Raw genomic sequence first — 56,985 nt, 5'->3', positions numbered from 1 at the left:
GAGTTTCTTCATTGCGCCTGACTTACAATGAAATAGCGGCCCGTCTGGGCCTGAGCGCCCTTGAGAGCGACATTGCGCTGACCGCCACAGTGACGGACAGCCGCGAGGCCGCGCCCGGGGCTCTCTTTGTCTGCATCCCCGGCAGCAGGGTGGATGGGCACGATTTTGTGCCTGCCGCCGTGGAGCTTGGGGCTTCTGCCGTGTTGGCCTCACGGGCGCTGCCCGGTGCAGGCGTGCCTGTGCTGGTTGTGGAAGATACGATCAAGGCCCTTGGCAGCATAGCCGCCATGTGGCGCGATAAAACAACCGCCAGAGTTGTGGGCGTTACGGGCACTGCAGGCAAGACAACACTCAAGGAAGTGCTGGCTCAGGTGCTTTCCGTACGCGGCAAAACCGCAAAAAACGCCCTGAACAACAACAATCAGATCGGCATGCCCCGCGCCATGCTCGCCACTGACGGCGATGAAGATTTCTGGGTCATGGAGGCTGGCATCAGCCACGAGGGCGACATGGAAGAACTGTCGTCCGTCATGCGCCCTGACATTGGCCTTATACTTAACGTCGGCGCCGGTCATACCGAGGGGCTTGGCAGCAAGGGCGTGGCCTGGCACAAATCGCGCCTGCTCACCAATCTTGCCCCCAAGGGCATAGGCCTTGTATGCGCCGATTATCCCGAACTTGTGCGCGAGGCCAGAGCCACCGGCGCGGAGTTGCATTTTTTTAGCGCCACAGGCAGAGCCGTGGATTACCGCGCTTCTTACGCAGGGCCAGCGCCCGCCCAGGCCGACGGCCGGGATGATGCCGCAACGGGCATTGACGCGCCGGACGACAGGCGCGGTCTGTACCACCTCTGGCTTGACGGCTCGCGTTGTGATGTAACCGCCCCCTTCAGGGGAGAGTACGGCGCGGAGAATGTTATAGCCGTTGCCGCCGCAGCCCATCTGTTGGGCCTGAGCAATGCGGAAATTGCGCAGGGTCTGGCCCAGAGCGAACTGCCCGTGCAGCGGTTCAATCAGACGCGCGTAGGCAAGTGGCTGCTTATTGACGATACCTATAATGCCAATCCGCTTTCCATGCGCCGCATGCTTGATGCCGCGGCAGAGCGCGCCGCTGGCAGGCTTTTTGTGCCTGTGCTCGGCGAAATGCTCGAGCTTGGGCCGCAGGCAGCGGCAGAGCATGAGGCCCTTGGCAAACACCTGGCTGAACTTAAACCCTCGGCAGTATTCTGGAAAGGCGGCCACGGTGAAAATATCCGCGCCGGGCTGACCTGTGGGGGCTATACAGGGCCGTGGTTCGAGGTGTATGACGCTGCGGCCTTTGCTGCTGCATGGGCCGAATTGACGCACACTGCGTTTGCCGAAAACAAAACTGGCGGCGTGGCCCTGTTCAAGGGATCACGCGGCAACAGGCTGGAATGCCTGCTCCAGACTCTCACAGAGCCGGAGGCCGTGCGGGGCTGAGGGCCAAGATTAAAAACGCCGCCTGCTGGAGCGTTGCATACTTGAAACGGGCGTTGGCGGATTATTCCGCTCAAGTCCCGGTTTCAGGGTTTAACTGCTTTAAAGAACGGGCATAACGGTCTGCACACGACCAAAAGAACGGATTACGCTGCATGTTCTATAATCTCTTTGTCCCCCTTGCGTCCGAATGGACGGTATTCAACGTTTTTCGGTACATCAGCTTCCGCTCGTTGGCCGCGCTCATCACTGCTCTTGTGCTTTCTATTCTCATTGGTCCCCGCTTTATCGGCTGGCTCCGCAGCCTCAAATGCGGCCAGTATATTCACGAAGACGTTGCCGCCCACGCCTGCAAGGCCGGCACCCCCACCATGGGCGGTCTGCTCATGCTGTTTGCGCTCAGCATCAGCCTGCTTTTGTGGTCTGACCTGACCAATCCCTACATCTGGCAGGCTTTTCTTGTTTTTGCGGGCTTCGGGGCCGTTGGCTTCTGGGACGACATAACCAAGTTGCGTCACCACAAAAACAAGGGGATTTCCGGCAGGTCCAAGATGGCGGGGCAACTGGCTGTTGCCTGCGCGGCAATGGTGCTGCTCTATATCAATCCCGATTACAGCAGCAAGCTGACCATTCCTTTTCTGAAAGAAGTTACCTTTGATCTGGGCTGGTTTTATCTGCCCTTTGGCGTGGTTGTCATGGTGGCCTCTTCCAACGCCGTCAACCTGACGGACGGCCTGGACGGTCTTGCCATCGGGCCTTCCATTGTGGCTTGCCTCGTTTTTTCCATCTTCATCTATATCACGGGCAACGCCCGTTTTGCCGGATACCTGCTGCTGCCCTACATGCCCGGCGTGGGCGAGGTCACAGTGTTCTGCGCGGCGCTTGTGGGCGCTGGCCTTGGCTTTTTGTGGTTCAACGCCTATCCGGCCCAGGTATTCATGGGCGATGTGGGTTCGCTTTCGCTCGGCGGCGTGCTGGGCTATCTGGCCCTGCTGTGCAAGCAGGAACTTGTGCTTTCCGTAGTGGGCGGCCTTTTTGTGGCCGAAACACTTTCGGTCATTCTACAGGTCGGCTACTTCCGCTGGACTGGCGGCAAACGTATTTTCCGCATGGCACCCTTGCACCATCATTTTGAGCTCAAGGGCGTGCCTGAATCCAAGATCATCATCCGGTTCTGGATAACTTCCATCCTGTTGGGCCTTGTGGCGCTTTCTGTTCTGAAGCTGCGCTGAGGAGAGGGGATATGGCACTGGAGAAAAATCGCGGCAGACGTATCGAACCCGGCGAACTGGCAGTTGTTGTGGGCGCGGGCCGTTCAGGCCTTGCCGCCGCCAGACTGCTGCGGCGCGCCGGGGCGAGGGTTCGGCTACTGGACAGCAACCTCAAGGCGCTGGCCGGAAGGGAAGTGCTTGCCGCCGAGCTTGCAGCCCTTGGCATTGACGTGCAGCTTGGCGAGCATTCCGCCGCGCAGTTTGCAGGCGCGGCCTTTGTGGTGCCCAGCCCCGGCATGCCTGTAGCCAGGCTTGAGGGGCTGGTGGACACGCAGGTTTCTGAAATTCTGGCCGAAATGGAACTGGCATGGCGCTACCTTGATGACGAGCCGGTGCTGGCCATAACCGGCACCAGCGGCAAAACCACCACGGCCTCCCTGGCTGCCGCCATGCTGCACGAGCAGGGCTATGCCGTGTTTTTGGGCGGCAACATCGGAACGCCGCTTTCGGAATACGTTCTCGGCGGCAAAAAGGCCGATGTGCTTGTGCTCGAGATTTCCAGCTTCCAGTTGCAGGCCTGCACCACATTTTGTCCGCGCGCGGGTATTCTGCTCAACATCACGCCCAACCATCTTGATTACCACAAGGACATGGCGGAATACACCGAGGCCAAGTTCCGGTTGTTCCGCTGTCAGGACGAAGGCGATCTGGCCGTGCTGGGCGAAGATCTGCAAGCGCTGGCTGACGCCCACCGCCTCAAGGCCCGCAAGGTTTTTGTAAAGGCCACTGACCGCTTTCCTGCAAGCTGCCTCATGGGCGCGCATAACCGCATTAATGAGGAAGCCGCATGGCAGGCCTGCCGCCTTTTTGGCGTGACGGAAGCAAGCGCCACCAGAGCTGTTGAACGCTTTCAGCCCTTGCCGCACCGTCTTGAGCGTGTGCGCGAACTTGGTGGCGTGCTGTACGTCAATGATTCCAAATGCACCACGGTTTCCGCCCTTCAGGTGGCGCTGGAGGCCTTTGACCGCCCAGTGCGGCTGCTCTGCGGCGGCAAGTTCAAGGGCGGCGATCTGGCCGGGCTTGCCGATCTGCTGCGTGCCAAAGTGCAGGAAGTTGTGCTTTTTGGGGCCAGCCGCGAGCATTTTGAAAAGGCCTGGCAGGGCATTGTGCCCATAAGCTGGCACGAAACAATGGAACCAGCAGTGCGTTTTGCCTCGGCAAATGCCAGGAGCGGCGATGTGGTGCTGCTTGCGCCCGCCACCTCCAGCTATGACCTGTACAAAAATTATGAACAGCGCGGTGAAGACTTCAAACAGATTGTGGGTAAGCTGTCATGAAGAACATCTTCAGCGGTAAGGAAAAAGCGCCCAAGGTAAACAGCGCCATGGCGAGGGCCACGGAAGAAGGGCCGTTCGCGCCCTTTGACTGGTGGCTTTTCACCATCATGCTGATTATCCTTTCCATTGGTCTTGTGATGGTGCTTTCGGCCAGCGGCATTGTGGCGGAGCAGGTCAACGGCGACAAATACTTTTTCTTCAAGCGTCAGGTCATCTTTGCCCTTTGCGGCGGCGTTGCCCTGTGGAGCGCAGCCCTCCTGCCAAGGCACTGGCTGTACCGCATGCAGTATCCTGCGCTGTTTCTTGCGCTGCTCCTGCTGCTGGTGACACTCTCGCCCCTTACCCCTGCCATCAACGGCGCAAAGCGCTGGATTCCGCTGGGTTTTATCTCCATTCAGCCCATGGAATTCGTCAAAATTGCGCTGGCGCTGTATCTGGCGTACTTCATGAGTTCCAAGCAGGAACTTATCAAGACGTTCAGCCGGGGCGTCATACCTCCCTTTGCCGTAACGGGGCTGTTCTGCTTTTTGCTGCTCTTGCAGCCTGACTTCGGCAGCGCCGTTGTTCTTGCAAGTATCCTGTTTTTCATGTGCGTGGCGGGCGGCACCCGCTTTGTCTATCTGTTCTTTTCAGTTGCGCTCGCCTGCGGCGGCGCTATGGCGCTGGCCATTTCTTCGCCCTATCGTCTGCGCCGTCTGCTGGCCTTTCTTGATCCTTTTCAGGATGCGCACAATACGGGCTACCAGCTTGTGCAGTCGCTGCTTGCCATTGGTTCGGGCAGCTTCTTTGGCGTAGGCGTTGGCGCAAGCAAGCAGAAGATGTTTTATCTGCCTGAAGCACACAACGACTTTATCATGGCCGTGCTTGCCGAAGAAATGGGTTTTGTGGGCGTAAGCGTTGTGATGATTCTGTTTGCCCTGCTTTTCTGGCGCTGCTACAAAATCATCATGGGCCAGCGCAATCTGCGCGACCGTTTTACCGCATTCGGCATTACCACCATTCTTGCAATGGGCTCGGTCATGAATCTGGCCGTGGTCATGGGGGTTGCGCCGCCCAAGGGCGTGCCCATGCCCCTCATGAGTTACGGCGGCAGTAACCTTTTGGCCACCATGCTGTGCGTGGGCCTGCTTATGAATTTTTCAAGGACGGCGGACACATGGACAACATCATCCTGACGACCGGCGGCACTGGCGGGCATATCTTTCCGGCATTGGCTGTGGCAGAGGAATTGCGGCGTCGCAATCCCAATGCCAACTTGCTGTTTGTGGGTTCGCTCTACGGGCCGGAAGAACGGCTGATGCGTCAGGCGGGCATTCCCTTTGAGGGGCTGCCTGTGCGCGGCCTTTTGGGGCGCGGCTTCAAGGCTGTGGGTGCAGGCGCGCAGATGGCTCTTGCCGTGGTCAAGGCTGTGGGGATTTTGCGCCGTTTCAAGCCCGATGTTGTAGCTGGATTCGGCGGGTATGCCGCATTTGCGCCCATGCTGGCCGCACGTATTCTTGGCGTGCCCGGCGTGCTGCACGAGCAGAACGCCATAGCCGGTGCCAGCAACCGTTTTCTGGCGCGGCTTGCGCGGCGCGTGTGCATTTCACTGCCCAACACCAGCGGCTTTGATATGAAAAAATGCGTATTTACGGGCAACCCTGTGCGGGCGGCCGTAAGCGCGGTGGGGCAGGTGGATCGCCACCGGCAGACGCGCCGTCTGCTGGTCATGGGCGGTTCGCAGGGCGCGCATGCGCTCAATGCCTTTATGCTTGAAAATCTGGCGGAATTTCGCGGCGCCGGGGTGGAAATTCGCCACCAGACCGGCCTAACGGATGAGGGCAGTGTGCGCGCGGCCTATATGGCGGCAGGTTATGCCCCCGAATGTGTTTCCGCCTTTATTGACGACATGGCCGGGGCCTACGCCTGGGCCGACGTGGCCCTGTGCCGCGCCGGGGCCAGCACTGTGGCGGAGCTTTGCGCCGCAGGCCTGCCCTCGGTTCTTGTGCCTTTTCCCTATGCCATTCACGATCACCAGACCCGCAACGCCGAGGTGCTGACCCGCAGCGGCGCTGCCGTACTGGTGCCTGAAGGGCGCATGGCCGTGCAGCGTATGTCAGACATTCTGCTGCGGCTCTTGACCATGCCCGGCGAACGCGAACCCATGGCCGCAGCCGCCCTTGCCGCGGCCCGGCCTGACGCGGCAGCGCGCGTGGTCGCCGTTCTGGAACAAACAGCGTAAACAGGGCTTCAGCATCCGATATCCAAGGGCGAATTCAACCCTTCAAATTATCTAGACTTTCTTTAAAGGTAGAGCATGAACAGCAAGATTCGGCGTATTCATATGGTGGGCATTGGCGGCGCGGGTATGAGCGGCATTGCCGAGGTTCTTCTCAATCAGGGCTACGAAGTTTCCGGCTCTGACATGAGTGATTCTGCCGTTGTGCGTCATCTGCGCGACCTTGGCGCACACGTTGCCGTGGGCCATGCAGCGGAAAACGTGGGGGATGTTCAGGTCCTAGTGAAGTCCACCGCCATCAACGATGAAAATCCAGAGCTTATTGAAGCCCGCCGCCGTAATATTGCCATAATCCCCCGTGCCGAAATGCTGGCCGAGCTGATGCGTTTGCGGCAGGGCATCGCCATTGCCGGTACGCATGGCAAGACCACTACAACATCACTTACTGCATCTATTTTTGATACTGCGGAGCTTGATCCTACAGTTATTATTGGCGGCAGGCTCAACGCGTATGGCACCAACGCGCATCTTGGGCACGGCGAATATCTGATAGCCGAAGCTGACGAGTCTGACGGCTCATTTTTGTGCCTTCTGCCCATCATCAATGTTGTGACCAACGTGGATGAAGACCATCTCGATCACTACAAAACCCGACAGGGCATTGATGACGCCTTTGTGCAGTTCATGAACAACGTGCCTTTTTATGGCCTGAACATTGTCTGCGGCGACGACCCCGGCGTGCGCGCCCTGCTTGCCCGTGTGAAGCGCCCTGTGCTCACCTACGGCTTTGCGGAAGACAACGTGTTGCGCGCCGTGCCGCTTGAATGCGGCGTGCGCAACAACTTTGAGGTGTGGCGCAATGGCGTCAAGCTTGGTCAGGTCAGCCTGCCGCAGCCGGGCCGCCACAATATGCTCAACGCTCTGGCCGCCATTGGCGCGGCTATGGAAGTGGACATCAGCTTTGAAAAATGCGCCGAGGGCCTGAACAGTTTTGGTGGCGTGGGGCGGCGTTTTGAATTCAAAGGCGAGAAGGGCGGTGTGACCGTGGTTGACGACTACGGTCATCACCCGGCGGAAATTGCGGCTACTCTTGCCACGGCGCGTCAGGTCTTTCCCGGTCGGCGCATTGTGGCGGCTTTTCAGCCGCACCGGTTCAGCCGCACGCAGGCCCATTTTGGCGAGTTCTGCAAGGTGTTTGACAATGTGGATCAGCTGCTGCTCACCGAAATTTATGCCGCTTCTGAAAAGCCCATCCCCGGTGTTTCGGGCCAGAGTCTCGCTCAGGGCATCCGTCAGGTCTCCATCACTCCGGTGGAATACTACCAGACCCTCAATGACCTTGCCGCAGCCCTGCCCAATGTGCTGCGCGAGGGCGATGTGCTGTTGACCCTTGGCGCTGGCAGCATCACCCGCCTCGGTCCCGCCTGGCTGGAGGGACAAGACCATGCGTGAGATGCCCGCTCCTTTTCTTGCCCCCCGCACCACGCTGAGGGTGGGGGGAACCGCCATTGCGGAAATAATACTCGAGCGGAGCGAAGACCTTTATCTATTGCCCGATAGGCTCAAGGCTCTTGGCGGCACACCATTGGTTCTGGGCGCGGGCAGCAATATTCTTGCACAGGACGGCGAATTGCCGCTGGTTCTGATCCGCCCGTTTTTTAGTGACGGCCCGGTCATTGTGGGCGAGCACGAGGGCAAGGTTCTGGTGCGTGCGGGAGCGGGCGTTCCTATGGCGCGGCTGCTGCGTTTTTGCGCTGTAAACGGGCTTTCCGGCCTTGAAGGGCTGGTGGGCATACCCGGCAGCGTGGGCGGGGCTGTTGCCATGAATGCTGGCTCGCATGGTACGGAAACATGTAAAAATATTTATAATATTCAGGTGTTTATTGATAACACCATTCAGCGTATCAACGAAGATGCACTGCAATACGGCTATCGTACTCTCAGCATTAACGGGAAAAAGAATGATTTTATCGTCTTGGAAGCCACATTTGGCTTGACCGTTGCTGAAAGGGATGGCATCTGTAATTGCATGCGTCACAACTTTTTTAAGAAAAAGTCTAAACAACCTGTGACGGCTTGGAGCGCGGGGTGCGTATTCAAAAATCCCACGCCGGAAATGTCTGCCGGGAGGCTTCTTGACGAGGCCGGTTTCAAGGGCAGGCAGCTTGGGGGAATGGCCTTTTCAACCCTGCATGCAAATTTTTTGATAAATGAAGGCAAGGGCAGCGCCACAGCGGCCTTGGCCTTGTTGCAAGAGGCCCGGCAAGCTGTGCGGCAACGGTTTGGCATTGAGCTTGAGCCGGAGGTCAGGATAGTGCCATGCCCCTTGCCCTGAAAAAAAGCGGACGTAAAGCCCGTAACTCCTACACACGAGCATCTGCCCCGGTCAAAAAAAGCAGCGGCGGATCAAAAGTACGTGCGGGCGGGGTTATCGCGGGGATTTTCAGGAGGCTCAAGGGCTTCAGCGGGCTGAAAAGCCTTGCCGCGTTGGCTGTGCTGCTGACCTGCCTGGGGCTGATTCTTGCTGGTGTGTGTTATTCATCGCTCTGGCTCTACAACAAGGCCATAACCAGCGATTTTTTCACCACCCGCCATGTTGACGTGACCGGCAATGTGCGCCTCTCGCACGACATGGTGCTGCAATACGGCGGCATACGCGAGGGCGACAACAGTCTTGCAGTCAGCATTGCCAAGGTTGAAAGAAACCTGCGCAAGACGCCCTGGGTTGAAGAAGTTTCTGTTAAGCGCCTTCTGCCGGACAGGTTTGTGATACGGCTGAAAGAACGGTTGCCTTCTTTCTGGGTGCATAAGGATGGGGTGCTGTATTACGCCAACGAGCTTGGCGAAATTATAGCGCCGGTTGAGAGCAAAAATTTTCTCTCGCTGCCCACCTTGCGTGTTGACCCGGGGGCAGAAGACGCCCTGCCGTACCTGACGCGCCTGATGAAGGGCATGCAAAGCGGTTTGCTGCCCATAGAGGCGGGGGCGGTTTCGTCCGTCAGCGTGAGTCCCGGCAAGGGCATTGAAATTTATCTTGAAGACAGGGAAATGCGGCTTTCCATCGCTACTGACGATTGGGAGGGCAATCTTTCCCGGTTAAGTCTGACCCTGGGCGATCTGGCCCGCAGACACGAACTGCGCAATGTTCGCGAGATTCGATCTGTTAACGGCAATGTTTGGGTTTTACTTAACCAGCCAGCGTAAGAAACTTGCGGCATGCGCCATAGTGGCATGCCGTTGCGACCCGGAGACAGGAGTTTTGAGGAGAATGGCATGAATAAGTCCGAGCTCATCGTTGGCCTCGACATCGGCACCACAAAGATATGCGCTGTGGTGGGCGAGCTGTCGGAGTCGGGTCTTGTAGATGTGGTGGGCATCGGCACCAGTGTTTCCACTGGTTTGCGCAAGGGCGTGGTGGTCAACATTGAACAGACCGTCCAGTCCATCCGCAAGGCCGTGGAAGATGCGGAACTTATGGCGGGCTGCGAGATCCACTCGGTATACGTGGGGATTGCGGGCAGCCACATCATGGGCATCAACAGCCACGGCGTGATTGCCGTCAAGGGCGGCGAGGTCGCGCAGCGCGATATTGAACGTGCTCTTGATGCCGCCAGGGCTGTGGCCATTCCTGCCGACCGCGAGGTCATCCATATCCTGCCTCAGGAATACATTGTTGATAACCAGCGCGGCATTGCCGACCCGCTCGGCATGGCTGGCGTACGCCTTGAAGTGAAGGTGCACATTGTTACCGGCGCAGTTTCTTCAGCCCAGAACATTGTGCGCTCGTGCCACCGCAGCCAGCTTGAAGTTGCCGATATTGCCCTTGAATCGCTGGCATCAGCCAAGGCCGTGCTGACCGAAGAAGAACGCGAAATCGGCGTTGCTCTGGTTGATCTGGGCGGCGGCACCACCGATATCGCCGTTTTTGCCAACGATGCCATCAAGCATACGGCTGTTCTTGCGCTCGGCGGGCAGAACCTTTCCAACGACATTGCCTTTGGTCTGCGTACTCCCATAGCCTCTGCCGAAAAAATCAAGCTCAAGTATGGTTGCGCCCTTGCCGACCTTGTGCGCAACGATGAATTTATCGAAGTTCCCAGTGTGGGTGGGCGCGAGCCGCGCCGGCTTTCGCGTCAGGTGCTGGCCGAAATATGCGAACCCCGCATGGAAGAAATTCTTTACCTTGTGGATCAGACCCTCGTGCGCTCCGGCTACAAGGACATGATCGGCGCAGGTGTGGTGCTCACGGGCGGCACGGCGCTGATTGAAGGCTGCCAGGAACTGGGCGAACAGATTTTCAATCTGCCCACGCGCATTGGCTACCCGCGCAACATCGGGGGCCTGAAAGACGTGGTCAACAGCCCCAAATTTTCCACGGCGGTCGGGCTGTTGCGTTACGGCGCGGAAAAGGAACTTTCCGGCCAGAAAAAATTTACCACACGTAGTGAAAGCGGCGTTTTTGACGGTGTGCTTTCGCGAATGAAAAAGTGGTTTGCGGACATTTCATAACAACCTCAAGCGGGCATTTTGAGGACAGCACAGAGGAGAGGTGTAATGGCTCAGTCTATCGTTGATGATATCGATACCTCGTTGGCCAGCAATGCCAAGATCAAAGTTATTGGCGTAGGTGGCGGCGGCGGTAATGCAGTGCAGAACATGATTGCCTCTGGCCTGCGCGGAGTGCAGTTTGTTTGCGCCAACACCGATGTGCAGGCGCTGAACAAGAACGGTGCCTCCGTTAAGGTGCAGCTTGGTGAAAAGCTCACCAAGGGCCTTGGCGCTGGCGCCAACCCCGCCATTGGCCGCGAGGCTGCGGTGGAAAGCGTTGGCAGCATTCGTGAAGCCATCGGCGATGCCGATATGGTCTTTGTTACCGCTGGCATGGGCGGCGGCACCGGCACCGGCGCTGCTCCTGTGGTTGCTCAGGCTGCCAAGGAAATGGGCGTCCTCACCGTGGGTGTTGTGACCAAGCCCTTCAGTTTTGAAGGTGCCAAGCGCAAGCGCGCGGCGGAGGCCGGGCTTGAAGAGTTCAAGCAGCATGTGGACTGCCTGATCACCATCCCCAACGACCGTCTGCTTGCCTTTGCCCCCAAGAAGGCTCCTTTCTCCGAAATGCTTCAGAAGGCCAACGATGTGCTGTACTACGCCGTCAAGGGTATTTCTGACGTCATTGTGGGCGAAGGCCTCATCAATCTCGACTTTGCAGACGTGCGCACCACCATGGCCGAAGCTGGCATGGCCCTGATGGGCACGGGCATCGCCTCTGGCGAAAACCGCGCCCGCGAGGCCGCCCAGCGCGCCATCATGAGCCCGCTGCTTGAAGATGTTTCGCTTGAGAGCGCCAAGGCGGTTCTGTACAACATCACCGCCCCCACAGATATCACTGCCGAGGAAATTGCCGAAATCGGCGACATCATCGGCGATGCCACGCCTGAAGAAGCCAACATCATCTTTGGTGTTGTGTTTGACGACAATATCGGCGACGAAATCCGCCTCACCGTTATTGCCACCGGCATTGATTCTCCTCAGGTTATTCAGCCCGTGCAGGCTCCTGCGGCCACTGTCACCAACTTCCGCAAGCCCGGCCCTGACGCCGTGGTTGCCGAACCGCGCCGCATGAATTCCCGCGCGGCCCAGCAGAGCATGATGGACGAGCAGGAACGCGCCGAGTCGCGCTTGCCGCAGTCTACCCGCCGCACCGAAGTGGAGCGCTGGTACGATGAAAACAGCAATCGTCCTCCCTATCTGCTCAAGCGTGAGGTTGTGGGCCAGCCGCGCCGCCGTGCGCATAACCCCGGCCATGAAGACTTCACCTATGATGAGGATGATTTTGAAATTCCCACCTTCATCCGCACCCAGGCCGACTAATTCCGTCGTTGCCTGAGTGCGTGGGCAGAATGCCTTTCTGCCATGAAGGCTCATGATTTTCAGGGCTTGCCTCTTCGGCCCTGAAATGCCCGCCGGGAGGCCCATTGGGGGCCTCCCAGAGTGGGGCGTAAATGTCCGCTATAGTCCGTGAGACCCCAGGTTTCGCGGACTTTTTTATTGTGAGGCAATCCGTAGAAATCCGTCCATCCTTCAAAATAGACCGACTAGTACCGCATTCCAGACACATGATTTGATATATAAGCCCCGGAACCGATGCCAAATTGCCCCCTTGCGCTGCGTGATTGGCATTGCTATGCCCATGAGCAGGGCACTTGAATGTTAATCCAAAGCGTAACTTTGCACTTGGCCGCCAGCCAGGGCAGCGCATGGAAACGCTGCGAGCATGAATCGAACCTTGAAATCCATGTCTCCGGCACAAAATTCATTTTCATATCTGGCGAAATATTGGGCTGGTTTTTGTGCGTCAGCGGAGGTGTGCTTGTGTGCATCTGTCGTGCTTGTCATGGCTAACTGGCCTGACAGCTATGTGTTTCTTTTTGCGAGTGGCATTCCTGCCAGGGCTGGATAAGCTTTTAACCGATGGGGTTGATTCATGAATAAAAAGTGTCTGCATATCCTGTGGGTTAACGATAACCCCGTCACCGCTGAAAATATGGTCTTTATGTATGCCACAAATTCCTTGCTGAAAGGCTGGTGGGAAGAAGTACACCTGATTCTTTGGGGTGCAACAGTCAAATTGATTTGTGAAGACGTGAAGTTGCAGGGTCTTCTCAAAAAATTTCATGATGCTGGCGGGCATGTCTCCGCATGCAGAAAGTGCGCTGAAAACCTCGGTGTGTTTGAGCAGATAGAAAAGCTGGAAGGTGTTGATGAAGTTTTTTACATTGGGGAGGCGTTTACAAAAATCCTCAAGGATGATGAAAAACTTATTACCATCTAGCTCCAGCTGAATAGTTAAGCCCTTTTCATGACAAGGGTTCCACTAATCAAACTGGCAGCGCCGGTATCTGTTCTGAGCCGCTGCTGGCCTGCGGAGCGATATTTCTTGTGTTGTCCGCCGCACAGATTTTGCGGCGTCTGGATTAAACCGAGTGGTTTTAAATACAGAAGGATGTTCTTGGTGAGAGCATGACAATCAAGCGTTTTCTGACCATTTTGCGGTACATGTTTTTGCCGCAGCGTCGCAATGCTTGCCCGCACTGCGGCGGCATCCGTTGTATTGGCGCATGTCAGTTCAGCGCCCAAGAGTCAGACGCTGTGACTGGTCAAGAGAGTATAAAGCAGGAAGCTCCTGCCCCGAGCGAGGGCAAGCAAGGCTAGAACCGGTTTGTTGCTGCAAAAAAAGCCGCTGCGGTAGCAGCGGCTTTTTACTTCAAGGAAATTTGTGGTCTACCAGCGGCGGGGCGCGGGGCGACGTTCTTCGGCCTGGTTGATGCGAAGGGTGCGGCCGCCAAAGTCAACGCCGTTCAGGGCTTCAATGGCCTTGTGGGCATCGGCTTCGTCCATTTCAACAAAACCGAAGCCACGGGGGCGGCCGGTTTCGCGATCCATGATGAGCTTGACGGAAAGGGCTTCGCCGTAGGGGGCGAACAGGGCTTCAACGCCTTCCTGGGTGGCGGAAAAAGGCAGATTGCCGACATAAATGGAAACAGCCATAACGACTCCGTTGTTGAGGTGGGTAAACTTTCCGCTTGAAGCCTTACCCACGCAAAGTCTCTGGCAAAAAGAAATACTGCACCCTATGAATAAGGGCGAACAGTACTGTTAAGCAAAAAAATCGTCAAGTATTATCTGCATTGGCTTCAAAAATGATTGCCAAACGACAAATTTTGACTAAACTGCTCCGCATTGGGTGGTATTTTTACATTCCTACGCGTGCATTATTCTGCTGTTAGCTGATTATGCACTCAATAGCGCATTAATCTAAACTGTAAAAGGCCGGTTTAACCGGCCTTTTTGACAGCAAGAATTAGATTGCCTGCGTCTTTTTCTTTGCAGGAGCTTTCTTCGCCTTGGCGGGAGCCTTGGCAGAAACTTTTTTTACTTTGGCGGGAGCCTTCGCCTTGCTGGCCTTGCTGGCTTTGTGTGCCTTGGTTCCACTTGCAACAGTTGCCGGAGCGGTGTTAGCGGCGTTGGCTTCAGTGCTGAAGAGGCAGGGAGCAGTCATCAGCGAAAGGGCCACGGCAGCCATAAGGAGCTTTTTCATTTTCGTATCCGTTTCTTCTGGTTATGCCACATCTACAACAATATGGCTGTACGTCTATGGCATGAGCGGACGGCGGACGCAATAACAAATTTGAGCCTACGGAACCGGGCATTTGCGGGCATTTTTTATGGCTCGTCCATTGTGGCGGCAAGGGGTTTGCTGCATCTGCCCCATGTTGACAAAAATATGGGGCAAATGCTCTAAGGATAAGCTGCGCTGTGCCGCCGGATATGGTAAGCATCTGCGGCTTGTTCAAGGTTCATGACCAATGGCCCGGATGGGGATGGAACCGGCATTTTACCGATCTAGCCACAGCCCGGGCACAGCCCGGCCAGCATTTCAAACAGTACTTCTAACACAAAGAATCGCCATGGCTTTTTTTGCACCCCGTGATGTCAAGACTACACTCGTATGCCCGACTTGCGGCGCGCCCCTGCATATCGCCCGCACCTGCCACGAAGTCTATATGTACTGCCCGGCCTGCAAGGCCCAGTTTCCGCTTCAGGACTACATCCGTCAGGCGGATGAAGCCATGGAGCACTTTCTGGAAAACGTCTACTGCAATCGCATCTAGCGTTATCCCCATCATGCATGCCAATGGGCTGCCAGCCGTTTAATCTGTGGCTGGCGCAGCGGCCCTGGCGGTTGCGCTGCGGGCCAGTTCCCTGGCTGCCGCCATGCCGCTGGCCCAGGCCCAGTGCAGGTTGTAGCCGCCCAGCAGGCCCGTAACGTCCAGCAGTTCACCCACCACAAACAGGTTTTTTTGCAGCAGGCTGCGCATGGTCTTGGGGTCCACTTCGTCGGTATTTACACCGCCAGAGCAGGCCTCTGCCTTTTTGAGCCCCGCAGTTGCCTGCGGCGTCACCGCGTGCCTTTGCACGGCTTCCACAATAGCCACTCGGGCCGTGCGCGAAAGTTCCGCCACCTTGCGCCTTGCGGTTTCCTCCGGCAGCAGGGTGTCCACAAGCCTTTGGGGCAGAAGCCTTGCCAGCAGCGCGCGCGGGGTCTGTTTGCCAGCCTGCGGCGCATCCATAAGCGCGGCAACATCCTGCTCCGGCAAAAAATTCAGCGTGATTGCAGCGCCTTCGGCCCAATAGAGGGATGCTTTGAGGGCTGCTGGCCCGCTCAGCCCCTCATGGGTGAACAGCAGATCATCCTCCCAGCAGTGCTGCCCAAGCGTAACGCCCACAGGCAGACTGATGCCCGTCAGGTCGAGCAGAGGGGAATCCGAATTGAGGCGTAGCGGCGCAAGAACGGCGCGTGGCGCAATAATATTGTGCCCCAGCTCTTCCGCCAGCCGATAGCCGGCACCGCCGCCGCCAGCCTGAGGCCATGCCGGGCTGCCCAGCGCCAGCACCAGAGCCTTGCCGTGCCACGAGCCGCCCTCCGTCTGCACGGAAAAACCATCCGCCAGCGCCTCTACTGCTGTTACTGTGGTGCCGCAGGCAATAACGCAGCCATGTTTGCGGCAGTCGTCTGTCAGCGCCCTGACCAGCCGCTGCGCGGAAACCGTCAGAAAAAGCTGGCCGTGGGTGCGCTCCTCAAAGGGCAGATTCCACTCCTGCACAAGGCGCAGCATGTGCTCCGGCGTAAAGCCCTTAAGGGCAGGGGCGCAAAATGCATTACCCCTGCTTCCGTCACAGCGGTAGTCCTTGGGGCTGACAGCGCGGTTGGTAAAGTTTGCCTTGCCGCCGCCGCTGACAGCCAGTTTGCGCCCCGGCACAGGGCCACGTTCCAGCAGCACAACGCTCAGGCCTTTTGACGCCGCCTCGCGGGCGCACATAAGCCCCGCAGCGCCAGCGCCCAGAATCAGCACATCGGCTACATCCGGGCCGCGTTGCCCGCCGTTTTGCACGGGCTGCGCGTTCCTCCTTTTAGGAGGCGTGGATGGTACAGAATCCTTGCCTCTGGGCTTGGCTGGCAATGTGCCTTCAACATGTGTCGCTGGCGCATCGGATGCGGCCTTTGGGCCGGGAGCTTGAGGTGCAAAGGCCTGACGTGCCGGATTTGACAGAATTTTGCGCGTGGCGCTATTTTGGGGAGCTTTGTTGTGCATGCGGCGAAGGTATACGAGGCTTTGGCGGCTGCCAAGCCCTTGTGTGCCAGCAAACCGCCTTTGTCTGACCCGGCCCGCGCATCCGCGCAGCCATTTCTTGTTACCGGGATTATCATGCCAGTTCTTGCTTCAATATACATTGCGCCGTGGTTTGTGCGCAACGGCCACGCCAATACCATGTGGCCCGTGCTCTTTCGTGAAAAGCCGCAAATGTCGCCCTCTGTGCGACGGGTGCGCCTGGAAACGCCCGATGGCGACTTTCTTGATGTGGATCAGCATCCCTCGCTTGGAAAGGACAGGGCGGAGCGCCCGTTTGGGCAGGGCAGGGGCATAGTTGTTATTTCACACGGGCTGGAGGGCAACAGCCACCGCAAGTATGTTCTGGGCATGGCCAATGCCCTGCGGGCCGAAGGCTTTGACGTGCTGGCCTGGAACATGCGCTCCTGCTCGGGCGAGAGCAACCGCACTGCGCGCCTGTATCATATGGGCGAAATTGAAGATCTGGGAACTGTCGTGCATTTTGCCGAGCAGTTTGACCGCCCCCTGCTGCTGGCTGGCTTCAGCATGGGGGGCAACCAGATTTGCCGTTATCTGGGCCGGGGGCCGGTTTCGCCGCTGGTGCGGGCGGCTGTGGCTGTGTCCGTGCCGTGTGATCTTTCCGCCGCGGCACCAGTAATGGACGGCCCTGCCTGTCGCATTTACATGAGTTATTTTTTGCGAACCCTGCGCAAAAAAGTGCGCGAAAAGGCCGAGCGCTTTCCTTCCTATCCTTCTGTTGAAGGCGTGGAAAAAATCCACACTTTTGCAGAGTTTGACGAGCGCTTTACCGCGCCTGCCTTTGGTTTTGCATCAGCCAAAGATTATTGGGAAAAGAATACGGTTCTGCCCGACCTGCCCTGCATAAACGTGCCGACCCTGCTGCTCATGGCTGCGGACGATCCTTTTTGCGCGTCATCGTGCTATCCGTGGCAGACGGCGGAGCAGAGCGCGCACCTGCATCTGGAGGTTGCCCCGTACGGCGGACATGTGGGGTTTGTACAGCAGAAGCAGGAATACTACAGCGAGCAACGCGCGCGCGAATTTGTGCAGCAGTTGACTGGGCGCGGCATTTTTTAAGCGGTTGAGATGGCCAGAGGGCGCGACAACAGCGGTCTGGTTGCGGTGGAGGTTTCGCGGGTGCGTCAGCTTTTTTGCCGCTCGGCCAGCCGCTTCTTGGTCAGAACCGTGGCCACGGCGTTAACCGGGTCTTCCGGCCAGGGATGCTTGGGATAGCGGCCCCGCATTTCTGCGCGCACTGCCGGATAGCCGTTGCGCCAGAAGTGGGCCAGATCGCGCGTGACCTGCAAGGGACGCCCTGCGGGCGAATTGAGGCGCAGCACCAGAGCCACGCGCCCATCGGCTATGCGCGGCGTGTCCACGCAACCGAATAATTCCTGCAACTTGGCGGCCAGCCAGGGGCCACCGTCTTCACCATACACAATGGGGCGCATGGCCCCTGACGGCACCTGCCATTCCGTGGGGGCCTGCCGTTCAAGTATCCGGTGAAGATTCCCCGGCAGCAGACGGCGCAGGGCATCGAGCAATTGCTCCGGCCCGAGCGCCGCCAGCGAATTTGCGCGCCCCTGCTTGCCTTGCCCCGCTGACCTTTCGAGCGCCTGCTGCAAGGCTGGTGCGAGCCAGTCATTGATGGTCGCCAGCAGGGCGGCATCAGAAACATCGGGCCATGCCTCGCCGTCCAGCTCGCGCAGCAGGCTTACCCGCGCGCGCCACTGCTTTGCGGCATCATCCCACGGCAGACATTCCAGCCCCTTGTTCTGCACATGGGCGCACAGGGCCGCAGCGCACTCATCGGGCCGTGGCCGAGGCAGGGGGGCATCTTCCAGAACCAGAGATCCCAGCACTCGCTGCCGCCGGGCGCTGACCAGCCCGGCATCCGAAACTGTGAGCTTGTCTTCGTTGCAAATATCTGCGCTGAAAAGCGCTGCAAGATCATCGGGCGAAAGGGCGGCGGCAAGGCGGATGCGCCCGCGCGGCGTTGCGCCGTCAACTTCTGCCACTGCCAGAAAGGGCTGCCGCGCAAGAGGGTCGTCGCTGGCTATCTGGGCGGCCCGTCCGCTGCGCAGGAGATAGGGCGTCATGGCGGCTACCCCGCCCGGAAAATTTCCATTGCCGCTGCCCTGAGGCTGACCGTCTGTCTGCCGCATGGCGACCTGCTCCGGCCACGCCACAGCCAGCAGTTGCCCAAGGCTTGCGGCCTGAGCGAGAGCTGCGGAAAAAATGTTGCCCGCTTTGTTGGATTGCCCCTGTGGTACTGGCCGGGAACCTTTTCCCCCGTGCAGTTCAGGCTGGCGCATAAGCCGCTGCGCCAGACGGCGCACACGCTCGCGGGCGGCATCCACATTTTTGCCCGCTGCGCCATCGCGGCACAGCCAGTCAAGGCGGCGCAGCACATCGCATCCCGCGCCTGCGGCAGGCATGCCGCCCTTGCTTTTGCCAGCGGTAAAGGCCAGCGGGTCGCGTTCTTCCAGCAAGGCGGCGATACAGGCTGCCAATGCGGCAAGGGAGTTGTCGCGTCCCCACAGCAGCAGGCGCGCCGTGCGGGGTGCCAGAGGGAGCGCGGCCATGCTGCGGCCCAAAGCCGTTGGCCGCATCTGGGCATCCACCGCGCCCAGTGCCAGAAGGTTCTGTCTGGCGACAGCCAGATGGGCCGGGGGCGGCGTGTCGAGCCATGCGAGCGAGGCCGGATCGGTCACGCCCCAGACCGCCAGTTGCAAGGCAAGCCCGGTGAGGTCGGCATCCAGAATTTCAGCGCGGATGTGCGGACGCATGCCGTTTTCCTGCTCTTTTGCCCAAAGGCGGCAACAGATGCCGGGTTCGGTGCGTCCGGCGCGTCCGGCCCGCTGGGCAGCGCCAGCCAGAGAAACGCGCTCTGTCACAAGGCGGGTGAGGCCGCTGGCCGGGTCAAAGCGCGTCAGGCGCGCAAGGCCGCTGTCCACCACAAGCCTTACGCCCTCGATGGTCAGTGATGTTTCGGCAATGGATGTGGCAAGCACCACCTTGCGTTGCCCCTGCGGGGCGGGTGCAATGGCCACATCCTGTTCTCTGGCGCTAAGGTTGCCGTAGAGCGGGCACAGGGCCACATCAGCAGGCAGTGTGCCATCGAGCAGGCCTGCAAGATGGCGGATTTCGCCAGCGCCGGGCAAAAAAGCCAGCAGGCTGCCCTTTTCTGCGTGCAGCAGATGCAAAATGACATCAGCCATGTGCCGCCACAGCAGCGGCCCTGCCCCGGCAGCAGACAGAGGGCCGCCGCCCACAATCTGCCCTGCGCGGATTTTGGGCGGCAGGTGCATCATCTGCACAGGAAAGGTTTTGCCCTCGCAAACAACAGAAGAGCAGCCTCCCATGAGGCCTGCTACGGCCTGCACATCCAGCGTGGCGGACATGACGACCAGCCGCAGGTCGGGGCGCAGCGCAGCCTGACTTTCAAGGCAGAGGGCAAGGCCGGTATCGGCAGTGAGCGAGCGCTCATGAAATTCGTCAAAAATCACACAGGCGATATCCGGCAGTTCAGGATCATCCTGCAACATGCGCGTGAGCACGCCCTCGGTGACAACCTCCACGCAGGTGCGATTGCTGACGCGGCTTTCATCACGCATGCGATAGCCTACAAGGCCGCCCGGTTCTTCACCCAGCAGGGCCGCCATATAGCGCGCCAGCGCGCGGGCCGCCACGCGCCGTGGTTCAAGCAGCAGAATGCGGCGGCCCTCAAGCCAGGGCTGCCCCATGAGCCAGAGGGGGACGCGGCTGCTTTTGCCCGCTCCCGGCAGGGCGCTGAGCACCAGATTGCGGCCTTGGGCCAGAGAATCCAGAATTTCTGCGCGCGAAGCGTCAAGTGGGCATGGGGGCAGGCCTGGGCAACGATCAGGGGAGCCTGCGGGGGCGGCAATGCGTATCGGCGAATCGGTCATGGCTAAATGCGGCATGGCTGAGGGTAAATGCGATAGAATAGGCGCATTTTTACTGGTAATCCAATGCGTGTCAGTGTATTGACACAAGAAAGGATATGCACGCGGAGAATGCACACATGGAGTTGAATACCAGCGGCATTATCGGCCAGAGCACCAGCCTCGCCGAAGTCTTCAAGGTTCTCGGCAAGGTTGCGCCCACGGACAGCACTGTGCTTGTAACTGGTGAATCGGGAACTGGCAAGGAATTGCTGGTTCGCGCGCTTCACGCCAACAGCCGCAGGGCTGACAAGCCTTTTGTACCCATCAACTGCGGGGCCATCCCCAAAGAGCTGCTTGAAAGCGAACTTTTCGGCCACGAAAAGGGCGCCTTTACGCACGCCATCCGTTCGCGGCCAGGCCGTTTTGAAATGGCTGACGGAGGCACCATCTTTCTGGATGAAATCGGCGAGATGGAGTTGAGCCTTCAGGTCAAGATTCTGCGTGTGCTGCAAGAAAAGGAAATTGAACGCGTGGGCGGCACTGGCTGCAAAAAGGTGGACGTGCGCATTGTGGCCGCCACCAACCGCGATCTTGAGGTAGAAGTCGCCGCCGGGCGCTTCCGCGAGGATCTCTACTATCGCCTGAACGTCATTCCTTTGCATTTGCCGCCGCTACGCCAGCGCGGCAATGATGTGCTGCTGCTTGCGCGCTATTTTCTCAACCACTTCTGCACCAAAAAAGCGCGCGATCCCATGCTGCTTGATGAAACAACGCGGCGTATTCTGGCGGCCTACAACTGGCCCGGCAACGTGCGCGAGCTTGAAAACTTCATGGAGCGCCTGAGCATCCTTGTGGATGGCGATACGGTGTGCATGGATGATCTGCCGCGCAAGATTCTGGATCAGGTTGGCGATGTGTCTCTGCTGCCCCCGGTGGAGGAGGATGCCCCGGCGTGCGAACCGGAGGCGGAGCCTCTTGCCGAACCCACCGCGGATGACGGAGTGGAGCAGACGCCTGCCCCAGCGCCGCAAGTTGAAGCCGCAATACCCGTTGCAGCCAGCGGAGCTTTTGTGTGGCCCAATCTGGGCGTTTTGACTGCTCAGGGACAGAATCTGAAAGATTTTCTTGATGCTGTGGAAAGCCGCCTTATTGATGAGGCCTTGGCCAAGGCGGAGGGAGTAAAAAATCAGGCCGCCGAGCTTTTGGGCATCAAGCGGACAACGCTTATTGAAAAGCTCAAGAAACGCAGTATGTAGCGGCATAAAATTTGCATAGAATTTGCGTTGGATTTTGCGGCTCAGACGCCACGACACATCCTGCGAAGTGCAAGTGAATACACAACTTTTCGCCGCCGCGCCACGGCCTCATATTTCTGCCCGCAAGGGTGCGATTCCCCAACGCTGCTCACGTGTTGGGGCTTTGCTGCTGATTGCGGGCCTTTTGCTGCCCGCGCAGTCTTCGTACGGCATGAGCTGGAACTGGGCGCCCATTGCAGATACTGCCGCAACCACGGTTGCCGGGAAACAGTCAAAAAGTTCACAGCCCGCCGGGGAAAGGCTGCGCCTTACGCTCGACAGCCCCGGTCAGGTGCACAGGCTCTTGCGCACCGGCAATACCTTGCTCCTCTATCTTGACGATCCCTCCGCAACGCTTGAACGCAGCGGCGCAGCGCCTTCTGCGGGAGCGCTGCTCGACAGCATCGGGCTTTCCAACGGCCAGTTGCGCATTACGCTTTCTCCCAAGGCCGTGAACCACGTCATGCGCCGGTCTTCTCCCTCTGAACTGGATATAGAAATTTTTGCCGCCGGACCCCAGAAAGGGGAAAATTCCTCTCGTCTGGATGCGGCGGGTGTGCCTGTGGGCAATGCCTCTGCTGATTCAGAAGGGCAGGGCGCTTCTTTTGCCGTCAACCTGCCCGCAGATGCCGCAGTGGGCTTTTTGCAAAAGGCCCAAAAACTGCTGGCCGATGTGCAGCAGGGGGCAAGGGCCTTGCCCTTTGCTGGTCTGCTTGACGCAGGTAAGGCAAAGCTGGCGGATTTGAGCCTGAAATTTACCTCCCTTGGCTCGACCAAGACTGCGGAAGCCGCCGAGGTGCCGCAAGCCGCAGTCAGTGCGGGCAGCCGTGCCGTGACGCTGGACGGCCAGAGTCTCATGAGCCGGGTGAATCCCGGCGGGCCGGAAAACTGGCCTGACGACAAGGGGCTTTCTACATCAATTCCTGGCAATGTTCCTGCTGCGGCTCCGGCCACAGCGGCAGCGCCAGCACCCGCGGCTCCGGCTGCGCCTGCAAGCCAGCCAGTGACTCAGCCTGCAACCCAGCCCGTCACAAGACCAGCGGCCCAGCCTGCGCCTGCTCCGCAAAATGGCGTCCAGCGTGCAGTACCGCCCGCCGCGCAGCCGCAAGCTCAACCCGCTCCGCAGCCTGTCCAGCAGGTTGTGCCGCAGGCCATACCACAGCCTGCACTCCAACCAGCGTCACAACCCGCCCCGCAGCCTGCGCCGCAGGTAAAAGCAGCGCCAGCCCAACAGCCCGCGCCAGCCGCAGCTTCCGCGCCTGCGCCTGCTTCCGTGGCCGGTCAGGCAAAGCCGAACGGCGCGGGCGGCAATGTATCCGGCAAGGTTTCGGACAATGTGGTGGGCCTGCCGCATGCCGAAGAAAAAGGCGGACATGGGGCCGCTGCTCCCAAGGAAGAACCCCGGCCCGTGGTCTATGTGGACGAACAGGGCAATCCTGTTGCCAAGCCTGCTGACCCGGAAAAAATGATGGATGAGGCGGAGCGGCTCATCAAGGAACGCAAGTTCGTTGAGGCTTTGCCGCAGTTGGAAAAACTGAAGGAAATGCCCACCATCAGCGCCGATATGCGCCTGAAAACGCTGTATTACATCAGCGATTGCGTATGGGCCAGATATGCCGATAATCCACTGGCTGGCTTTGAGCCTATTGTTTCCGCCACCAGTGAAGCCATGAATTTTGACCTGCGTTCTCCCCGCGTGCCGGAGGCCCTTCTGCGCCTGGGGCTGGTTAACGTCAACGTGGGCAATCTGGTAGATGCCGGGGGCTACATTGTGGCCATGTATCGGCGCTATCCGGATTATCCCGGCGTGGCGCAGGGTTTTACGGCCCTTGGCAAGGCGCAGCTCAAGCGGCGCATGGATGCTCAGGCGGAACAGTCCTTTGCCATTGTGCTCGACAAGTACCCTGAATCCTCCTTTTTGCAGGAGGCGTCCGTGGGCCTTGCCCAGGCTTTGAACAACCAGCGCAAGTACACCAATGCGCAGGTTATCCTCGACTTTATAAGCAAGCGCTGGCCCCGCTATTATATTGAAGACCCCACATTCCTGTTTTTGCAGGGCGCCAATGATGAGGCTCTGGACAAACCCGTTGCGGCCTTGACCCTGTACTGGCTGTATTACAACCTCGTGCCCGGGCAGAAGGGCAATGACGACCTGCTCCTTAAAATGGGCGACATGTATACCCGGCTTGGCAACAAGAGCGGGGCCGAGTTTCTGTATTCCTACCTGACGCGGCATTTTGCGGGAACCCATGCGGCAAATATGGCAAGTCTGCGGCTGGCCGAAGGCGGCATTTACGATTCGCCCATCAATTATGAGGCCATGACCCAGGTTTTTGCCAGAGCCGCCAGCGGTAATCTGCCCAAGGTTTACGCCAACCTTGCGGCGGCCTCGCGCACTGCGCCGGAGTCTGTACTCGCGCGGCTCAAGGAGGCCATGTGGCTCTATTGGAGCAAGCGTTATACAGAGGCCATGGGCAAGGCCGCAGATTTTATTGACGGCTATCCTGAAAACGCCAACGTGGCGCAGGCCCGCGATATTATCTGGCTTGCTTTTCAGAAAGAGCTTGCCAATTCCATGGCTGAAAAAAACTATGGGCGTATTCTCATTTTGTGGAATGGCTTTCCCCTGGTGCGCGAGCGCTATGGGGCGATAGATCCGCGTATGCGTTATGCCTTGGCGCAGGGATTGCTTGAACGGGGTGAGACAGAACAGGCCCTTGGCATGCTTGCGGAATTTTTGAAGTCGCCCATGGACCCCCAGTATGGGGAAGCGACCTTTACGGAGTTTTTCAACCGCTATCTTCAGGCCGGTGCCTGGGCCAAGATTCTTGATCTTGGCAAACTGGTGGCCACATGGCCTCTGAACCCCCAGTTGCGCAACCAGCTTGATTACGCCATGGCGCTCTCGGCCCAGAATCTCAATCTGAACGGGGCTGCTCTCGCCATGTGGCAAAAGCTTGCCGAGCGGCAGGATATCCCGCTCTATCAGCGGGCCTACGCCACGTACTTTCTTGCCCGCGATGCCGAACAGCGCAAGGACATTCGCAACTCCTACACGCTGAACCGCAAGGTGATTGATCTCTTTACCCAGTTGCAGAACGAACGCTCCGACAAGGCCGACCCGCAGCGCATCAAGGATGCCATACTTTCACTCATGGATATCTGCGAAGTGGGCAATCGTGTGCCGGAAGCCCTGGAATGGCTTGCGCGTTACAATGCCTTTGTGCCCAAGGAGTCGCCGGAATATCCGGGCTTGCGTTTCCGCGAGGCCCGGCTGTATCGCAAGCTGGGCGATGCCACGCGGGCGCAAGCTTTGCTTGAGGATATTGTGCGCAACTATGCCGATTCTCCTTTTGCCAAGGCAGCCACGGCGGAACTGCACACCTTTGAGGTTTCGCGCGACCTGCAAAACTACCTGCCTGGCGGGGCGGGCAGTCAGGCCGCGCCTGCTGCCAAGCCTGCCGCTCCCTAGCTTCCCCGGTCTTCATCCTTTGGGCCTGTTCGCCCTTGCCTTTCGACCAGGCCTGCCGCTGTCGTCTCAGGCGCGTCTTGCATCAGGGCGCCGGGCCCCTCCCATATGCCGATCCGGCATGTGAGGGCGCATTGCATGCGTTCACTCCTTGGAATATAACCAGACACAACAGCAGTTCCGCCGTGGGGTGGAATTGTCTGTCTTCTGCAATTTTAATGGATAAGTGCGATGGAACGTCCCGCAAGCTTCACACGGTGATGCAGGACGTAATGTGCGCCGTCAGCCTTGGAGGGCATATGAACAGAGTGCTTCTTTGTGTTACACTCGGCCTGCTTGCCTTGATGGCCGGATGCACCGGCGCATTGCAAAGGGGAATGCAGAACACGGCCTATGTTTCCACAGCCCGCCCGGCCATCAGCATGAAGGCCGTGAACATGCCCCTGCTTACCGGCGGCGAGACAAGCGTCAGCCTTGATGGAGCAGGCGTTATTGGCGGCTTGCCGCTGCATGCGTGGGTTGCTGTTTACGGCAAGGGCGACCCCCAAAGTCCCCTGGCTATTGTGGGGCTGGCTGAGGTGCCGCGCGGCTGGTACTGGGACAGCGACGGCCAGCGCCCCTTTAGCGTTGATAAAGGGGTGGAGATCTTCAACAATGACGGCTTTGCGGCCAGCACCTATATTGTGGACAGCAAAAAGGATGCGTTTTCAGCCCTTGCAGGGCTGACGGACGAAGCAAAGCCCATGCGCTGGCTGACGCGCGGTTTTGCCGCCAGATACAATTTTAATGACACCAAGGTCATACTGGAATACAGAGAACCTCTGCCTGAAAATCTTGCCGGGCAGGAAAGCCTGACAGAAAGCCAGACAGACCAGCTTCGTGCCTTTGAGCAGCGCGCCAGCGCCGCCTTTGCCGTTGCTTCGGTATCTGAACATATGACTGGAATTACAGAAGGATATGCAAAGAACATTCGCGGGCAATATCTGGATCACCGCTTCTGGGGAACTGCATCAAAGTATGACACATTTGTCTTAAAGTAGCATGTTCTTGCGGTAATCTGACATTACACCTGGATTTCGCCTGGGAGGCCGCTTGGGAAAGTTTTTTCAAGCGGCCTCCCTGTTTTTTACGTTTGTTGCGCCTGCACCGACACCAAGTAACTGCAACAAGTTAATACATTCTGGAATAATGGTTATGTAAAATTTGCAACACAATTTTATATTATAGGGTATAGTACATTGACGAAACAATAGCTGCTGTGTATGTTCTCCCCATCAGGATGGGAGGGGGACCGACTGTTCTGTCAATGAGCCGATCAGGCGGGTACGCAGCGCGTCAGATTGAGTATATTGAAGACAATAAAGGGGTAGTTATGGACGATTATCTGAAAGAGGCGCTGGAAATTACCAGAGCACAAGCTGGCGTTCGCGTTATGAGCGAAGAAGAAATAGCCGCCTTTATACAGAAAGTGGCGCAGGGCATCAAAGCAGTTGCTGAAGGCGAAACGCCTGTGGAACTGGACAGCGGCGAAATGGCCGTTGAAGCACGCAAGTCGGTCAAAGAAAAATCCGTCACCTGCCTTGAGTGTGGAAAGAGCTTTAAGATTCTTACCAAGCGTCATCTGGCCAGCCACGGCATGACCTCGGCTGAATACCGCGAAAAGTGGGGCTTCAAGAAAGACGCACCTCTGGTGTGTAAAGCCCTGCAGCGCGAACGCCGTAAAAAGATGAAAGACATGAAGCTGTGGGAAAAGCGCCGCAAGGTTCAAGCATCCCCGGTATAAAACCCGCAATAGCAGGCTTTGTCATTGGTCTGAAAGTCCGCCCCCGAGGCGGGCTTTTTTTTTAGGCCAAAAAATGGCATTGTACCTGCCTGTATGACGGCATGGCTGCCATTCAGGGCGGTTACGGCCAGCAAATGATTTTTGCTCTGCATCATTGTTCTTTTTCAGGGTTATATCATGACTGAATCACAGGCGGCTGCAACGCCCGCCGAAGCCCTCGCGCTTTTGTCCCTGCCGCAGGAACAGTTGTTTGCCAGGGCCACTGCGCTGCGCGAGGCGGCCTTTGGGCGCGGCATTGTTTTGTGCGCCATCATCAATGCAAGAAGCGGCAACTGCTCCATGGACTGCCGTTTCTGCTCCCAGAGCAGGCACAATCACACCCCTATTGAGGTTTTTCCTCTCTTGCCGGACGATGAACTGCGCGAGCGCATCCTGCACCTTGCAGCTCTGCCTGTGGCGCGCATTGGCGTTGTTACCAGCGGTTCGGCCCTGAGCGGCAGCGAATTGCAGCGCCTGCGCACTGTAATTTCCGGCCTGCCGGACGCCGTGCGCCCGCGCGTCTGCGCTTCGCTTGGCAAACTAACGGCTGAAGATTTTGCCCTTTTGTCCGGGGCCGGGCTTACCCGGTTTCACCATAATATGGAAACCTCGCAAAGCTACTACTCCAGCGTGTGCACTACGCAAACCTGGGAGCAGCGGCGCGACACTGTGCTGCGAGCCAGCGAGGCGGGCCTGAGCGTGTGTTCCGGCGGCCTGTTCGGCCTGGGTGAGAGCTGGCAAGACCGCGTGGACTTTGCCTTCAGTCTCAAAAAGATGGGTGTGAGCCATGTGCCCATGAATTTTCTGCATCCGCACCCGGAAACGCCTTTGGCAGGGCAGAAGCCCCTCACCGCTGATGAAGCGCTGACGCTCATTGCCGTGTTCCGGCACATTTTGCCCAAGGCCACCTTGCGCATCTGCGGGGGCAGGCCTCTTGTGCTGGGCAGCCGCCAGAATGAGATTTTCGCCGCCGGTGCCAATGCCCTCATGACGGGCGATTATCTTACAACCCACGGGCAGAGCATTGCGCATGATCTTGAAATGATCGCCGCGCAAGGGCTTGAGGTTCGCTGCGATGCAAACTGCTGAGGAAAAGATTGACCCACCGCTAAGGGGCCTTTTTATAGCTGGCTCCGGCACAGATGTGGGCAAGACCGTGGTGACGGCGGCCCTGCTGCGGGCCTTGCTGCTGGCCGGGATCAACGCCCAGGCTGTAAAGCCTGTGCAGACAGGTGTTGCGCCGGAGCAGGCCAATACGGCCCCTCTGGCCGATGCCCGCGTGTATGCCGCCGCCGTTGCGGGCATGCCGCAAAGCGCCGCCATGCTGCCTGCAACGGCCCTGCATTGCTTCAGCCTGCCCGCATCGCCTCATCTGTCCGCAGCCCGCGAAGGCGCGCACCTGAGCTGCGCAGGACTGCGAAGTGACATCATTTGCCACAGCCGCGCCAGCACCGCTGATATGCTGCTGCTCGAGGGCGCTGGCGGTTTGCGGGTGCCGCTCAACGAGCGTGAGGACATGCTCGACCTCATGGCCTCGGTGGGCCTGCCCGTGCTGCTTGTGGGCGGCAATTATCTGGGTGGGCTGAACCACATTCTGCTTTCAATGGATGCATTGCGGCATAACGGTCTGCAACTGGCCGGAGTGGTGCTTGTTCCCTCTGCCGACCCGGCCGCGGGTTGCCCCGGCGTGGATGTGGACGCCATGCTGGCCGACAATGCCGCCATGCTGCGCGAGCGGCTGGCGCAACATGGCCAGGCTGCTCCCCTTGTGGAATTGCCGCGCGTGGCGCAACTGGATGCAGAGGGCTGGCAGACTCTGGCTCAGGAGCTTGAACCGCTGGTGCGGCATCTGCAAGCCTCTCAGGATGCTGCTTGCGACTGCGGAGCGGATGTTGTGCGCCGCGATCACCAGACCATCTGGCACCCCTACGCCTCGGCCATGCAGCCGCCCTTGCTCAGCTCTGTAGCGCGCACCAGAGCCAACCGTATTGTGCTGGCAGACGGCAGGGAACTTGTGGACGGCATGTCGTCCTGGTGGGCAGCCGTGCACGGCTACAACCATCCGCGCCTTATGGAGGCCCTGCACGCACAGGCCGGGCGCATGCCCCACGTGATGTTTGGCGGCCTGACGCACGAACCGGCGGTCAATCTGGCCGAAAGGCTGTTGCGCCTCATGCCTGCGGGGCTTGAGCGCGTGTTTTTTGCCGATTCCGGCTCGGTGGCGGTGGAGGTGGCTCTGAAAATGGCTCTGCAATACCAGCAGGGCAGGGGCCAGACCGGGCGTAGCAAGTTTCTTACGCCGCGGGGCGGTTACCATGGGGATACCTTTGGCGCCATGTCGGTGTGCGACCCGGTTACGGGCATGCACAGCCTGTTCACGGCCATGCTGCCCCAACAGATATTTATGGAGCGGCCAAGTTGCCGCTTTGACCAGCCCTTTGACCCGGCGAGCCTTGACGATGCCCGGCGTGTTTTTGCCGAGCGCGGGCACGAGATTGCGGCGGTGATTCTTGAACCAGTGGTGCAGGGCGCTGGCGGCATGTGGTTTTACCACCCCGAATACCTGCGCGGGCTTGCGCAACTGTGCCGCGAGGCTGGCGCGCTGTTGATATTTGATGAAATCGCCACGGGCTTTGGCCGCACGGGCAAGATGTTTGCTGCGGAATGGGCCGGTGTTTCACCGGATATTCTGTGTTGCGGCAAGGCGCTCACGGGCGGGGTGCTCACCCTGGCTGCCACGGCTTGCACAGCCAGTGTGGCGCAGGGCATTTGCGCCGGGGGCAATGTGTTTATGCACGGCCCCACCTTTATGGCCAATGCGCTGGCCTGCGCCGTGGCCTGCGCCAGCCTTGACCTGTTGCAAGAGGAAAACTGGCGGCAGAAGGTCGCAAACCTTGAAAGCGCCCTGCGCTCAGGGCTTGCCCCCTGTGCTGAGCTTCAGGGCGTTGCCGATGTGCGCGTACTGGGCGGCATCGGCGTTGTGGAAACGTGTGAACCCGTCAATACATCAGCATTACAGGAATATTTTGTGCGGCACGGCATCTGGGTGCGGCCGTTTAACCGCCTTGTTTACCTCATGCCGCCGTATGTTACCCCGGCTGAGGATGTGGCGCGGCTCTGCGCTGTGGTGGCAAGCGCCTTGGAATCAGGAGCGCATCTGCAAGGATAAAGGCTGCCGCCCTTGTTTCAGTGGCTGCTTACCGGCATGCAGGCCTAAAGGCCACCCCGCGGGTTATTTTTCTGTGGGCGGCGGAGGAACGGGCAGTCCTTTGAATATGAGCCGTGTGGCGGCGGCGTCTGCCAGTTCGGAGACGTCCATGAGTTTTTCAAGCAGTTCAAGCAGGTAGAAGCGGTCGTTTTCGCAACCGTCCTTGAAATCGGCTTCAAGCTCGCCGCTGCGGATGTAGTTTTCCAGTTCCGTAAGATCGTTTACCGTGAGCATGGAGAATCCTTTTGCAGCGCGGAGATGCAATGCTCCGTCAGGTCGTGAACCATCTGCTCGACCTGCCGGATTTCTTCGCGGGTGATGTTGTCGTAGTGGATGCCCGCGTTGACGCACACGGCGCAGCTCAGGGCATGGGCCATGCGTTCGGCCATGCGCAGGGCGAGGGCGTCTTCCTTGTGGCCGGGCAAGCCCGCCAGATGGCTTTGGGCCTCTACCTGACCATGCGCAGGCGCGGCCAGAGCCACAGCGCCGATATGGGTTGCGCCGCCGCCGCAGAGCACCTGCAGGTCCCGCCCCTGGCGAAAAACGCGCAGATGTATGCTCAGACGGCCCTGTTGGGCGGTGAATCGCATGGCTGCTCCTGTGCTTTGGCGGCGGGTAGGGTGCCGCGCCGTTGCGGGCTTTATGGCTTTTTGCCATGTGCCCGGTGAAATTTCCAGCCTGCCTGTTGCGGTGGGCAAATCCGCCCATGAACATGGCGGAATTGTTGTGGTATATATATGATGCGGTCTGCAGCCGCAAGGCCGCCACGATGCCTGATGCCTCGGGCTTGACGCCCCAGCGGGCGGCCCGTACCATTTTGCCAATTCTTTGTTGTATGGAGACAGCATGACTCTTGATCCCACCAAGCACCCGGACTGGCAGATAGCCCTGGATGCCGAACAGAATATGAAAACTTTTGAAGCCCTGACCGCCGAGATGGGGCTGGAACCTTCAGAAGTGCTGCCCTACGGGCGATACATGGGCAAGATTGAGCAGCAGGAAGTGCTGCAAAGGCTTGAGAACCGCCCCAACGGCAAATACGTTGACGTTACGGCCATCACGCCCACGCCCCTTGGCGAAGGCAAGTCCACCACCACCATTGGTCTGGTGCAGGGGCTTGCGCGGCGCGGTTTGCGGTCGTCCGCCGCTATCCGCCAGCCTTCGGGCGGCCCCACCATGGGCATGAAGGGTTCCGCCGCTGGCGGCGGTCTTTCGCAGTGCATCCCGCTCACGCCGTATTCTCTCAACTTTACGGGCGATATCCATGCCGTGGGCGCGGCCCACAATCTTGCCATGACGGCCCTCACATCCCGCATGCAGCACGAACGCAACTATGACGACGCCACACTTGAGCGGCTCTCGGGCATGCGCCGTCTGGACATTGACCCCACGCGCGTCAGCACCGGCTGGGTGATGGATTTTTGCGCCCAGGCCCTGCGCAACGTGATTATCGGCATGGAAGGCGACGGCAGGCGCAACGATGGCTTTATGATGCGCTCGCACTTTGACATCACCGTTGCTTCCGAGGTCATGTCCATCCTTTCCGTGGCGCGCGATCTGGCCGATCTGCGGCAGCGCATGGGCCGCATGGTGCTTGCCCTTGACCGCAACGGCAGGCCCGTGACCACCGCCGACCTTGAAGTGGACGGCGCTATGACCGCATGGCTGGTGGAGGCCATCAAGCCCAACCTTATCCAGACCATCGAGGGCCAGCCCGTGCTGGTGCATACTGGCCCCTTCGGCAACATCGCTCTGGGACAGAGTTCGGTTATTGCCGACAGGGTGGGTCTGAAGCTTGGCGACATCCACGTGACCGAATCCGGCTTTGCCGCAGAAATGGGCTACGAGAAATTCTGGAACCTCAAGTGCCGTTACAGCGGCCTTGCGCCTGACGCGGCGGTGATCGTGGCCACCGTGCGGGCGCTCAAGCACCACGGCGGCGCGCCGCAGCCCCGCCCCGGTCAGCCCCTGCCCGAAGAATACCTGCGGGAAGATGTGGGTCTGGTGGAGGCCGGTTGCGTCAACCTGCTGCACCATATCGGCATTGTGCGCCGCTCCGGTGTGCCCTCTGTGGTGTGCATCAACAAGTTTTATACCGACAAACCCGCCGAAATTGCCGCTATCCGCCGTATCTGCGAAAAGGCAGGGGCAAGCGTGGCTGTTTCTGAACATTGGGAAAAAGGCGGCGAAGGCGCGCTTGAACTGGCAGATGCCGTCATGGACGCCTGCAATTCGCCCAAGCGGAACTTCCGCCCGCTCTACGACTGGAAGCTGCCCATTGCCGAGCGCATTGTCTGCATCGCCCGCGAAGTGTACGGCGCTGACGGCGTGGATTTTGAACCCATGGCCGCCCAGCGCCTCAAGGCGCTTCAGGAACGCCCCGATGCGGACGAGCTTGGCGTGTGCATGGTCAAAACCCAGTATTCGCTTTCGGACGACGCCAAGCGCAAGGGCGTGCCTTCATCCTGGCGGTTGCATGTGCGCGATGTGCTGCTTTTTGGCGGCGCTGGTCTTGTGGCCCCGGTGGCGGGCGACATCAGCCTTATGCCCGGTACTGGCTCCAGGCCCTCCTTCCGCAACATAGATGTGGATGTGGCAACCGGGCGTGTAACCGGCGTGTTCTAGACGAGCAATACAATAAAAGCGTTATCCGGTCAGTTGGTTGGCCGGATAACGTTTTTATTGCCTTTCATAAGCAAAAAAAGTTTTTTCAGAAATATTTTTCCAACCTACTCTATTCATAGTTGATAGTATTACCGAATATCAGATATGCCAGTTTTTGCCGCTTGAAAAAAATCACAAAAGACATAGGGTTAGCGCTATAAAAACACCGTATTGATCCACTAGGAGGATCGCATGGAAGTAGTGCTCAGAGGCGTGCGCGGCAGCATTGCCGTGCCAGCTCCGGCCATGTCATTTTACGGTGGCAACACCTCATGCGTTGAACTGCGCTCCGACAACGGGGCGCTTATCTTTTTTGATGCTGGTACAGGCCTGCGGCAGGCTGGCGAAAATTTGCCGGAAAGCGGCACCTGCCATCTTTTTATTTCGCACGGGCACACAGACCACATCCAGGGGCTGGGGTTCTTTCCGCCCCTGCATTCCCCCCGCTGGACAACCCACATCTATATTCCCGCCTGGCTTGAGGACGTGCTGGACAATCATTTTGCCCACGGCATGTTCCCCATACCGTTCAGCGACTTTGCCGGAAACGTTGTGCGGCACAGCCTTGAACCTGGCGACGAGGTGCTTCCCGCCAATGGCGTCGCGGTTGCGGCCATAGCGGCCAACCATCCCGGGGGGGCGCTTGCCTACAGGGTTTGCGCCGACAATGCCGTTTTTGTGTACTCCGGCGATTATGAAATAACCCGCGCTCCCGAAGTGCAGCAGGCGGCCCGCGAACTGCTTGAAGGCGCGGACATGGCTGTTGTGGACAGCATGTACAGCAAGGCCAGCTATATTGAAGGCTGGGGGCATTCCCGCTGGGAAGACTGGCGTGATATGGGCCATGCTGCCGGGGCGGGCTGCATTGTGCTTTCACACCATGCGCCGGATATGACGGATGCGCAGATAGACGCGCTACAGCGCGAGGCCTTGCACAGTTGCCAGACAAACGGGCAGCGCCTGTGCTTTGCGCGTGAGGGCATGCGGTTCAGCCTGCCCATGCCCAGGCAGCAGGCCTGTGGAGAATGCGGTCTGGTTCAGTTCAGCGACTGGCTCGACAGATTTCTGGATGACCTTTCGCAGTATCAGGACGAAAACACGCTGCTCGACCGCATACTCGCCAAATCCCGAGAGATCACGCGGGCTGATGCCGGAACCATTTTTCTTGTTGATGGGGAAGATCTGCTCTTTGCCTATACGCACAACGACAGTCTGTTTTCTGTAAACACTGCCTCAAAGTTCGCCTATTCCTCGGCGCGCCTGCCCATCAATCCTCATTCCATTGCGGGCTATGCGGCCTGCACGGGCGAAATGCTCAATATTGTGGATGTGCGCGCCTTGCCAAAGGATTTGCCGTTTTCGTTCCGCGATGATTTTGACAAGGCCACGGGATACCGTACGGAATCAATGCTCGTGGTGCCTTTTCACGACCACGCGGGGCGCATCTCGGGCGTGATGCAGCTCATCAACAGCCTTGATCCGCGCACGGGCAAACCCCGCAAGTTCACCCACGACATGGAGCGGCACATACGGGTGCTGGCCCGCGAAATCGCCAATATCCTTGAACGCAGCCATCTGGTGCGGGCAAGCATCAACAGGCTTGTGCGGCTGGCCTCTGTGCACGACCCGCTCGAAACCGGCCCCCATGCCGAGCGCGTGGGCGCCATTGCCGCAGAAATGTATCAGGTGCGGGCCAACCGCCTGTGCCTTGACCCGGACGTGACCCTGCACGTCAAAAGCCAGATACGCCTTGCCGCCATGCTGCACGACATAGGCAAGGTGGGCGTGAGTGATCTGCTGCTGAAAAAACCGGGCAAACTCTCAGATGATGAAATGGCTATCATGCGGTCGCATACGATTATTGGCGCGGGCATTCTGGAGGCAGAGGCCCAGAGTGGCGGATTCATGACCTTTGCCCGCGAGATAGCCCACCATCACCACCAGAAATGGAACGGCAAAGGCTATGCAGGTCCCAGCGACGCGGGCAGGCTGGAAGGCGAGGATATCCCCCTTGCGGCACGTATAACCGCCATTGCCGATGTGTTTGACGCGCTGGTTTCTCCGCGTTCGTACAAGGCCGCATGGCCGCACGAAAAGGCTCTTGCCCTCCTGCGCGAGGAGGCTGGCAGCCATTTTGATCCCCAGCTTGTGGAATGCCTTGAAGAAATCATGGACGTTGTCGCCAAGATTTATGAGCGCTTTCCTGATGCGGAGCCGGAACAGACAACCCGTGATACTGCTTCATGAACATTGCAGGTGCCCTGAAACGGCTGCTGCGGCAGCCATGGCTTTTCACCGCCCTTGTGGGGCTGTGCGGCGGCCTTGCCATGCTGGCGCTGTATGTGCTGCAGCCTGTGGCGCTGCAACGCCTTGATCTGAGAATTTACGATGCGCTGCTGCCCCTGCGGCGGCAAAGCGAACCTTCTCTGGTTCCTCTTGTTATTGATATAGACGAGGAATCCCTGGCCCGTTACGGGCAGTGGCCCTGGCCCCGGTATCTGGTGGCCGATCTGGTGGACAGACTGGCGCAAAACGGCGCTGCTTCCATAGGGCTGGATATCATGTTTGCAGAGCCGGACAGAACCTCGCCAGCGAGCATGCGCGAGGGGCTTTATCGAGACAGGGGCGTGACGCTGGAAATTGTGGGCCTGCCTTCTTTTCTGACGGATTTTGATACCCTGCTTGCCGCCTCCGTGCGCGCCGCGCCTGTGGTGCTGGGCGCGTTTGCCCGCTATGCGGGCGAGCCGTATTCCGGCCCCTTGCCACAGCCTCCGGCCATGATAGCGCGCGGCGGCAAGGATGCCCCCCCATTTGATGCCTATTTGCAGTCAGCGGCAGGCGCTGTTTTGCCCCTGCCGGAGCTTTTTGCTGAGGCCCCCGTGGGTTTTGTGAATGTATCACCCGATGCGGATGGCCTTGTGCGGCAGGTTCCGCTGCTCCTCAGGCTTGGTGATGCCGTTTACCCATCGCTGGCCTTGCAGGCCCTCATGCGCGCGCTGGGAACAGATGCCCTACGGCTGTATACCGGGCCGGACGGGCTTTTCAGCGTGGCGGCGGGGGAGTTCAAGATTCCGGTTTCGCGCGAGGGCTATATGCTGGTTCCCTTTCAGGGGGGGCGGCATACCTATCGGTATATAAGCGCCGCCAAGGTGCTGGATGGCAGTGCAAAGCGGGCTGATATTGACGGTTGTATCGCCTTTGTGGGCACATCCGCACCCGGTCTGGCCGACATCCGCGCAACGCCCTTTGACAGGGTGATGCCGGGGGTGGAGGTGCATGCCGCAGCCATGGACGCCATGATCAGCGGCAATTTTGTGCAGTCGCCTTCCTGGGGACCGGGCGCGCATGCGCTGATAATCGCCTTTGTGACCTGCGCGTCAACGCTTGCCTTTGGCTTTGCCGGGCCGCGCGTATATGTGCCGTCTTCGCTGGCGCTGATGGGCGCTACGGTCGCGGCTTCACGCCAGTTGTTTATGGGCGGCCTCTTTCTCTCGCCCCTCTATGGTCTGCTCACCACCCTGCTGTGCGGCGGTTTGCTGCTGAGTGTGCGCTTCTGGCAGGAGGAAAAGCAGAAGATCGTTCTGCGTCGCGCGTTTTCGCGCTATGTGTCGCCGGAGGTGGTCAAGCGGATCAGCAAACGGCAGGGCGATCTGCTGGCTGGCGAAAACCGTGAGCTTTCCATTCTGTTCACTGATATTCGGGGTTTTACGAGCCTTTCTGAATCGCTTTCGCCGCAGGATGTGGTGCAACTGCTGAACCGTTATTTTACGCCCATGACGGCCATTGTGCGCAGTCGGCAGGGGACGCTGGACAAGTTCATCGGTGATGCGCTCATGGCCTTCTGGAACGCGCCCCTTGATGTGCCGGGGCATCCCGCGCTGGCGGTGGACGCCGCACTGAGCATGCAGGAGCAGCTTGAAGTTTTGAACGGCGAAATTGAGGCGAGCTTTGGCATACGGCTTGCGATGGGCGCGGGCATTCACACCGGGCAGGCCTACGTGGGCAACATGGGGTCAGACGACCTCATCAACTACACCCTCATTGGCGATAATGTGAACCTGGCCTCGCGCCTTGAGGGCCTGTGCAAACGCTATGGCGCGCCTGTGGTGGTGAGCGGAGATACCAGGGAAGGCTGCGGGGATGCCTTTGCCTTTGTTCATCTTGATGTGCTGCGCGTGAAGGGCAAGACGAAGCCCGTCAGCATCTACTGGCCCATGAGGCCGGGTACGGATGCAATTTTTCAGGCGGCTATGCCGCAATGGAGCGCGGCGCGCGCTCTGTATGAACAGGGGGATTTTGCCAAGGCTGCGGCTGGTTTTGCCACGCTGGTAAAAAGGTATCCAGCCGTGCGCCTGTTTGGTCTGTATCATGAGCGCTCGCTCATGCTTGCGCAGAATCCGCCTGTCCAGTGGGACGGCATCTGGACAATGGAAGGCAAGTAGAAACATCCTGTTGCTGTGGGGGAAAACATGATTCGTTCAATGCTGGGGCGCGGGGCTTTGGCCCTGTGTCTGACTTTGCTGGCCGGAGGCGTATGCACGGCCAAGGATGTGGGACAGGTTATTTCCTTCAAGGCAGGTGTTACTGCCCAAAGGGATGGACAGGCCGTGGCGCTGGACATGAAAAGCCCGGTTGGGGATCGGGATACGCTGACGACAGACGCCACGGGCCGGGCGCAGATTTTGTTTGACGACGACACTACAGTGTCGCTTGGTTCCAACACGTCTCTGAGCCTTGAAACGGTGGTCGCAGAAGGCGCGAATCCTGCCTTCAAGGCCAGGATGGGGCAGGGCGTGGCCCGCTTTATTACGGGCAAAATTGTGGAAAAAAATCCTGACGGATTTTCTGTGGTCACGCCGGATGCTACCGTAGGTATTCGCGGCACCATCTTTGCAGTCCGTGTGGGTAACGGCACCACAACCGTATTCGTAACCAACACCACCAAGCAGGTTTTTGTTAACGGTGTGCTGGTGCCAACAGGTTTCAAGATCACCCTGCCGCAGGGCGCGCCTACGCCCATGACGCCGGCAGATCATAACCTGGTGTCTGGCAGCGTGGCGGCCAACAGCCCCGCCTCTGGCGCAACAGCACAACTGGCGCCGCCTTCCACTGTTGTGGGTAATCCTGTTACGCCTACAACGCTGGCGCAGACGCCCATTGTTGCGCAGGCGCTGGGTGAGGGCTTCCGGCAGACGGGCAACGCCAATGTGTCTGGCTCGCTGACCAATGAAGTGTACACAGGATCGTTCAGTTTCCTGGTTAATCTGACAAACGGCAATGTGAGCAACGGTGTCATGCAGTCTGGCAACTCGGACACACCTATGGCAATGACGGGCGGAAGGGGAAGCATCAGTGGCTCAAGCCTGAATGTTAGCGGATTCACGGCGGATGATTATTCCGGCTCCATGAGCGGCATCGCCGCCCGCAACACATCAGGGCTGTCTGTTTCAGGCGGCTACAATGTCACTAATAACAGTGATGGCAGCTTGAGGGAATCTGGTACATTTTCCGGCAAACAACGATAGGTGGAGCCAGCAATGATACGTAATCCATTCCACCCGTTGCGGCTCTGCTGTAGGTTCGCGCTGGTGCCCCTGTGCATGCTTTTGCTGGTCAGTACCGCCATCGCCGCAGATGATTCACCCGCTCTGCGCACTGCGGTGGGATCCGCAAAGGCGGATGCTGCTGCTCTCATGCAACAGGGCAAATATGCTTCCGCATACGACATGTACATGCGCCTGCTGCGTGAAGCGCCGGACGATGATGAAATCAACCTTAATCTGGCGCGCAGCTCCATGCGTAGCGGGCGGTACAATCAGGCCGTAATGGCCTATGAGCGCCTCACGGAAAAGTATCCGTCGGAACCGGTGCTCTACAGCGAGCTGGCACAGGCCTACATGGCGCTTGAAGACCGTGTAAGCGCGGAGCAAGCCATGGCAACCATGCGGTCGCTGAACCCCAACATCAACAAGACTGATAATGACCGGCTGCTGGATGCGCTTGAAAAACGCTACGATCACTGGCAGGTGCACGGCAAACTCCGCACTGGTCTGCTGTACGACTCCAACGCTACATTTGGCCCTTCAAGTACCACAATGGACATGGGGGTTTGGCGCGTAACCCTGCCGGATGCGGAAGCCAAGGGCACTTTTGGCGCGTATCTTGGGGCAAACCTCGATGTGGGCTGGAAGGCCGAGCGGGATACGCCATGGTGGATCGTAGGCGATGCTCAGGGCATGGTGCGTGGCAATGGAGATTCATCGCTTGATGATGTACACAGCCGCACTTCTGAATGGGGCAGGGCAGCGGTGGGCCTTCGCCACCTCACGCCCTCAACCATGTTTGATCTGCGATTCAAAAGCGAAGTTTTTGATTATCAGTGGTACCAGAATGTCACGGCATCCGGCCCGGAAGCGACCTGGCTTTGGGCGGTTACGCCGTCATGGCACCTCATTACGCGCGGTACCCTGGATTCGCGGGCATACTCGCGGGACGGCGACCGCAACGGCGCGTACTGGACACTGGGCCAGTATGTGCGGCGTTTTTTTGGCGAGAGCAACCATGAAATCATGGTTGGCCTGAGTTATGTGGGCGGCAATACGCCGGAGAAGGCCGATTACTGCTACACCGGATGGGAAGCCAGCGCGCGGCTTTCGCTCAAGTTGCCCAAGGGTTTTGAGCTCGCTCCCTTTGTTTCTTTTGAAAACGACTGGTACAACGGCCCGGCAACGGCACTTGAAACATCCAACAGGCTTGACCAGAAATGGCGCACCGGCGCGGCCCTTACGTGGCATATTACCGATGCATGGTCTGTTGAAACTTCGTACCAGTATACTCACAACAATTCAGAAAGCCCGCTGTACAGATACGACCAGTCCCTTGTTTCACTGGGGGTTGCCTGGTCGTTCTAGGAACCGTCATTGTGCTGTTGCGACAAAAGAGCCATCGTGTCGTCAGTTCCAAGTAAGCTTCATGCACGACAAAAAAGGGCTTGTGGGTATATCACAAGCCCTTTTGCATAGAATCTGCGAGGGCATCAGGGACAAAAAAAGAGCCGCAGTAACTGCGGCTCTTTTAGTTTTAAAATCCTGAGGCTTGCTGCAACTCCCTAGCGGGCGCAGAGGCGCTCAGCCGGGATAATGACAAAGTTGTGGGCCTTGAGGACTTCAATGGCCTGATCCACCTTGTCAAAGCGGAAGATCATGACGGCGCTTTCAGCTTCGCGCTGCACAAATGCGTACATGTATTCCACGTTGATGCCGTTCTTGGAAACCGTCTGAAGCACGGAATCAAGGCCGCCGGGGACATCGGGAACTTCTACGGCCACAACGCTGGTGCGGCCAAGGGTGAACCCCTTTTCCTTCAAAACAACCTTGGCTTTATCATGGTCGCATACAATCATGCGCAGAATGCCGAAATCAGAAGTATCGGCCAGCGAGAGCGCGCGAATGTTAATGCCAGCCTCTGCCAGTGTATGCGTAACCTCGGCCAGACGCCCGGCCCGGTTTTCCAGAAAAACTGAAAGCTGTTCCGTTTTCATGACAAATCCTTGTGTTTCAACGGGCGGTTCTATGCCTTGTGATTGGGATCGTCAGTAGACGTGGGCTGCTTTTTATCCTTGGGGGTTATGTCAATTTCATCCGGCTCTGTAGAGGAGCGGCGAAAGTTGCGGATTGCCCGACCCAGCCCACCACCGATTTCCGGCAGTTTGTTCGACCCGAAAACAAGCAGAACCACAACAAGTAAAAGCAATAATTCAGGCATGCTTACGCCGAACATGCGGGGAGCCTCCGTTGAGAGTTGGGCAATAATGCAAATTACACTCTAAAAGATAAGCCTTGCTAAACCCAAGGTCAAGGTGAAACCTGGAGCTGACCGGGTTGACAGCTCCATCCACGCGCCGCAGAGCGGGAATTTGCCTTGGTTTGCTGCCGGGGGCTTACTTGCCCATGGCGTTCATGAAATCCTTGTTGGATTTGGTCGCGCGCATTTTGTCCAGCAAAAATTCCATACTGTCGATGGAAGACATGGGAGCAAGAATTTTGCGCAGAATCCACACGCGGTTGAGCACATCGTCGGCCAGCAGCAGGTCTTCCTTGCGGGTGCCCGTGCGGTTGATGTCGATGGCGGGGAAGACGCGTTTTTCCGAAAGGTGGCGGTCGAGGTAGATTTCCATGTTGCCGGTACCTTTGAATTCTTCAAAGATAACTTCATCCATGCGGGAACCCGTGTCGATAAGCGCCGTAGCGATGATGGTGAGGCTGCCGCCTTCTTCAATATTGCGGGCCGCGCCAAAAAAGCGTTTGGGCCGCTGCAGGGCGTTGGCGTCAAGGCCACCAGAGAGCACCCGGCCAGAAGAAGGGGTAACCGCGTTATACGCGCGCCCCAGGCGGGTGATGGAGTCGAGCAAAATGACAACGTCGCGCTTGCGTTCCACAAGGCGCTTGGCTTTTTCAAGCACCATTTCGCACACCTGCACGTGGCGCTGCGGCGGTTCGTCAAAGGTGGAGCTGATAACCTCGGCCTTTTTGACTGTGCGCTCCATGTCGGTAACTTCTTCCGGGCGCTCGTCAATCAAAAGTACAATGAGGTAAACATCGGGGTTATTGGCATTGATGGCATTGGCCAGCGACTGCAGCAGGATGGTCTTACCCGTGCGCGGCGGGGCCACGATAAGGCCGCGCTGCCCGCAGCCAATGGGGGCCATGATGTCGATAACGCGGTTGGAAAGATTCTTCTCGCCATTTTCCATGACGAGCTGGCGGTCAGGATAGATGGGCGTGAGGTTGTCAAAAAGAACAAGGTTCTTGGCGTGTTCCGGCGGTTCAAAGCCGATCTCGGTGACCTTGAGAAGGGCAAAGTAGCGTTCGCCTTCCTTGGGAGGGCGGATCTGGCCGGAAACTATATCACCCTTGCGTAAAGAAAACCGCCTGATCTGCGAGGGCGACACGTAGATATCGTCCGGGCCGGGCATGTAGCTGCACAACGGCGACCGCAAAAAGCCAAAGCCATCGGGCAGAATTTCAAGCACGCCATCACCGTAAATGGCGCCGTTTTGTGAAGCACAGGTGGAAAGCAGAGCGAAAATGAGCTCCTGCTTGCGCATGGAACTGGCAATTTCAATTTCATACTGCTCAGCCAGCTCCATGAGTTCCTGCATGCTACGCGTCTTCAGATCCGTGAGGCTCAAGGCGCTGTCGGTCAACAGTGTGGAAGTAGCTTTCTTTTTGCGCATAACAGTCCGATATTTTGATAAGACACAGGGTAACGCTTACAATATTTGCATAGGGCCATGACTAGGACAGAGGCCAATAAAAGGCTAATGTCTAGTTATGGCAATAAAAAACAAGTACATCATTCGTTCTAAAATTTCTGAGGCTAAATTCCGTCAACTTCTCAGGCTTTTTTGCGTTGATTTAAATGCTACTCAAATCGCCCAGGTAACAGATTTAAACAGGAATACCGTGAATAGATTATTACAGGGGATAAGAGAGAGAATTGCCTTTGCCTGTGAAGTAGAATCGCCTGTTTCCGGCGAGGTTGAGGTTGATGAAAGTTACTTTGGCGCTCGCCGAGTCCGAGGGCTCAGAGGTCGTGGCGCTAGAGGAAAAACAATAGTTTTTGGCCTCTTCAAAAGGCAAGGGAAGGTTTATACAGAGATTGTCCCTAATTGCTCCAAGGTCACTCTGCAAGGCATCATCCGTGGCCGCGTGGATCCCGAAAGTATTATTCATTCTGACGGTTGGAGAGGGTATAACGGTTTGGTAGATCTCGGTTACCAGAAACATTATCGAGTCCACCATGGTGACAATGAATTTGCCAATGAATATAGCCATATCAATGGCATAGAGAGTTTTTGGGCTTATGCCAAAACTCGTTTGGTACGCTTCCGGGGCATACAAAGACAGACTTTTTATTTTCATTTGAAAGAATGTGAGTTTCGGTTTAATCATAGAGGTGAGGATTTGTATAAAATCATCCTCAAAATGTGCAGAGAAAAACCTCTGTCCTAGTCATGACCCTTTGCATATTGTAGCGTGGTAGGCGGATGATATTGGGAACAAAAAAGATGTGTGAAAATGCGATTAGCCCATCTTTTCTGTAATGGCAAGGAAAAAATACGTCGCTGTTCACAAAAAATTCGGTCAGGGGGTGAGCGGGCTAGCTGGCGGTTTCTTCTGGAGCTGGCGGGGGCGCATAGATTTCAAGCAGTTCATCGCGCACCTTGTCTTCTGGGATTTCCAGAACTTCTGACAATTCACCTGTCACAAGGCCCATGGCCTGCTCCTGAAGCCGCCGTTCGCCAAAAGAAAGTTCCTTGCTGCGGCCAATAAGCAGCAGCTCGCGCAGCACTTCGGCCACAATAGCAAGGCTCGGGCTTTTGAGCCGCTCGGAATATTCGCGGAAGCGGCGGTTCCAGTTCTGGCCGGTATACACAACCTTGCCAGAATCATTGCGGAGCGACTCAAGAATCGCGGCGGCTTCATCCTTGGGCGTGAGTGTGCGCAGGCCCACATGCGCGGCATTGTTTACCGGAACCATCAGCGTGACGTTGTTTGCCCGGATGCGCACAATATAGAGCTCACAGACAAGCCCCCCAACGGTTTTGCTGTCTATGCGTTCTATTTGGCCCACACCTTGGGCAGGATATACAACGAGATCGTCCGGAGTGAACATGATGCCACCAAAACGCCCCAAAAGGCGCAAATAAACGAGACCTGGAGCGATAGCTGGAAGTCGCGAATTAAATGAAGTATGGAAGAGTCGGAAACCGACTCTTCAAATATCCTAGTCCAAGAATGAGCAGGAGTCCAGTTGAAAAAGTATTTTGCTCATATTTGGGGCAATGGGCATTTGACCGGGCCAACAAGGCAGTGCGCAGACACTGTTGCAGAAGGTTTACAGCATTGGCCAGATGCAAATTGATTGCAAAACCGACGGTTACAGAAAGCCATTATCAAAAGGCAGCACTGCACGGCACTGCTCAGGATGCCTTTCGCGCAGCACGAACAGCGCTGTCGAGCCCTTTATCGGCAAAGGCAAACAATGTATCGGCGGCAAGTTCCATCGAATTTTCAATGTTTTTTGCATCTTCGCCTTCAGGTCGCCCCAGCACCCAGTTTGTCACGTCACCCTTGTGCGGCGGGCGGCCAATGCCCATGCGCAGGCGGTAAAAATCTGGCGTTCCCAAGAGTTCTGTGATGGATTTCAGTCCATTGTGCCCGGCATTACCCCCGCCAAGCTTGAAGCGAAGTTCCCCGGCGGGGATGTCCAGCTCGTCATGCACAACAACAAGATCATGCGGTTTGAGTTTGTGCCAGGCGAGCAGCGGCTGCACGCACTGGCCGCTCAGGTTCATGAATGTCTGCGGTTTGGCCGCAAGCCACAAGCCCCCAAGCTTTGGCAGGCGCAAGCGCCATAATTCGCATGAAAATTTGCCGCCGTTCTGCTGGCTTGCTTCGCCGTCTCTGGCGGCAAGTTCCACAAGATACGACACAAAATCAAAGCCGCAGTTATGACGTGTATGGTCGTATTTGGCGCCGGGATTGCCCAGGCCTACGATAACGCCTTTATAGTCCATCAGTACGCCTCCAGAGGCGATTTATATGCGCTCAAGGTGCAGGGGCAGGCCCAGCCCCGCGCAGGCAGCTGCTGCGGTTCGGGCCATAAAGCGGCACAGCGGGGGATTCATGGCAGCCAGATGCCCGCCGCCGGGCAGCCAAACCAGTTTTTTGGACGGTGCCTTGAGGCAGTCAAAGGTGGCCTGAATGATGGCTGGCGTAAACAGGGCATCATTCTGCGCGCTGAAAAAATACAGGGGGCAACGTAGCCCCTCGGGCAGGCGCGTGTTGAACAGGCTGGCCAGAAAATTCAGGGGGTATGTCAGCCGTGTTCTGCGGCGATTGCTCACAGTTCGCCTGGCTCCGGAAATGATCCGCCAGGGATCAAGATAGGCGTGCAGGGGCATGGGCAGCCACGGCAGCCAGCGCGCAAGCGTGCAGAAAATACGTTCAATGTCCGCTCTGCGGTCAGCCAGCCCGGCAAAGCGTGTCAGATAGATAGCCTCGCGCATCTGGGGCAGCACTCCGGTAATGGGAAATGCCGCCGTAAGGCCGGGGGATGCCGCAGCGTGCGCCAATGCGAGTATGCCGCCCTGGCTGTGCCCGCACACCGCAATACGGTCATAGCCTGCGTCACGCAGCCATGCCTCGGCGTCCAGACAGTTTTGCCGCAGGTCGTCAAAGCTGAAGCCCGCTCTGTGGCGGTTCAGACCGTGCCCGGTAAAATGCAGCGCGGCAACGGCAAAGCCCGCTTGCTGCAAGGCGGTGATCATGGGCCGGTACTGGAGGGGCGACAGCATAGTGCCGGGATAAAACAGCATGACTCCGGCCCCATGATTGGGCCAGAGTTCGAGCCGCAGTTCCCGGTTATGGGCAGACAGCTTGTGCGTGACAAAGGCTGGTTTGTTCATGGCGCCATGCGTACATAAAATGAGGCCGGTCCCGCAAGGAACCGGCCAATACAGTCGCACAAAGGCCCGATGACCGGGCTTTGCGTCAAACAGTCTTATTCGGCGGCTTCAGCGGCTTCCTTGGCCTTGGAAATAACGCTGACGATGGCGAAGTTCTGGTCGTAAACGGCCTTGACGTTTTCGGGCAGCTGCAGGTCGCCCACGCAGATGGTGGTGTTGATGTCCATGGGGGTCACATCAACAACGATCTTTTTGGGCATGTCCAGGGGCTTGCTGCACAGGCGCACGATTTCGCGGTAGGTTTCAAGCTGGCCGCCAAGCTTCACGCCGCGCGACACACCCACGAATTCCACAGGCACGTCAACAGTGACGGGCTTGTCCAGATCCACGCCGTAGTAGTCGATGTGGCTGAATTCCTTCTTGTAGGGATGGTACTGCACGTCCCAGATGATCACAGGATGCACGGACTTCTGACCGTTGTCGTCAATCTCAAGGTTGAACACCGAGGTACGACCGGCTTCGGCAAAAATCTTTTCCAGCGGCAGGGCAGGAGCCTGCACAGAGATGTTGTCACCCTTGGCGGTGTAGAACACGCCGGGGATCAGATCCTGGGTACGCAGACGGCCACTGGCGCCTTTGCCGCTACCTTCGCGCTTCTGCACGCTCAAAGTCTTTTCAATATTCATGTCCTGCTCCTTGGCTTACCGCAGCCGAAACGTGCGGAAAAAGTTCTGTTATTATGGAACCGGCCCTTGCGGGCAGGCTTGGGTCTATACGCAATCCGCATAAAGCGGGTTACACAAACAACACGCTCACCGATGAGCCGGTATGGATGTTGTGGATAGTCTTGCCCAGAAGGGCAGCCACAGAAACAACCTCCAGCTTGGGGCAGCGCTCAAGCTTGTCGCCCATGGGGATGGTGTCTGTGACAAATACCTGCGAAAGCGCCTCGGTGCTGTTGATGCGGTCAATGGCCGGGCCAGACAAAACAGCGTGGGTGGCGCAGGCCACAATCTTGGTAGCGCCGTTTTTGAGCAGCACGTCGGCACCTGCGCACAACGTACCGGCGGTGTCGATCATGTCGTCCACCACAATGGCAAGACGGCCTTTCACATCGCCGATAACATGCATGGCCTGTGCCTGATTGGGCTTGTCGCGGCGCTTGTCCACAATGGCCAGCGGCGCGTTGAGCCTTTTGGCATAGGCGCGGGCGCGTTCAACGCCGCCAGCATCGGGCGACACGATCACGATGTTGTCATCGTGCAGCCGCCGCAGCGATTCAAGCATGACCGGCACGGCAAACAGGTTGTCCACCGGGCAGTCAAAGTAACCCTGAATCTGTCCCGCGTGAAGGTCAATGGTGACCACGCGTTCCGCTCCGGCAACGCTGATAAAATCGGCCACCATTTTGGCGCTGATGGGCGCACGGGGGCTGACCTTGCGATCCTGGCGCGCATAGCCGTAGTAAGGAATAACGGCGGTAATCCTGCCTGCGCTGGCCCTCTTGAGGGCATCAAGCATAAGACAGAGCTGCACCAGATTGCGGTTGATGGTCGGGGGGCAGGTGGGCTGCACCACAAAAACGTCATCACCGCGAACATTGTCGCCTATTTCGATCCGCAACTCGCCGTCGCTGAACGTGGTGGCCAGCGTGGGCGTGAGTTGACACCCCAGATGGTTGCAGATGGCCTTGGCCAAATCCGGATTGGAAGACCCGGTGACGATCTTAAGATCGCTGTACATGAACCGCCCTGCCTTGCGCGCCAAAGAGCACTTACGGTTATACATCCTTGCTGCCGTCGCCGGAAGAAAGGCGGCGCTTTATTGCCAGGCCGCCGACAAATCGACGGAAGGCGCGGTCAGACGCCCCAGACGCGATACAGCAGTGCATGGCTGGGATGGAAGGGTTCGAACCTTCGAATGACGGAGCCAAAACCCGTTGCCTTACCACTTGGCTACATCCCAGTATTTCACAGCACGTGCGCGTATACGCGCCTGTTCTCTCCTTGCAGCATGGCGGCAGCCGCCTGCGATTCCACATGGAATTCGTGTGCGAAAAGCGCCACAATGCTTGAGCCGCTGCCACTCATGGCTACGGCTCCAGCCCCAAGGCGCAGCAAGTTCGCCTTGATTTCTGCAAGCTGTGGATGGCGAGAAAATACAACGTCCTCAAGGTCGTTGTGAATGCTCAACTCTGTCCGCACCCCGGAGAGAAAAGTTCCATTAGCCTTGCTTTCCGTCTTTGTCAAGCAATTTTGCCCAGAAACCGTGTCTGAGGCCTTAAGCGCGGCGTCATAATCGGCGTATGCCTGGGGGGTGGAAGCATGAATTTGGGAGCATACCAGAACAAGGTGTATGCCTGCAAGCGCATCATCCCTGCAAGGCTCGATAAGCTCGCCAATGCCCCGCACCCGGCAGGGTTTGTTGATGAGAAAAAACGGAGTGTCCGCGCCAACAGTGAGGGCAACCTCTGCCAGCGCCTGATCGTCAAGCGGGCTGGATACCCTGCTGTTGAGCCAGCGCAGCAGGGCCGCCGCATCGCTGCTGCCGCCGCCAAGACCTGCGCCAGCGGGAATGCCCTTGTTCAGGCGCACTTCAAGCCCGGGCAGGTCGGGCACACGCTTGGCGAGCGCGGCGTAGGCCTTGGTGAGGGTATTGTTCTCAAGGTCAATGCCGGGCGTATCACACAGCACGGTCAACCCGGCAGCGCCGGTTTCGCGTATGTGCAGGCGGTCGCAGGGGCGGGGCAGGGGCCAGAATAGAGAATCCAGCTCATGATACCCGTTTTCCCGCACGCCCGTGATGCGCAAACCAAGATTAACCTTGCACCCGGCAACAACTACGCTCATGGATTTTTCCGCTCCTGTGGCGATTGATGGCTACAGCGTTTCAACCGTAAGGTTGCCGTTGGTGTACACGCAGATTTCCGAGGCAATGCGCATGGCCTCGCGGGCAATGGCCTCCGCATCCATGTCGCTGTGCCGGGCAAGCGCCCGCGCCGCCGCAAGGGCATAGGGGCCGCCGCTGCCAATGGCTGCAACCTCGTCGTCCGGTTCAATGACGTCGCCCGTACCCGACAGCACGAGGATGTGTTCGCTGTCCGCCAGCAGGAGCATGGCTTCGAGCTTGCGCAGGTATTTGTCCTTGCGCCACTCCTTGGTCATTTCAACTGCGGCGCGAACCATGTTGCCGCGCAATTCCTTGAGCTTGGCTTCAAAAAGCTCGAACAGGGTAAAGGCATCGGCTGTGGCCCCGGCAAAACCCGCCAGAACCTTGCCGTCATACAGACGCCGCACCTTCTGCGCGCCGTGCTTCATGATCATATTCTGGCCCAGGGTCACCTGCCCATCGCCAGCTATGGCCACGCGGCCATCCTTTCTTACTGCCAGTATGGTTGTGGCATGCGTATCCATCATCAGTTCTTTTCCCATATTTCCTTGCGCTCTTTGTAGGCGGCCTCAAGCTTCTGAAAATCACGCGGATTTGCAGATTTGCCCGACAAGGCCTTGGCCTGGTTAAAGTAGCGCTCGGCCTGTTTTTTGTTGTTGGAATACAGGGCGCTGTACGCCATGTGGATATAGGCCCCGGCAGTGTCGCCCGTTTTACCGAGCGAGCGGGCATAGGCCTCGTGGACTTCGGCGTCTTCCGGCACGTAGCGCAGCACGTCTTTATAATACTGCGCGGCCTGCGCCTGCCTGCCCGTTTCGTCAAGCATGCGGGCATAGAAAAAAGAGGCCATGTAGTCGCGCGGGTCAAGGCGCATGGCCTGACGCAGCAGGCCATCAGCACGGCTCATATCGCCCTTGCGGTAGTGGAATGCGCCAGCCTCGCGCAGCACCAGAGGGTCGTTGGGCGAAGCGGCCAGGGCTTCGTCAAAGGCCTTGCTGGCCTCGTTAACCCGGTTGGTGCGGGCCAGCACAATGCCGCGCCCCATGCACGAAAGGCCGTCCTTGCCTGAAAAACGCTGCTGCGCAGCCTGCGCGTCGCCATAGCGCGCCCAGAGGAGCGTTTTGACGCGGATAAATTTGGTGTTGTCCTGCGTACGGCCCTGCACAGACTTGCCCATGCCTTCAATGCGGGCCTGAAGCCCGTTGATGCGGTCGCCGATGGCAGGGTGGGTAGAGAGGTAAGTCGGCACGCTGGTGCCGCTCATCCAGCTTTTCTGGCGCAGCACCTTGAAGCCGCCCACCATGCCCTGCGGGGGATAGCCCGCAGCCACAAGGTATTGCAGGCCAATCTGGTCGGCTTCAGTTTCGTCCATGCGGCTGTAGTTGAGCATGGCCGACTGGCCGGCCCCCAGCGCGCCCACGGCCAGCGCGCCGCCGCTGGAGCCGCCCACTGCCACGCCCGCAATGGCCAGCAGCAGGGAGCCAAGAGTCACAAACTGCGCGCGTTCAAGGCGCGAGGCCACGTGGTGCTGGGTTACATGCGCCAGTTCGTGGGCAAGCACGCCCGCGAGCTCTTCTTCCTTGTCCATATTCATGATGAGGCCGGTGAACACGTACACGTAGCCGCCGGGGATGGCAAAGGCGTTGAGCGAATTGTGCAGGATGACGGCGGCCTTGAAATTGAAGGGCTGCGGTGGAATCTTTTTGACCAGACGATCCACGATCTGGTTGACGTACTGGCTTACCTCAGGATCTTCCACAATGGGCATGTTTGCGCGGATCATCACGTCAAACTTGTGGCCCATCTCCTTTTCGTCCTTGATGGTGACGCCGCCGAAAAAGAAGGCCTGGGCCGGTACGGCCACAAGCTGGGCTGACAGAAATGCCAGCAGAACAAACAGCGCCATAAAACGGCGCAGGGCAACACGATGCAACATGGCGTCCTCATGATGCCGCAGTAAAAGCGCCCGCGCCGGAGACCGACGCGGGCAGCGGCTTATTCCAGATCCCAAACCTGACCTTCAGGGGTGTCGCGTACGCTGACGCCCAGATCAAGAATTTCCTGCCGCAGCGAATCCGAGCGGGCAAAATCCTTGCTGGCGCGGGCTTCCTGACGGGCGAGCATCAGTTCTTCCACACGGGCCACGTCGATCTTGCCGCGTGTGGCGCGCTGACCGCGCAAATCAGCCAGAAAAGTCTGCGGAGCCTGCCCAAAGAGGCCAAGGCGCTTGTCCCATTCCTGCGCGCGGGCAAGAAATTCCTGCAAGAGGTCGCGTCCGGCTTCGGCAGAGCGCAGGGCCTTGTCTTCCAGAAGACGGTTCACAAGGCGCACCTGGGCAAACACCTGCCCAAGGGCCTGCGCCGTATTGATGTCGTCCTCAAGGGCGGCGTCAAAGGCCTTGGGCAGCGCGGCCCATTCTTCGGCCATTTCCTGCGGCAGGGGTGTTTTTTTCCACTTGTCGCGGGCAAGGGCCTTGCCCGCCTCGTGCAGGGCTGTATACACGCGGTGCTGGGCTTTTTCCGCTTCGTCCATGCTGTCGGCGGTAAAGTCGATGGGGCTGCGGTAATGCTTGCCCAGCAGGAAAAAGCGCAGGGTTTCAGGCAGATAGTTTTCAAGAATATCGCGGATGGTCTTGAAGTTGCCCAGGGATTTGGACATCTTTTCCGCATTTACCTGCACAAAGCCGTTATGCACCCAGTAGCGGGCCAGCGAGCAGGCGCAGGCGGCCTCGGACTGGGCGATCTCGTTCTCGTGGTGCGGGAAGATAAGATCCTGCCCGCCGCCGTGAATGTCCAGCGGCAGATAGGGCTGGCTCATGGCCGAGCATTCGATATGCCAGCCGGGACGGCCCTTGCCCCAGGGGCTTTCCCAGAAAGGTTCGCCGGGCTTGGCGGCCTTCCACAGGGCGAAATCCAGGGGGTCTTCCTTTTCTTCGCCGGGGGCCACGCGCGCGCCAGAGAGCAGATCGTCCAGGCTGCGGCCAGAGAGTTTACCGTAGGGCTCGTAAGCGCGCACACGAAAATACACGTCCCCGGAGGGAGTGGAGTAGGCTTTGCCCGAATCAACAAGAGTGGAGCAGATGGCCTGAATCTGCGGGATAAAGTCGGTGGCGCGGGGTTCTTCATCGGCCCGCAGCACTCCCAGACGATCCATGTCTTCATGGAAGGCGGTTATGTAAGTTTGGGCAACCTCGCGCCAGTCCCGGCCTTCCTTGTTGGCGCGGTTGATGATCTTGTCGTCCACGTCTGTAAAGTTGCGCACAAAGCGGACCTCAAGCCCTGTATGGCGCAACTGCCGCACGAGCACGTCAAAAACAAGGGCGGAACGCGCATGTCCTATATGGCAAAGATCATAGGCCGTTATGCCGCAAACATACATGTTTGCCTTGCCCGGATGAACGGGAACAAATTCTTCCTTCTTACGGCCCAGGGTATTGTAGAGCAGCATGTATATCCCTTACCCGGCCTGACCGGGAAGATTGATCATGTCGATGCGGCGCTGGTGCCTGCCGCCTTCAAAGGAAGCGCCCAGAAATGCCTCCACAATGGCCTGAGCCAGTTCCACGCCGATGATGCGCGCGCCGAGGCAAAGCACATTGGCGTTGTTGTGCTGGCGCGACAGGCGCGCCTGAAGCTCAGTGGCGCACAGGGCCGCGCGGATGCCGGAGTGGCGGTTGGCGGCAATGGAAATGCCTATGCCTGTACCGCAAATGAGAATGCCTGTTCCCTGCTCCTTTTCCACAGCGGCGCAAAGCTTGTGCGCCAGCACGGGGTAGTCGCAGCTTTCGGTGGAGTGGGTGCCGTCGTCCACCACGTTGATGCCCTTCTGGGCAAGAAACTGGACAAGGAGTTCTTTCAGCGCATAGCCAGCGTGGTCTGAGGCAATGTGAATGGTCTGCATGTATACTCCTGCAAAGGTACGCACGGTGCGCCCGGACTGGCCGGACGCACCGCTAGAGCATTTAACACTTCTGTAGTGGCGGTTAAGGCGGGTTGCCCCGATACCGGGCCGCAGCCGTCAGGCGCAGCCCGTCAGGCCCAAACTACTGCTGCTGCTTGAACTTGGCGAGCGGCAGCAGGGGTGCGTCATCAGGAAGGGTTAAGGCCATCTGCTCTTTTGTAAAGGGCTGGGAAACCTTTTCTCTTTCCTTGATAAGCACAATGGCGCGTTTGCCGTTGCTGTGAGCAAGGTTCAGACGGCGGGGCAGCGGCTTGGGATCATCCGAATACAGGATTTCCATGCTCCAGCCCTTGCCGTTGGCCTGTTCCTGCCATTCCACGGGCAGCCCCTGCTCGTTGATGATCAGGCGGCCTCCGGGCTGGCCCTGAAGGTCGTACAGGGCCTTGCCGTCGGCGGAAAAGGCGGTTTTGTCAAACTGGTTGCCAAATACCGCCGTGTACCGGCCATTGAGCAGGTCGGCCAGATGCACGAGGTTGAAGGGAACCGGCACGCCCACCTGAAGCAGGGGCTTGGTAGCGCCCTGATAGAAGTAGGCCTTGTTTTCGCTGGGGCTGTACACAAGAAAATGCTGGCCGTCTTCAAGTATCTTGGCAACCGTGGTGCCCACGCCCGCCATAACGTCCAGTCGCAACTGGCGCTGGCTGTTGCCCCAGAACAGGGCCGTGACGCGCCGCGTATCGCCCTCTGTGCCAAAGCGCAGGCTCAGTTGCAGGCGATAGGGTTCAGACTTGTCGGCAGAGCTGACAGCCGCAAACTTTTGCCAGCGCTGTTCAAGCACGGCGCGGTTTTCGGGCGAGGTTTCCAGCACGGGCTGACGGGCGCAGGCGCACAGCAGCGCCAGACAACAAAAAATAACTAGTTTTTTCATAGATGTGAAAGCCGCTGCCGCAATGCTTCCGCATTGTCGGGTTTGAGTTCCATGGCCTTTTGATAGGCGGTGCGGGCTTCGTCCTTAAGGCCAGCCCGCGCGGCGATATCGCCATAGTGCTCCCATATGGAGGCATCCGTATGCTCGTCCAGCGTAACGGCGCGGCGGATTTCCTTCAGGGCGTCATCGAGTTTTCCAGCCTTGAAATAGGCCCAGGCCAGCGAATCTACAATGTAGGACTGGTTGGGAGCCAGATCGTTGGCCCGCACAAGAAGCGTCAGGGCGCGGTCAAGGTCGCGGTCTTCCTCGGCCAGGGTGTAGCCCACGTAATTGAGGGCCTGATAATTGTCCGGATGCAGGGCCAGGAGTTTTTCCATGGTTTTGAAAGCGGCTTTTTTGTCGCCGGTTTCATCCTGAAGAGAGCCGAGCAGAAAGAACATTTCCGCATTGTTGGGCCAGCGCTTTATGGCGCTCTGGGCAACGTCCAGGGCCTGCTTCATCTGCTTTTGCCGCGCCAGCAGGCGCACCTCGACCTCCACAAGCTCGGAGGAGTCGGGATTGGCGCTTGTGGCCTTGCGCACGGCGTCAAGGGCCTCGGCATCACGGCCGGCCTCTGCCAGCAACTGGATGCGCAGCAGCACGCCCCGCACGGCAGCCTTGCTGGAAGCCGGGATTTTATCCAGCCAGGAGAAGGCCATGTCCAGATCGCGGCGCTGGTCATATGCCAGCTCGGCCAGCAGCAGGTACACATCGTGGGGCGCATCGCCCTGGGCCACTATTTGCTTGAGCAGGCTTTCCGCCTGCAAAAAGTGGCGTGAATCCATAAACATGCTGGCGACAGTCAGCTTGAAGGGCGTACTGTCCGGCCCCTGCTGCATATACTTGAGCGCCCGTTCGGGCTGGCCCATGCGCAGAGAGATATTGATGAGCCTCAGCAGAACGTCCTGCGACGAAAAATTGAGTTTGAGCAGCTTTTCGTAAACGCCGCGCGCGGCCTTGAGGTCGGGCTTCTGCTCGTAGATGAAGGCCAGTTCCGCCAGGGCCTCCACAAAATCGGGCGTATCCTTGATGGCGCGCTGCAGGTAGGCCACAGCCTCGTTGGGCCTGTCCATGCCAATGAGCGCCCGGGCGTGGTAATAATCCACCAGCGGGGTGCGCTGCTTGCCCGTAACGCTGTTGAGCAGCTTTTCGGCTTCGGGATACTGCTTGGTTTTAACCAGCAGCAGGGCCAGCTCCATGCGGGCATCCACAGATTCGGGATGCTTTTTAAGATATTCGCGCATGAGCTTGACGCCAAGCTCGGGCGAACCTTTTTCCATGAGGGCTTCGGCATAGAGCAGATTGAGCGAAATATCATCGGGCCAGACGCTCAGGGCCTGCTCCATGACCATAGCGGTATGGGGCGACTTGCGGCTGAGCAGCCACACGCCGCCTTCAAGCCAGATGTTGACGGGCATGTGCGCCTTGGCCAGCAGCGGAGAAGCGGCGGCGAGGGCGTTGTCGTCCTCATTGTTCATGGCCTGCGCAAAAACAAGAAAGGCGTAAGTGTTGAGCGCATTGGGCGAAAGCTCTGCTTCAACCGGGCGCAGCGATACGCCCTTGAGGTCGTGCTGCTGGGCCTTTGCTGTGGCAGAAGGCGCGGCAGATTCTGCAGCGGACGTGTCCGATTTTTCAGCAGTCTGGTGCCTGGCGCCGGAACAGCCGCCGCATCCCAGCAAGGAAAAGGAAGTGGCGGCAGTCAGTGCCAGGGCGCATAGCAGCGCAACGTGGTTACGTTTCATATCAGGATTGTATCCATGTGTCTGAAAAGTCTTTGATATCCACAGCCAGATGCTGCCGGATCTTTTCCAGCAACCGTGCTTCAAGCTGGCGGACTCGTTCCCGCGTGACGTTATACCGTTCGCCTATCTCGCGCAAGGTTACAGGCTCATCCGTGAGCAGGCGGTTTTGCAGAATATACAGCTCTTTTTCGTTCAGTTTGGGCAGTATGGTTTTGAGCTTGCTGCGCACAAGCCCGGCGATTTCGTCGCTGGCAAGGCTGTCTTCAATGCCGGGGCCGAGCGCGGGCAAAAAGTCCATGCGTGTTGCGCCGCCAGCATCCTCGCCCACGGGCACATTCAGCGACATATCGGTGGAGGCAAGGCGCTGATCCATTTCGTTAATTTGGTCTTCCGTAACGCCGAGGCGCTCGGAGAGCATGGCTGCATCCGGGTCAAAGCCCTGCATGATCAGCTTTTGACGCTCGCGGTTCAGATTGTAGAACAGCTTGCGCTGCACCTGGGTGGTGCCGATCTTGACCATGCGCCAGTTGTCCATGATGAACTTGAGTATGTAGGCCTTGATCCAGAACGACGCGTAGTACGAAAACTTGATGCCCTTGTCGGGGTCAAACTTGTTGACCGCGCGCATGAGACCCACGTTGCCCTCCTGCACAAGGTCGAGCACGTTCTGCATCCATCTGCGCTGAAAGTCCATGGCAATGCGCACCACAAGCCGCAGATGCGATGAAACCAGCCGAAAGGCCGCGTCTGCATCGTTGTGGTCGCGCACGCGCAGGGCAAGCTCGTGTTCTTCATCCGGCTTGAGCAGGGGGAAGCGGCTTACTTCGCGCAGGTAAAGGTGCAGGCTGTCGCGCGGGCCAACTGCGGGCAAACGCGTTGTGGACGGCGCAGGCAGGCCCTCATGGTCGTCATCAAGAACAAGGGGGTCGAGGCCATGATCGCTGGCGTCCAGCTCAACGTCCACATCTTCCGCGGAATCAGCAAGCGCGTCGTCATCGTCCTGATCGTCAGATACGGAATCTGCCGGAACCTCGCGCACAGCGGAGCCGTCCACATCAAGAATGCTCTGCTTGGCGGCCTTGCCCTCGGTCGAGCGGGCGCGTGTCTTGGCGGCAGCGCCACGGGTGCCGCCCCCGGCAGGGGCTGCCCGCTTGCGCGAAGGGGGAGCATCCAGAATTTCCACCTCAGGCGAGGAAATTTCGGTTTCTTCTGCTTTTTGCGCGCTGCGCGGGTTTTTGGGAGCTATCGGACTATCTTTTTTCATGATATTTATGTCTGAGCATCGCTGCCTGTAACGGGCCGCAATGTTTAATGCTATAGTTTTGGTTTGTTCTTTTCAGTGTTTTTCAGTAGTAAAAGGCCTGCCGGGTTTAATGCGCGGCGCAGTTTTGCGGCCCCGGCGGCGTTCAGCCCCGGTGCGGCCCGCATGTTCCGGTTCGCAAAATCCTTACGGAATCAGCGGCCTCAAACAACGGAAGCCCCAGCATACAGGTATTGCAGGCGGAAGGCAAAGGTGCTCTTTGGCTTGCGGCGACTGTGCTGGGAACAGAGCGAGACGACGATGACATTTCGACAAGCCCTCGGCCTTGGCAGGCCTCTTTTGCTCGACGGTGCCATGGGTACCATGCTTCAGGCCTCGGGCATGCCCGCTGGCGCGACTCCCGAAGAATTTTGCATGGCAAACCCCGACACCCTGCGCGGCATTCACAAGGCCTATCTGGATGCGGGCGTTGATCTGCTGACATCGTGCACCTTTGGCGGCAATATTTACAAGCTGCCAAAAAGTCTGGACGTTTTTTCGTTCAACCGGCGCATGGTCGAAATTGCCAAAGAAGCCGCCGCACAGGCTGGCCGCCCTGTCTTCGTGGCGGGCAATGTGGGCCCCACCGGTCATTTTGCCAAGCCCCTCGGCCCGGTGGAACCGCGCGATCTTATCGCGGCCTTTGCCAATCAGATTCGCGGGCTTGTGGCGGGCGGTGCCGACCTCATATTTATTGAAACGCAGTTCGACCTTGCCGAAGCCAGAGCTGCCGTGGCGGCTGCCCGGCAGGAATGCGACCTGCCCGTCATGGTTTCCATGACCTTTGAACAGGGCGTGAGCCTTACCGGCTCTACCCCCGCGATTTTTGCCGAAACCATGCAGAACATGGGCGTGGATGTGGTCGGCACCAACTGTAGCCTCGGCCCGGACCAGATGCTGCCAGTGGTGCAGGAACTGCTTGGCGTATGTGAATGC

General features: G+C 58.4%; 50 protein-coding genes and 1 tRNA gene (2 of these 51 only partly in view). 27 read left to right on the top strand and 24 right to left on the bottom strand.

The window, feature by feature from the left end:
* From ACUZ9Q_RS08185 to ACUZ9Q_RS08130, 12 genes are all read left to right on the top strand, one after another.
* A protein-coding gene (locus ACUZ9Q_RS08185; protein ID WP_227117922.1) for a UDP-N-acetylmuramoyl-L-alanyl-D-glutamate--2,6-diaminopimelate ligase crosses the window boundary here: on the top strand, positions 1-21 show its 3' portion. Its footprint begins 1,434 nt before the window's first position; only the last 21 of its 1,455 coding nucleotides appear in the window; its start codon lies beyond the left edge, outside the window; it ends in the stop codon at positions 19-21.
* On the top strand, positions 12-1,460 hold the full coding sequence (locus ACUZ9Q_RS08180) for a UDP-N-acetylmuramoyl-tripeptide--D-alanyl-D-alanine ligase (protein WP_215647872.1): 1,449 nt from the start codon (positions 12-14) through the stop codon (positions 1,458-1,460). The genes ACUZ9Q_RS08185 and ACUZ9Q_RS08180 overlap by 10 nt, the downstream gene beginning before the upstream one ends.
* Before the next feature lie 152 nt (positions 1,461-1,612).
* Entirely contained in the window at positions 1,613-2,689 is a 1,077-nt protein-coding gene (gene mraY / locus ACUZ9Q_RS08175) for a phospho-N-acetylmuramoyl-pentapeptide-transferase (protein ID WP_449247672.1), read from the top strand.
* A gap of 11 nt (positions 2,690-2,700) precedes the next feature.
* Positions 2,701-4,005 (top strand): UDP-N-acetylmuramoyl-L-alanine--D-glutamate ligase, encoded by a 1,305-nt coding sequence (murD, locus tag ACUZ9Q_RS08170; RefSeq protein WP_192111937.1) that lies wholly within the window; start codon positions 2,701-2,703, stop codon positions 4,003-4,005.
* Complete coding sequence (ftsW, locus tag ACUZ9Q_RS08165; RefSeq protein ID WP_192111936.1) at positions 4,002-5,180, top strand: putative lipid II flippase FtsW; 1,179 nt, start codon at positions 4,002-4,004, stop codon at positions 5,178-5,180. The genes murD and ftsW overlap by 4 nt, the downstream gene beginning before the upstream one ends.
* A complete protein-coding gene (gene murG / locus ACUZ9Q_RS08160; RefSeq protein WP_215647875.1) occupies positions 5,162-6,226 on the top strand; it encodes an undecaprenyldiphospho-muramoylpentapeptide beta-N-acetylglucosaminyltransferase in 1,065 nt (354 codons plus the stop codon). The genes ftsW and murG overlap by 19 nt, the downstream gene beginning before the upstream one ends.
* A gap of 75 nt (positions 6,227-6,301) precedes the next feature.
* Positions 6,302-7,675, top strand: a complete 1,374-nt coding sequence (murC, locus tag ACUZ9Q_RS08155; RefSeq protein ID WP_449247671.1) for a UDP-N-acetylmuramate--L-alanine ligase — start codon at positions 6,302-6,304, stop codon at positions 7,673-7,675.
* Positions 7,668-8,558 (top strand): UDP-N-acetylmuramate dehydrogenase, encoded by an 891-nt coding sequence (gene murB, locus ACUZ9Q_RS08150; RefSeq protein ID WP_192111933.1) that lies wholly within the window; start codon positions 7,668-7,670, stop codon positions 8,556-8,558. The genes murC and murB overlap by 8 nt, the downstream gene beginning before the upstream one ends.
* Positions 8,543-9,427, top strand: coding sequence for a cell division protein FtsQ/DivIB (locus ACUZ9Q_RS08145; protein WP_449247670.1), 885 nt, complete (start codon positions 8,543-8,545; stop codon positions 9,425-9,427). The genes murB and ACUZ9Q_RS08145 overlap by 16 nt, the downstream gene beginning before the upstream one ends.
* Before the next feature lie 69 nt (positions 9,428-9,496).
* Positions 9,497-10,732 (top strand): cell division protein FtsA, encoded by a 1,236-nt coding sequence (gene ftsA, locus ACUZ9Q_RS08140; RefSeq protein ID WP_022659333.1) that lies wholly within the window; start codon positions 9,497-9,499, stop codon positions 10,730-10,732.
* A 45-nt stretch (positions 10,733-10,777) separates the two neighbouring features.
* On the top strand, positions 10,778-12,091 hold the full coding sequence (gene ftsZ, locus ACUZ9Q_RS08135; RefSeq protein WP_192111931.1) for a cell division protein FtsZ: 1,314 nt from the start codon (positions 10,778-10,780) through the stop codon (positions 12,089-12,091).
* 613 nt (positions 12,092-12,704) lie between these two features.
* Complete coding sequence (locus ACUZ9Q_RS08130; RefSeq protein WP_192111930.1) at positions 12,705-13,052, top strand: DsrE family protein; 348 nt, start codon at positions 12,705-12,707, stop codon at positions 13,050-13,052.
* 14 nt (positions 13,053-13,066) lie between these two features.
* Here ACUZ9Q_RS08130 and ACUZ9Q_RS08125 read toward each other — a convergent pair whose 3' ends face one another.
* The 3 genes from ACUZ9Q_RS08125 to ACUZ9Q_RS08115 form a co-directional block, all read right to left on the bottom strand.
* Complete coding sequence (locus ACUZ9Q_RS08125) at positions 13,067-13,357, bottom strand: hypothetical protein (RefSeq protein WP_449247669.1); 291 nt, start codon at positions 13,355-13,357, stop codon at positions 13,067-13,069.
* Between the two features lie 144 nt (positions 13,358-13,501).
* A complete protein-coding gene (locus tag ACUZ9Q_RS08120) occupies positions 13,502-13,768 on the bottom strand; it encodes an RNA recognition motif domain-containing protein (RefSeq protein ID WP_192111928.1) in 267 nt (88 codons plus the stop codon).
* A gap of 313 nt (positions 13,769-14,081) precedes the next feature.
* Positions 14,082-14,303 carry a hypothetical protein gene (locus ACUZ9Q_RS08115; protein ID WP_192111927.1) on the bottom strand — a complete coding sequence of 74 codons (222 nt, stop codon included), beginning with the start codon at positions 14,301-14,303 and terminating at the stop codon, positions 14,082-14,084.
* 385 nt (positions 14,304-14,688) lie between these two features.
* Here ACUZ9Q_RS08115 and ACUZ9Q_RS08110 point away from each other — a divergent pair, with 385 nt between their 5' ends.
* On the top strand, positions 14,689-14,892 hold the full coding sequence (locus tag ACUZ9Q_RS08110; RefSeq protein WP_022659339.1) for a dual CXXC motif small (seleno)protein: 204 nt from the start codon (positions 14,689-14,691) through the stop codon (positions 14,890-14,892).
* A gap of 39 nt (positions 14,893-14,931) precedes the next feature.
* Here the strand turns inward: ACUZ9Q_RS08110 and ACUZ9Q_RS08105 are convergent, their stop codons facing one another.
* Positions 14,932-16,173: an NAD(P)/FAD-dependent oxidoreductase gene (locus ACUZ9Q_RS08105; protein ID WP_449247668.1), complete on the bottom strand. Its 1,242-nt coding sequence runs from the start codon at positions 16,171-16,173 to the stop codon at positions 14,932-14,934.
* A 315-nt stretch (positions 16,174-16,488) separates the two neighbouring features.
* On the opposite strand from ACUZ9Q_RS08105, the gene ACUZ9Q_RS08100 reads away from it, so the two are divergent.
* Positions 16,489-17,490 (top strand): YheT family hydrolase, encoded by a 1,002-nt coding sequence (locus ACUZ9Q_RS08100; RefSeq protein WP_449247667.1) that lies wholly within the window; start codon positions 16,489-16,491, stop codon positions 17,488-17,490.
* Between the two features lie 65 nt (positions 17,491-17,555).
* Here the strand turns inward: ACUZ9Q_RS08100 and hrpB are convergent, their stop codons facing one another.
* Entirely contained in the window at positions 17,556-20,342 is a 2,787-nt protein-coding gene (gene hrpB / locus ACUZ9Q_RS08095; protein WP_449247666.1) for an ATP-dependent helicase HrpB, read from the bottom strand.
* Between the two features lie 116 nt (positions 20,343-20,458).
* Here hrpB and ACUZ9Q_RS08090 point away from each other — a divergent pair, with 116 nt between their 5' ends.
* The 6 genes from ACUZ9Q_RS08090 (at position 20,459) to bioA (ending at position 30,076) form a co-directional block, all read left to right on the top strand.
* Positions 20,459-21,577, top strand: a complete 1,119-nt coding sequence (locus ACUZ9Q_RS08090; RefSeq protein ID WP_215647880.1) for a sigma-54 interaction domain-containing protein — start codon at positions 20,459-20,461, stop codon at positions 21,575-21,577.
* A gap of 73 nt (positions 21,578-21,650) precedes the next feature.
* A complete protein-coding gene (locus ACUZ9Q_RS08085; protein ID WP_449247665.1) occupies positions 21,651-25,088 on the top strand; it encodes a tetratricopeptide repeat protein in 3,438 nt (1,145 codons plus the stop codon).
* Between the two features lie 296 nt (positions 25,089-25,384).
* Entirely contained in the window at positions 25,385-26,125 is a 741-nt protein-coding gene (locus ACUZ9Q_RS08080) for a DUF4851 domain-containing protein (RefSeq protein WP_192111922.1), read from the top strand.
* A gap of 332 nt (positions 26,126-26,457) precedes the next feature.
* A complete protein-coding gene (locus ACUZ9Q_RS08075) occupies positions 26,458-26,868 on the top strand; it encodes a MucR family transcriptional regulator (protein ID WP_192111921.1) in 411 nt (136 codons plus the stop codon).
* 177 nt (positions 26,869-27,045) lie between these two features.
* Entirely contained in the window at positions 27,046-27,996 is a 951-nt protein-coding gene (gene bioB, locus ACUZ9Q_RS08070; protein ID WP_215647881.1) for a biotin synthase BioB, read from the top strand.
* Positions 27,983-30,076, top strand: a complete 2,094-nt coding sequence (gene bioA / locus ACUZ9Q_RS08065) for an adenosylmethionine--8-amino-7-oxononanoate transaminase (protein ID WP_449247664.1) — start codon at positions 27,983-27,985, stop codon at positions 30,074-30,076. The genes bioB and bioA overlap by 14 nt, the downstream gene beginning before the upstream one ends.
* A gap of 63 nt (positions 30,077-30,139) precedes the next feature.
* Here bioA and ACUZ9Q_RS08060 read toward each other — a convergent pair whose 3' ends face one another.
* Complete coding sequence (locus ACUZ9Q_RS08060; RefSeq protein WP_192111918.1) at positions 30,140-30,349, bottom strand: hypothetical protein; 210 nt, start codon at positions 30,347-30,349, stop codon at positions 30,140-30,142.
* On the bottom strand, positions 30,337-30,705 hold the full coding sequence (gene lpdD / locus ACUZ9Q_RS08055) for a prenylated flavin chaperone LpdD (RefSeq protein WP_323390265.1): 369 nt from the start codon (positions 30,703-30,705) through the stop codon (positions 30,337-30,339). The genes ACUZ9Q_RS08060 and lpdD overlap by 13 nt, the downstream gene beginning before the upstream one ends.
* Before the next feature lie 256 nt (positions 30,706-30,961).
* On the opposite strand from lpdD, the gene ACUZ9Q_RS08050 reads away from it, so the two are divergent.
* The 5 genes from ACUZ9Q_RS08050 (at position 30,962) to ACUZ9Q_RS08030 (ending at position 39,690) form a co-directional block, all read left to right on the top strand.
* Positions 30,962-32,740: a formate--tetrahydrofolate ligase gene (locus ACUZ9Q_RS08050; RefSeq protein ID WP_192111915.1), complete on the top strand. Its 1,779-nt coding sequence runs from the start codon at positions 30,962-30,964 to the stop codon at positions 32,738-32,740.
* 231 nt (positions 32,741-32,971) lie between these two features.
* Positions 32,972-35,026 carry an HD domain-containing phosphohydrolase gene (locus ACUZ9Q_RS08045; protein WP_449247663.1) on the top strand — a complete coding sequence of 685 codons (2,055 nt, stop codon included), beginning with the start codon at positions 32,972-32,974 and terminating at the stop codon, positions 35,024-35,026.
* Positions 35,023-37,221: a CHASE2 domain-containing protein gene (locus ACUZ9Q_RS08040; RefSeq protein WP_449247662.1), complete on the top strand. Its 2,199-nt coding sequence runs from the start codon at positions 35,023-35,025 to the stop codon at positions 37,219-37,221. Before ACUZ9Q_RS08045 ends, ACUZ9Q_RS08040 begins: the two co-directional genes overlap by 4 nt.
* Before the next feature lie 27 nt (positions 37,222-37,248).
* Positions 37,249-38,304: a FecR family protein gene (locus tag ACUZ9Q_RS08035; protein WP_449247661.1), complete on the top strand. Its 1,056-nt coding sequence runs from the start codon at positions 37,249-37,251 to the stop codon at positions 38,302-38,304.
* Positions 38,305-38,316: 12 nt separating this feature from the next.
* Positions 38,317-39,690, top strand: a complete 1,374-nt coding sequence (locus ACUZ9Q_RS08030; protein WP_449247660.1) for a surface lipoprotein assembly modifier — start codon at positions 38,317-38,319, stop codon at positions 39,688-39,690.
* A 197-nt stretch (positions 39,691-39,887) separates the two neighbouring features.
* Here ACUZ9Q_RS08030 and ACUZ9Q_RS08025 read toward each other — a convergent pair whose 3' ends face one another.
* The 3 genes from ACUZ9Q_RS08025 to rho form a co-directional block, all read right to left on the bottom strand.
* A complete protein-coding gene (locus ACUZ9Q_RS08025) occupies positions 39,888-40,319 on the bottom strand; it encodes an ACT domain-containing protein (RefSeq protein ID WP_192111910.1) in 432 nt (143 codons plus the stop codon).
* A 29-nt stretch (positions 40,320-40,348) separates the two neighbouring features.
* Positions 40,349-40,558, bottom strand: coding sequence for a twin-arginine translocase TatA/TatE family subunit (locus ACUZ9Q_RS08020; RefSeq protein WP_022659359.1), 210 nt, complete (start codon positions 40,556-40,558; stop codon positions 40,349-40,351).
* 160 nt (positions 40,559-40,718) lie between these two features.
* Entirely contained in the window at positions 40,719-42,014 is a 1,296-nt protein-coding gene (gene rho, locus ACUZ9Q_RS08015) for a transcription termination factor Rho (protein ID WP_449247659.1), read from the bottom strand.
* 97 nt (positions 42,015-42,111) lie between these two features.
* On the opposite strand from rho, the gene ACUZ9Q_RS08010 reads away from it, so the two are divergent.
* Positions 42,112-42,792 (top strand): IS1595 family transposase, encoded by a 681-nt coding sequence (locus tag ACUZ9Q_RS08010; RefSeq protein ID WP_449247358.1) that lies wholly within the window; start codon positions 42,112-42,114, stop codon positions 42,790-42,792.
* A gap of 148 nt (positions 42,793-42,940) precedes the next feature.
* Here the strand turns inward: ACUZ9Q_RS08010 and ACUZ9Q_RS08005 are convergent, their stop codons facing one another.
* The 14 genes from ACUZ9Q_RS08005 to ACUZ9Q_RS07940 form a co-directional block, all read right to left on the bottom strand.
* Positions 42,941-43,456, bottom strand: coding sequence for a CarD family transcriptional regulator (locus ACUZ9Q_RS08005; RefSeq protein WP_192111908.1), 516 nt, complete (start codon positions 43,454-43,456; stop codon positions 42,941-42,943).
* Positions 43,457-43,763: 307 nt separating this feature from the next.
* Positions 43,764-44,360, bottom strand: coding sequence for an aminoacyl-tRNA hydrolase (gene pth / locus ACUZ9Q_RS08000; protein WP_192111907.1), 597 nt, complete (start codon positions 44,358-44,360; stop codon positions 43,764-43,766).
* Between the two features lie 21 nt (positions 44,361-44,381).
* Positions 44,382-45,251: an alpha/beta hydrolase gene (locus ACUZ9Q_RS07995; protein WP_233482966.1), complete on the bottom strand. Its 870-nt coding sequence runs from the start codon at positions 45,249-45,251 to the stop codon at positions 44,382-44,384.
* A gap of 95 nt (positions 45,252-45,346) precedes the next feature.
* Positions 45,347-45,937 (bottom strand): 50S ribosomal protein L25/general stress protein Ctc, encoded by a 591-nt coding sequence (locus ACUZ9Q_RS07990; protein ID WP_192111905.1) that lies wholly within the window; start codon positions 45,935-45,937, stop codon positions 45,347-45,349.
* Positions 45,938-46,046: 109 nt separating this feature from the next.
* Entirely contained in the window at positions 46,047-46,994 is a 948-nt protein-coding gene (locus ACUZ9Q_RS07985) for a ribose-phosphate diphosphokinase (protein WP_192111904.1), read from the bottom strand.
* Between the two features lie 147 nt (positions 46,995-47,141).
* Positions 47,142-47,216, bottom strand: a tRNA-Gln gene (locus tag ACUZ9Q_RS07980).
* A gap of 5 nt (positions 47,217-47,221) precedes the next feature.
* On the bottom strand, positions 47,222-48,100 hold the full coding sequence (gene ispE, locus ACUZ9Q_RS07975) for a 4-(cytidine 5'-diphospho)-2-C-methyl-D-erythritol kinase (RefSeq protein ID WP_300551450.1): 879 nt from the start codon (positions 48,098-48,100) through the stop codon (positions 47,222-47,224).
* A gap of 30 nt (positions 48,101-48,130) precedes the next feature.
* Entirely contained in the window at positions 48,131-48,664 is a 534-nt protein-coding gene (gene hslV, locus ACUZ9Q_RS07970; protein ID WP_192112094.1) for an ATP-dependent protease subunit HslV, read from the bottom strand.
* A 2-nt stretch (positions 48,665-48,666) separates the two neighbouring features.
* The gene (locus ACUZ9Q_RS07965) at positions 48,667-50,076 is read right to left on the bottom strand and encodes a beta-barrel assembly-enhancing protease (RefSeq protein WP_192111902.1); all 1,410 of its coding nucleotides are present in this window, start codon (positions 50,074-50,076) and stop codon (positions 48,667-48,669) included.
* 59 nt (positions 50,077-50,135) lie between these two features.
* Positions 50,136-51,587 carry a cysteine--tRNA ligase gene (gene cysS, locus ACUZ9Q_RS07960; RefSeq protein ID WP_227117908.1) on the bottom strand — a complete coding sequence of 484 codons (1,452 nt, stop codon included), beginning with the start codon at positions 51,585-51,587 and terminating at the stop codon, positions 50,136-50,138.
* A gap of 9 nt (positions 51,588-51,596) precedes the next feature.
* Complete coding sequence (gene rpiB, locus ACUZ9Q_RS07955; RefSeq protein ID WP_215647891.1) at positions 51,597-52,040, bottom strand: ribose 5-phosphate isomerase B; 444 nt, start codon at positions 52,038-52,040, stop codon at positions 51,597-51,599.
* Positions 52,041-52,182: 142 nt separating this feature from the next.
* Positions 52,183-52,968 (bottom strand): outer membrane lipoprotein LolB, encoded by a 786-nt coding sequence (locus ACUZ9Q_RS07950; protein ID WP_227117907.1) that lies wholly within the window; start codon positions 52,966-52,968, stop codon positions 52,183-52,185.
* Positions 52,965-54,749, bottom strand: a complete 1,785-nt coding sequence (locus ACUZ9Q_RS07945; RefSeq protein WP_215647892.1) for a tetratricopeptide repeat protein — start codon at positions 54,747-54,749, stop codon at positions 52,965-52,967. The genes ACUZ9Q_RS07950 and ACUZ9Q_RS07945 overlap by 4 nt, the downstream gene beginning before the upstream one ends.
* Before the next feature lies 1 nt (position 54,750).
* Complete coding sequence (locus ACUZ9Q_RS07940) at positions 54,751-56,013, bottom strand: RNA polymerase factor sigma-32 (RefSeq protein WP_233482963.1); 1,263 nt, start codon at positions 56,011-56,013, stop codon at positions 54,751-54,753.
* Positions 56,014-56,310: 297 nt separating this feature from the next.
* Between ACUZ9Q_RS07940 and ACUZ9Q_RS07935 the strand changes: the two genes are divergently transcribed.
* On the top strand, positions 56,311-56,985 hold the 5' end (the start) of the coding sequence (locus ACUZ9Q_RS07935; protein WP_215647894.1) for a homocysteine S-methyltransferase family protein. The gene runs 1,722 nt beyond the window's last position; the window shows 675 of its 2,397 coding nt (coding positions 1-675); it begins with the start codon at positions 56,311-56,313; its stop codon lies off the right edge, out of view.

The organism is Desulfovibrio desulfopostgatei, assembly GCF_053570645.1.
This window is presented reverse-complemented; position numbering and strand designations above follow the sequence as displayed.

Bases quoted from the DNA above. Each gene is read 5' to 3' on its own strand.
- ACUZ9Q_RS07945 (WP_215647892.1), bottom strand. From the start codon at position 54,749: ATGAAACGTAACCACGTTGCGCTGCTATGCGCCCTGGCACTGACTGCC.
- cysS (WP_227117908.1), bottom strand. From the start codon at position 51,587: ATGCTGCTCTACAATACCCTGGGCCGTAAGAAGGAAGAATTTGTTCCC.
- ACUZ9Q_RS08075 (WP_192111921.1), top strand. From the start codon at position 26,458: ATGGACGATTATCTGAAAGAGGCGCTGGAAATTACCAGAGCACAAGCT.
- ACUZ9Q_RS08040 (WP_449247662.1), top strand. From the start codon at position 35,023: ATGAACATTGCAGGTGCCCTGAAACGGCTGCTGCGGCAGCCATGGCTT.
- ACUZ9Q_RS07990 (WP_192111905.1), bottom strand. From the start codon at position 45,937: ATGAATATTGAAAAGACTTTGAGCGTGCAGAAGCGCGAAGGTAGCGGC.
- ACUZ9Q_RS08145 (WP_449247670.1), top strand. From the start codon at position 8,543: ATGCCCCTTGCCCTGAAAAAAAGCGGACGTAAAGCCCGTAACTCCTAC.
- pth (WP_192111907.1), bottom strand. From the start codon at position 44,360: ATGGACTATAAAGGCGTTATCGTAGGCCTGGGCAATCCCGGCGCCAAA.
- ACUZ9Q_RS08050 (WP_192111915.1), top strand. From the start codon at position 30,962: ATGACTCTTGATCCCACCAAGCACCCGGACTGGCAGATAGCCCTGGAT.
- lpdD (WP_323390265.1), bottom strand. From the start codon at position 30,705: ATGCGATTCACCGCCCAACAGGGCCGTCTGAGCATACATCTGCGCGTT.
- ACUZ9Q_RS07950 (WP_227117907.1), bottom strand. From the start codon at position 52,968: ATGAAAAAACTAGTTATTTTTTGTTGTCTGGCGCTGCTGTGCGCCTGC.
- ACUZ9Q_RS07985 (WP_192111904.1), bottom strand. From the start codon at position 46,994: ATGTACAGCGATCTTAAGATCGTCACCGGGTCTTCCAATCCGGATTTG.
- ACUZ9Q_RS08035 (WP_449247661.1), top strand. From the start codon at position 37,249: ATGATTCGTTCAATGCTGGGGCGCGGGGCTTTGGCCCTGTGTCTGACT.
- hrpB (WP_449247666.1), bottom strand. From the start codon at position 20,342: ATGACCGATTCGCCGATACGCATTGCCGCCCCCGCAGGCTCCCCTGAT.
- rho (WP_449247659.1), bottom strand. From the start codon at position 42,014: ATGCGCAAAAAGAAAGCTACTTCCACACTGTTGACCGACAGCGCCTTG.
- ACUZ9Q_RS08025 (WP_192111910.1), bottom strand. From the start codon at position 40,319: ATGAAAACGGAACAGCTTTCAGTTTTTCTGGAAAACCGGGCCGGGCGT.
- ACUZ9Q_RS08110 (WP_022659339.1), top strand. From the start codon at position 14,689: ATGGCTTTTTTTGCACCCCGTGATGTCAAGACTACACTCGTATGCCCG.
- ACUZ9Q_RS07965 (WP_192111902.1), bottom strand. From the start codon at position 50,076: ATGTTGCATCGTGTTGCCCTGCGCCGTTTTATGGCGCTGTTTGTTCTG.
- ACUZ9Q_RS08005 (WP_192111908.1), bottom strand. From the start codon at position 43,456: ATGTTCACTCCGGACGATCTCGTTGTATATCCTGCCCAAGGTGTGGGC.
- ACUZ9Q_RS07995 (WP_233482966.1), bottom strand. From the start codon at position 45,251: ATGAACAAACCAGCCTTTGTCACGCACAAGCTGTCTGCCCATAACCGG.
- murC (WP_449247671.1), top strand. From the start codon at position 6,302: ATGAACAGCAAGATTCGGCGTATTCATATGGTGGGCATTGGCGGCGCG.
- ACUZ9Q_RS08120 (WP_192111928.1), bottom strand. From the start codon at position 13,768: ATGGCTGTTTCCATTTATGTCGGCAATCTGCCTTTTTCCGCCACCCAG.
- ispE (WP_300551450.1), bottom strand. From the start codon at position 48,100: ATGAGCGTAGTTGTTGCCGGGTGCAAGGTTAATCTTGGTTTGCGCATC.
- ACUZ9Q_RS08030 (WP_449247660.1), top strand. From the start codon at position 38,317: ATGATACGTAATCCATTCCACCCGTTGCGGCTCTGCTGTAGGTTCGCG.
- ACUZ9Q_RS08060 (WP_192111918.1), bottom strand. From the start codon at position 30,349: ATGCTCACGGTAAACGATCTTACGGAACTGGAAAACTACATCCGCAGC.
- rpiB (WP_215647891.1), bottom strand. From the start codon at position 52,040: ATGCAGACCATTCACATTGCCTCAGACCACGCTGGCTATGCGCTGAAA.
- ACUZ9Q_RS08115 (WP_192111927.1), bottom strand. From the start codon at position 14,303: ATGGCTGCCGTGGCCCTTTCGCTGATGACTGCTCCCTGCCTCTTCAGC.
- ACUZ9Q_RS08010 (WP_449247358.1), top strand. From the start codon at position 42,112: ATGGCAATAAAAAACAAGTACATCATTCGTTCTAAAATTTCTGAGGCT.
- murD (WP_192111937.1), top strand. From the start codon at position 2,701: ATGGCACTGGAGAAAAATCGCGGCAGACGTATCGAACCCGGCGAACTG.
- ACUZ9Q_RS07940 (WP_233482963.1), bottom strand. From the start codon at position 56,013: ATGAAAAAAGATAGTCCGATAGCTCCCAAAAACCCGCGCAGCGCGCAA.
- ACUZ9Q_RS08090 (WP_215647880.1), top strand. From the start codon at position 20,459: ATGGAGTTGAATACCAGCGGCATTATCGGCCAGAGCACCAGCCTCGCC.
- ftsZ (WP_192111931.1), top strand. From the start codon at position 10,778: ATGGCTCAGTCTATCGTTGATGATATCGATACCTCGTTGGCCAGCAAT.
- ACUZ9Q_RS08100 (WP_449247667.1), top strand. From the start codon at position 16,489: ATGCCAGTTCTTGCTTCAATATACATTGCGCCGTGGTTTGTGCGCAAC.
- ftsW (WP_192111936.1), top strand. From the start codon at position 4,002: ATGAAGAACATCTTCAGCGGTAAGGAAAAAGCGCCCAAGGTAAACAGC.
- murG (WP_215647875.1), top strand. From the start codon at position 5,162: ATGGACAACATCATCCTGACGACCGGCGGCACTGGCGGGCATATCTTT.
- ACUZ9Q_RS08080 (WP_192111922.1), top strand. From the start codon at position 25,385: ATGAACAGAGTGCTTCTTTGTGTTACACTCGGCCTGCTTGCCTTGATG.
- ACUZ9Q_RS08045 (WP_449247663.1), top strand. From the start codon at position 32,972: ATGGAAGTAGTGCTCAGAGGCGTGCGCGGCAGCATTGCCGTGCCAGCT.
- bioB (WP_215647881.1), top strand. From the start codon at position 27,046: ATGACTGAATCACAGGCGGCTGCAACGCCCGCCGAAGCCCTCGCGCTT.
- hslV (WP_192112094.1), bottom strand. From the start codon at position 48,664: ATGGATACGCATGCCACAACCATACTGGCAGTAAGAAAGGATGGCCGC.
- ACUZ9Q_RS08130 (WP_192111930.1), top strand. From the start codon at position 12,705: ATGAATAAAAAGTGTCTGCATATCCTGTGGGTTAACGATAACCCCGTC.
- ACUZ9Q_RS08020 (WP_022659359.1), bottom strand. From the start codon at position 40,558: ATGTTCGGCGTAAGCATGCCTGAATTATTGCTTTTACTTGTTGTGGTT.
- ftsA (WP_022659333.1), top strand. From the start codon at position 9,497: ATGAATAAGTCCGAGCTCATCGTTGGCCTCGACATCGGCACCACAAAG.
- murB (WP_192111933.1), top strand. From the start codon at position 7,668: ATGCGTGAGATGCCCGCTCCTTTTCTTGCCCCCCGCACCACGCTGAGG.
- mraY (WP_449247672.1), top strand. From the start codon at position 1,613: ATGTTCTATAATCTCTTTGTCCCCCTTGCGTCCGAATGGACGGTATTC.
- bioA (WP_449247664.1), top strand. From the start codon at position 27,983: ATGCAAACTGCTGAGGAAAAGATTGACCCACCGCTAAGGGGCCTTTTT.